The sequence below is a fragment of the Rhodococcus daqingensis genome, from assembly GCF_042665615.1.
Lineage (GTDB): Bacteria > Actinomycetota > Actinomycetes > Mycobacteriales > Mycobacteriaceae > Rhodococcus_G > Rhodococcus_G daqingensis.
Genome location: NZ_JBHTCS010000011.1, coordinates 1 through 57,671, shown reverse-complemented (window position 1 = coordinate 57,671; position 57,671 = coordinate 1). Strand labels below are relative to the sequence as shown.

The 57,671-nt window shown below is 66.8% G+C and carries 51 protein-coding genes and 1 pseudogene (1 of these 52 running past the window's edge); 31 read left to right on the top strand and 21 right to left on the bottom strand.

Translation table 11 applies throughout. The features are described from left to right. A protein-coding gene (locus tag ACFQS9_RS09270) for a protein kinase domain-containing protein (RefSeq protein ID WP_378403788.1) crosses the window boundary here: on the bottom strand, positions 1-840 show its start. 2,451 nt of this gene lie to the left of the window's left edge; 840 of the gene's 3,291 nt are visible here — the first part of the coding sequence; it begins with the start codon at positions 838-840; its stop codon lies beyond the left edge, outside the window. A 508-nt stretch (positions 841-1,348) separates the two neighbouring features. Beyond that, positions 1,349-1,972 carry a uracil phosphoribosyltransferase gene (upp, locus tag ACFQS9_RS09265; protein ID WP_378403786.1) on the bottom strand — a complete coding sequence of 208 codons (624 nt, stop codon included), beginning with the start codon at positions 1,970-1,972 and terminating at the stop codon, positions 1,349-1,351. Positions 1,973-2,401: 429 nt separating this feature from the next. On the opposite strand from upp, the gene ACFQS9_RS09260 reads away from it, so the two are divergent. From ACFQS9_RS09260 to ACFQS9_RS09235, 6 genes are all read left to right on the top strand, one after another. Beyond that, positions 2,402-3,595, top strand: coding sequence for an aminotransferase family protein (locus ACFQS9_RS09260; protein WP_378404150.1), 1,194 nt, complete (start codon positions 2,402-2,404; stop codon positions 3,593-3,595). Between the two features lie 307 nt (positions 3,596-3,902). After that, positions 3,903-5,171, top strand: coding sequence for a CaiB/BaiF CoA transferase family protein (locus ACFQS9_RS09255; RefSeq protein WP_378403784.1), 1,269 nt, complete (start codon positions 3,903-3,905; stop codon positions 5,169-5,171). Next, positions 5,168-6,670 (top strand): carboxyl transferase domain-containing protein, encoded by a 1,503-nt coding sequence (locus ACFQS9_RS09250; RefSeq protein WP_378403782.1) that lies wholly within the window; start codon positions 5,168-5,170, stop codon positions 6,668-6,670. The genes ACFQS9_RS09255 and ACFQS9_RS09250 overlap by 4 nt, the downstream gene beginning before the upstream one ends. 231 nt (positions 6,671-6,901) lie before the next feature. Then, entirely contained in the window at positions 6,902-8,011 is a 1,110-nt protein-coding gene (gene bar / locus ACFQS9_RS09245) for a barbiturase (RefSeq protein WP_378403780.1), read from the top strand. A gap of 180 nt (positions 8,012-8,191) precedes the next feature. Next, a complete protein-coding gene (locus ACFQS9_RS09240; RefSeq protein ID WP_378403778.1) occupies positions 8,192-9,685 on the top strand; it encodes an amidase in 1,494 nt (497 codons plus the stop codon). Positions 9,686-9,777: 92 nt separating this feature from the next. Next, the gene (locus tag ACFQS9_RS09235; protein WP_378403776.1) at positions 9,778-11,508 is read left to right on the top strand and encodes a PucR family transcriptional regulator; all 1,731 of its coding nucleotides are present in this window, start codon (positions 9,778-9,780) and stop codon (positions 11,506-11,508) included. 4 nt (positions 11,509-11,512) lie between these two features. Here ACFQS9_RS09235 and ACFQS9_RS09230 read toward each other — a convergent pair whose 3' ends face one another. After that, entirely contained in the window at positions 11,513-13,069 is a 1,557-nt protein-coding gene (locus tag ACFQS9_RS09230) for a PucR family transcriptional regulator (protein ID WP_378403774.1), read from the bottom strand. Positions 13,070-13,213: 144 nt separating this feature from the next. On the opposite strand from ACFQS9_RS09230, the gene ACFQS9_RS09225 reads away from it, so the two are divergent. Further along, the gene (locus ACFQS9_RS09225; protein WP_378403772.1) at positions 13,214-13,678 is read left to right on the top strand and encodes a nucleoside deaminase; all 465 of its coding nucleotides are present in this window, start codon (positions 13,214-13,216) and stop codon (positions 13,676-13,678) included. After that, entirely contained in the window at positions 13,675-15,009 is a 1,335-nt protein-coding gene (gene codB, locus ACFQS9_RS09220; protein WP_378403770.1) for a cytosine permease, read from the top strand. Before ACFQS9_RS09225 ends, codB begins: the two co-directional genes overlap by 4 nt. 84 nt (positions 15,010-15,093) lie before the next feature. Here codB and ACFQS9_RS09215 read toward each other — a convergent pair whose 3' ends face one another. The 10 genes from ACFQS9_RS09215 to moaA all read right to left on the bottom strand — a co-directional run bounded on the left by ACFQS9_RS09215 (position 15,094) and on the right by moaA (position 23,237). After that, on the bottom strand, positions 15,094-15,657 hold the full coding sequence (locus ACFQS9_RS09215) for a nucleotidyltransferase family protein (protein WP_378403768.1): 564 nt from the start codon (positions 15,655-15,657) through the stop codon (positions 15,094-15,096). Position 15,658: 1 nt separating this feature from the next. Next, positions 15,659-16,624, bottom strand: a complete 966-nt coding sequence (locus ACFQS9_RS09210; protein ID WP_378403766.1) for an ACP S-malonyltransferase — start codon at positions 16,622-16,624, stop codon at positions 15,659-15,661. Then, positions 16,621-17,304, bottom strand: coding sequence for a malonate decarboxylase holo-ACP synthase (locus ACFQS9_RS09205; protein ID WP_378403764.1), 684 nt, complete (start codon positions 17,302-17,304; stop codon positions 16,621-16,623). Before ACFQS9_RS09205 ends, ACFQS9_RS09210 begins: the two co-directional genes overlap by 4 nt. After that, entirely contained in the window at positions 17,304-18,164 is an 861-nt protein-coding gene (mdcE, locus tag ACFQS9_RS09200; RefSeq protein ID WP_378403762.1) for a biotin-independent malonate decarboxylase subunit gamma, read from the bottom strand. Before mdcE ends, ACFQS9_RS09205 begins: the two co-directional genes overlap by 1 nt. Further along, positions 18,164-19,021: a biotin-independent malonate decarboxylase subunit beta gene (locus ACFQS9_RS09195; protein WP_378403760.1), complete on the bottom strand. Its 858-nt coding sequence runs from the start codon at positions 19,019-19,021 to the stop codon at positions 18,164-18,166. The genes mdcE and ACFQS9_RS09195 overlap by 1 nt, the downstream gene beginning before the upstream one ends. After that, entirely contained in the window at positions 19,018-19,308 is a 291-nt protein-coding gene (gene mdcC / locus ACFQS9_RS09190; RefSeq protein ID WP_378403758.1) for a malonate decarboxylase acyl carrier protein, read from the bottom strand. The genes ACFQS9_RS09195 and mdcC overlap by 4 nt, the downstream gene beginning before the upstream one ends. Beyond that, a complete protein-coding gene (locus ACFQS9_RS09185) occupies positions 19,296-20,204 on the bottom strand; it encodes a triphosphoribosyl-dephospho-CoA synthase (protein WP_378403756.1) in 909 nt (302 codons plus the stop codon). The genes mdcC and ACFQS9_RS09185 overlap by 13 nt, the downstream gene beginning before the upstream one ends. Before the next feature lies 1 nt (position 20,205). Continuing rightward, positions 20,206-21,819, bottom strand: a complete 1,614-nt coding sequence (gene mdcA, locus ACFQS9_RS09180) for a malonate decarboxylase subunit alpha (RefSeq protein ID WP_378403754.1) — start codon at positions 21,817-21,819, stop codon at positions 20,206-20,208. 112 nt (positions 21,820-21,931) lie between these two features. After that, entirely contained in the window at positions 21,932-22,165 is a 234-nt protein-coding gene (locus tag ACFQS9_RS09175) for a MoaD/ThiS family protein (protein WP_378404148.1), read from the bottom strand. Between the two features lie 16 nt (positions 22,166-22,181). Next, positions 22,182-23,237, bottom strand: a complete 1,056-nt coding sequence (gene moaA / locus ACFQS9_RS09170) for a GTP 3',8-cyclase MoaA (RefSeq protein WP_378404146.1) — start codon at positions 23,235-23,237, stop codon at positions 22,182-22,184. Positions 23,238-23,404: 167 nt separating this feature from the next. Between moaA and ACFQS9_RS09165 the strand changes: the two genes are divergently transcribed. The 14 genes from ACFQS9_RS09165 to ACFQS9_RS09100 all read left to right on the top strand — a co-directional run bounded on the left by ACFQS9_RS09165 (position 23,405) and on the right by ACFQS9_RS09100 (position 41,868). Beyond that, positions 23,405-24,841 (top strand): amidase, encoded by a 1,437-nt coding sequence (locus tag ACFQS9_RS09165; RefSeq protein ID WP_378403752.1) that lies wholly within the window; start codon positions 23,405-23,407, stop codon positions 24,839-24,841. A 168-nt stretch (positions 24,842-25,009) separates the two neighbouring features. Further along, complete coding sequence (locus tag ACFQS9_RS09160; protein WP_378403750.1) at positions 25,010-26,161, top strand: XdhC family protein; 1,152 nt, start codon at positions 25,010-25,012, stop codon at positions 26,159-26,161. Further along, entirely contained in the window at positions 26,158-27,846 is a 1,689-nt protein-coding gene (locus ACFQS9_RS09155) for a PucR family transcriptional regulator (RefSeq protein WP_378403748.1), read from the top strand. Before ACFQS9_RS09160 ends, ACFQS9_RS09155 begins: the two co-directional genes overlap by 4 nt. A gap of 142 nt (positions 27,847-27,988) precedes the next feature. After that, entirely contained in the window at positions 27,989-29,416 is a 1,428-nt protein-coding gene (locus ACFQS9_RS09150; protein ID WP_378403746.1) for a uracil-xanthine permease family protein, read from the top strand. An 80-nt stretch (positions 29,417-29,496) separates the two neighbouring features. Continuing rightward, positions 29,497-30,420, top strand: a complete 924-nt coding sequence (locus ACFQS9_RS09145) for an FAD binding domain-containing protein (protein WP_378403744.1) — start codon at positions 29,497-29,499, stop codon at positions 30,418-30,420. Positions 30,421-30,422: 2 nt separating this feature from the next. Further along, positions 30,423-31,061 carry a (2Fe-2S)-binding protein gene (locus ACFQS9_RS09140; RefSeq protein WP_378403742.1) on the top strand — a complete coding sequence of 213 codons (639 nt, stop codon included), beginning with the start codon at positions 30,423-30,425 and terminating at the stop codon, positions 31,059-31,061. Continuing rightward, positions 31,058-33,547 (top strand): aerobic carbon-monoxide dehydrogenase large subunit, encoded by a 2,490-nt coding sequence (gene cutA / locus ACFQS9_RS09135; RefSeq protein WP_378403740.1) that lies wholly within the window; start codon positions 31,058-31,060, stop codon positions 33,545-33,547. Before ACFQS9_RS09140 ends, cutA begins: the two co-directional genes overlap by 4 nt. Continuing rightward, a complete protein-coding gene (locus tag ACFQS9_RS09130; RefSeq protein ID WP_378403738.1) occupies positions 33,544-34,209 on the top strand; it encodes an SRPBCC family protein in 666 nt (221 codons plus the stop codon). The genes cutA and ACFQS9_RS09130 overlap by 4 nt, the downstream gene beginning before the upstream one ends. Positions 34,210-34,468: 259 nt before the next feature. Further along, the gene (locus ACFQS9_RS09125; RefSeq protein ID WP_378403736.1) at positions 34,469-36,568 is read left to right on the top strand and encodes a hydantoinase/oxoprolinase family protein; all 2,100 of its coding nucleotides are present in this window, start codon (positions 34,469-34,471) and stop codon (positions 36,566-36,568) included. Next, complete coding sequence (locus ACFQS9_RS09120) at positions 36,568-38,502, top strand: hydantoinase B/oxoprolinase family protein (RefSeq protein ID WP_378403734.1); 1,935 nt, start codon at positions 36,568-36,570, stop codon at positions 38,500-38,502. The genes ACFQS9_RS09125 and ACFQS9_RS09120 overlap by 1 nt, the downstream gene beginning before the upstream one ends. Continuing rightward, positions 38,483-39,343 (top strand): SDR family oxidoreductase, encoded by an 861-nt coding sequence (locus ACFQS9_RS09115; protein ID WP_378403732.1) that lies wholly within the window; start codon positions 38,483-38,485, stop codon positions 39,341-39,343. The genes ACFQS9_RS09120 and ACFQS9_RS09115 overlap by 20 nt, the downstream gene beginning before the upstream one ends. Before the next feature lie 131 nt (positions 39,344-39,474). Further along, positions 39,475-40,659, top strand: coding sequence for a molybdopterin molybdotransferase MoeA (locus tag ACFQS9_RS09110; RefSeq protein WP_378403730.1), 1,185 nt, complete (start codon positions 39,475-39,477; stop codon positions 40,657-40,659). A gap of 26 nt (positions 40,660-40,685) precedes the next feature. Then, positions 40,686-41,099, top strand: coding sequence for a molybdenum cofactor biosynthesis protein MoaE (locus ACFQS9_RS09105; RefSeq protein WP_378403728.1), 414 nt, complete (start codon positions 40,686-40,688; stop codon positions 41,097-41,099). Between the two features lie 31 nt (positions 41,100-41,130). After that, positions 41,131-41,868: a sulfite exporter TauE/SafE family protein gene (locus tag ACFQS9_RS09100; protein ID WP_378403726.1), complete on the top strand. Its 738-nt coding sequence runs from the start codon at positions 41,131-41,133 to the stop codon at positions 41,866-41,868. An 86-nt stretch (positions 41,869-41,954) separates the two neighbouring features. On the opposite strand, the gene ACFQS9_RS09095 is transcribed toward ACFQS9_RS09100, so the two are convergent. Further along, positions 41,955-42,665: a response regulator transcription factor gene (locus tag ACFQS9_RS09095; protein WP_378403724.1), complete on the bottom strand. Its 711-nt coding sequence runs from the start codon at positions 42,663-42,665 to the stop codon at positions 41,955-41,957. A gap of 156 nt (positions 42,666-42,821) precedes the next feature. On the opposite strand from ACFQS9_RS09095, the gene ACFQS9_RS09090 reads away from it, so the two are divergent. Beyond that, the gene (locus ACFQS9_RS09090) at positions 42,822-44,567 is read left to right on the top strand and encodes an amidohydrolase (RefSeq protein WP_378403722.1); all 1,746 of its coding nucleotides are present in this window, start codon (positions 42,822-42,824) and stop codon (positions 44,565-44,567) included. Continuing rightward, on the top strand, positions 44,564-45,880 hold the full coding sequence (locus tag ACFQS9_RS09085) for an ArgE/DapE family deacylase (RefSeq protein WP_378403720.1): 1,317 nt from the start codon (positions 44,564-44,566) through the stop codon (positions 45,878-45,880). The genes ACFQS9_RS09090 and ACFQS9_RS09085 overlap by 4 nt, the downstream gene beginning before the upstream one ends. Before the next feature lie 47 nt (positions 45,881-45,927). On the opposite strand, the pseudogene ACFQS9_RS09080 reads toward ACFQS9_RS09085, so the two are convergent. Both ACFQS9_RS09080 and ACFQS9_RS09075 read right to left on the bottom strand, forming a co-directional pair. Then, a pseudogene (locus ACFQS9_RS09080) lies at positions 45,928-46,152 on the bottom strand (DUF4259 domain-containing protein); the annotation flags it as partial. Between the two features lie 15 nt (positions 46,153-46,167). Then, entirely contained in the window at positions 46,168-46,953 is a 786-nt protein-coding gene (locus ACFQS9_RS09075; protein ID WP_378403718.1) for a putative protein N(5)-glutamine methyltransferase, read from the bottom strand. A gap of 245 nt (positions 46,954-47,198) precedes the next feature. On the opposite strand from ACFQS9_RS09075, the gene ACFQS9_RS09070 reads away from it, so the two are divergent. From ACFQS9_RS09070 to ACFQS9_RS09060, 3 genes are all read left to right on the top strand, one after another. Beyond that, positions 47,199-47,675 carry a MarR family winged helix-turn-helix transcriptional regulator gene (locus ACFQS9_RS09070; RefSeq protein ID WP_378403716.1) on the top strand — a complete coding sequence of 159 codons (477 nt, stop codon included), beginning with the start codon at positions 47,199-47,201 and terminating at the stop codon, positions 47,673-47,675. Further along, positions 47,672-48,100, top strand: coding sequence for an organic hydroperoxide resistance protein (locus ACFQS9_RS09065; RefSeq protein WP_378403714.1), 429 nt, complete (start codon positions 47,672-47,674; stop codon positions 48,098-48,100). The genes ACFQS9_RS09070 and ACFQS9_RS09065 overlap by 4 nt, the downstream gene beginning before the upstream one ends. Before the next feature lie 124 nt (positions 48,101-48,224). Further along, on the top strand, positions 48,225-49,154 hold the full coding sequence (locus tag ACFQS9_RS09060; RefSeq protein ID WP_378403712.1) for an oxygenase MpaB family protein: 930 nt from the start codon (positions 48,225-48,227) through the stop codon (positions 49,152-49,154). A 6-nt stretch (positions 49,155-49,160) separates the two neighbouring features. Here ACFQS9_RS09060 and ACFQS9_RS09055 read toward each other — a convergent pair whose 3' ends face one another. From ACFQS9_RS09055 to ACFQS9_RS09040, 4 genes are all read right to left on the bottom strand, one after another. After that, positions 49,161-49,703 (bottom strand): VOC family protein, encoded by a 543-nt coding sequence (locus tag ACFQS9_RS09055; protein ID WP_378404144.1) that lies wholly within the window; start codon positions 49,701-49,703, stop codon positions 49,161-49,163. Between the two features lie 8 nt (positions 49,704-49,711). Beyond that, positions 49,712-50,590, bottom strand: coding sequence for an oxidoreductase (locus tag ACFQS9_RS09050; protein ID WP_378403710.1), 879 nt, complete (start codon positions 50,588-50,590; stop codon positions 49,712-49,714). A 58-nt stretch (positions 50,591-50,648) separates the two neighbouring features. Then, entirely contained in the window at positions 50,649-51,767 is a 1,119-nt protein-coding gene (locus ACFQS9_RS09045; protein ID WP_378403708.1) for a hypothetical protein, read from the bottom strand. A 188-nt stretch (positions 51,768-51,955) separates the two neighbouring features. Then, positions 51,956-52,240 carry a hypothetical protein gene (locus ACFQS9_RS09040; RefSeq protein ID WP_378403706.1) on the bottom strand — a complete coding sequence of 95 codons (285 nt, stop codon included), beginning with the start codon at positions 52,238-52,240 and terminating at the stop codon, positions 51,956-51,958. A gap of 232 nt (positions 52,241-52,472) precedes the next feature. On the opposite strand from ACFQS9_RS09040, the gene ACFQS9_RS09035 reads away from it, so the two are divergent. The 4 genes from ACFQS9_RS09035 (at position 52,473) to ACFQS9_RS09020 (ending at position 56,162) form a co-directional block, all read left to right on the top strand. Next, on the top strand, positions 52,473-53,567 hold the full coding sequence (locus ACFQS9_RS09035) for a Gfo/Idh/MocA family protein (protein WP_378403704.1): 1,095 nt from the start codon (positions 52,473-52,475) through the stop codon (positions 53,565-53,567). 28 nt (positions 53,568-53,595) lie between these two features. Beyond that, positions 53,596-54,510 carry a pseudouridine synthase gene (locus ACFQS9_RS09030; protein ID WP_378403702.1) on the top strand — a complete coding sequence of 305 codons (915 nt, stop codon included), beginning with the start codon at positions 53,596-53,598 and terminating at the stop codon, positions 54,508-54,510. Positions 54,511-54,625: 115 nt separating this feature from the next. Continuing rightward, entirely contained in the window at positions 54,626-54,841 is a 216-nt protein-coding gene (locus tag ACFQS9_RS09025) for a hypothetical protein (RefSeq protein ID WP_378403701.1), read from the top strand. A gap of 97 nt (positions 54,842-54,938) precedes the next feature. Further along, positions 54,939-56,162 carry a globin domain-containing protein gene (locus ACFQS9_RS09020; protein ID WP_378403699.1) on the top strand — a complete coding sequence of 408 codons (1,224 nt, stop codon included), beginning with the start codon at positions 54,939-54,941 and terminating at the stop codon, positions 56,160-56,162. 15 nt (positions 56,163-56,177) lie between these two features. On the opposite strand, the gene aztD is transcribed toward ACFQS9_RS09020, so the two are convergent. After that, positions 56,178-57,425 (bottom strand): zinc metallochaperone AztD, encoded by a 1,248-nt coding sequence (gene aztD / locus ACFQS9_RS09015; RefSeq protein WP_378403697.1) that lies wholly within the window; start codon positions 57,423-57,425, stop codon positions 56,178-56,180. Between the last annotated feature and the right edge of the window lie 246 nt (positions 57,426-57,671).

The window sequence follows — 57,671 nt, the reverse complement described above, 5'->3', positions numbered from 1 at the left end:
GAGCTGTTCACCGAGAGCGACCGCCGGCGGCCGATCCTCCGGGCCGCGCGCCATCGCGTGTTCGATCACCGCCGCTATGTCCCCGGCGATGCCATGCTCGCGCAGGTCGGGCACCGGCTGTGTGGTGATGCGCAGGAACTGCGCCACCACCTTCTCGCCGCTACGGCGCTCGAACGCGGCGTGCCCGGTGAGCGCGGCAAACAACGTGGCGCCGAGCCCGTAGACGTCCGCGGCAGGAGTCGGCGGCCCCCCGCCGAGCACCTCCGGGGCGGTGAACGCCGGCGATCCGGTAACGGTGCCGGCCGCAGTCGTGAAGCCGCCCGCGATGTGCGCGATGCCGAAATCCGTCAATGCCGGTTCGCCGTAGTCGGTGATCAGGATGTTCGCGGGTTTGACGTCGCGGTGGATGATTCCGGCCCGGTGCGCGGTCTCGAGCCCACCGGCCATCTTCACCCCGAGCCGCAGCACCTCCTCCACCGAGAGCGGACCGTGCCGTCGGATCCGGGTGTCGAGGGAATCCTGCGGGTAGTAGGGCATCACCAGATACGGGCGACCATCGATGGAGCCGACCTCCAGCACCCCCACGATGTTCGGATGCCCGGTCAGCCGGCCCATCGCCTGCTGCTCACGGAAGAAACGCGCCCGGTTCTCCTCGTCCAACTCGGCGGCGATCACCTTCACCGCCACCGTCCGCTGCAGGGCGGACTGGCTGCAGCGATACACGACGCCGAAGCCGCCGTGCCCGATCTCCTCGGCATCGTCGAACCCCGCCGCGCTCAACTCGTCCGCGACCGTGGCGGCCACCTCACGCTGTGTTCGCAGCGGATCGCGGTCGGTCACGAGCTACCTGCCGCTATCCCCCGAACCGCCGGGCACCATGTATTTCCTATCGACGATGTGTTTGACAGGATAGTCGCTCTGGCCGGGTGTCGCGCGCATCGCTGTCGCGGCAGGGACATCTGAGAACCGTCACTCGTGGGATCTGCCTGAACCGACGTGCGAACCACTCACCCTTGCGGGTAAGGACTCACCGCAACCGCAATAAACAGACCATCTGTTGCCATAAAGGGCGAGGCTTCGCGCTCCTCGTATCCGGATCCGAGAGTCGTGATCAAGACACCCATGGCGGCACTGGGCGGTCGACGCATTCAGGGCGACAGGCGCGAGCGTGCACCTGTCACATCCATTGAGTGTCAAATGGTTTCGATGCAGGTAAGTCTGTGAGCCTCGAATCGACAATTCGACTCCGCTGCCAGTCATACTGGTTGCAGACGCATTGCCGCGCTCCCTCCGATGGTCGAGTAGATAGAAGCGATCGCACTACCGTCAGCTGTAAGCCCAAAGCTCGCTAGCGGGGCCCGAATTGACGATCTCCCGCGTCTCCGAGTCCGGGCACGAGGAATGCGTTTTCGTTGAGTCCGTCGTCGACACTCGCTGCGATAAGCCTCGCCGGATGGCCCGAGGCTTCCAGCGCCGCGACGCCCTCGGGAGCCACGACCACGCATATCGCGGTCACATCAGTGGCGCCGCGCGCAACAAGCAGATCAATCGTGCGGACCATCGACCCACCGGTGGCCATCATCGGATCGAGGACGTAGACAGGGATCCCGGACAGATCGGTCGGCAGGGATTCCATGTAGGGCACAGGCTGGTGCGTCTTCTCGTCGCGTGCCATTCCGACGAAACCAACACTGGCCTGCGGGATGAGAGTGCTCGCCTGCTCGACCATGCCGAGGCCTGCCCGCAGCACAGGTACCAGGAGTGGCGGATTCGCGAGCCGCACTCCCTGAGTTGTCGCGACCGGCGTGACCACATCGAACTGCTCCACCTCAGCGCCTCGCATGGCCTCATAGACGAGCATGTGCGTCAGTCCGCGCAACGCAGCCCGAAACGCGGCATTGTCACTGCGCACGTCGCGCATCGTCGTCAGGAGCGATGCCGCCAGCGGATGGTCGACCACTTGGGTGTTCATGATCGAAGGATAAGGGGCGTCAGCGGGATCTCATTCCGCCGAAGTGTGTTTGGGCCCCGAGCCGGACGCCGGTCTGGGGGGGTACCGAGTGGACGCTGCTGTTACCTGGCGAGAGGAATCAGCTTTGGGATGCACATCCGATGTGAGTAGCTCCGAAGTGTCTCGCTCCGCCTCGGCAACATTTGCCAGAGACTTCATTGTAGGTGTGCCAGTTGACTGTCTGTCTATGACGCTTCCTCACCTCCGGAATGGGATCGGTACCGGCGGAGCGAATACGGACGCGTTCGACGAGCCGGCCGGCTGGCTGACCACGCCAGGACGCCATCGACACCAGGCGATCCAGCGGACGGATTCCTGGCCGGCGTGCGACGGAAGCGAGGACGAGGCGTGAGCACGACAACAGGGGCCCTTTGGCACGGTTTCGCGGACATGGGGTCGGTGCAGGCCGACGGTGCGTTCATGATCACCCGCGGCGAGGGCGCCTACATCTGGGATGACCGCGACAACCGGTATCTCGACGCGACCGCCGGGCTGTGGTTCACCAACGTCGGGCACGGTCGCGCCGAGATCGCCGACGCGGTCGCCACGCAGCTCGCGACCGTGGCCCACTACTCGAACTTCGGTGACTTCGCGCCCGCGACGACGATCGCACTCGCCGAGCGCCTGGCCGAGATCGCGCCGGTGCCCGGCAGCAAGATCTTCTTCACCTCGGGTGGATCGGACTCCGTCGACACCGCGGCCAAGCTGGCCCGGCGGTACTGGCACGAGGTCGGCAAGCCGAACAAGCGGATCGTGGTCGGGCGGCAGAAGGCCTATCACGGCATGCACGTGGCGGGCACCGCGCTGGCAGGCATCCCGGTGAACCGCGAGGGCTACGGCGAGCTCATGGCCGACGTCCGCACCGTCGAGTGGGACGACGCCAAGAGCCTGCTCGAACTCATCGAACGGGAGGGCGCCGAGGCCATCGCGGCGTTCTTCTGCGAACCGATCATCGGTGCGGGCGGCATCTATCTGCCGCCCGAGGGTTACCTCGCCGAGGTGCGCCAGATCTGCCGCGACCACGACATCCTGTTCGTGCTCGACGAGGTCGTCACCGGATTCGGCCGGATCGGCGGCTCCTGGTTCGCCGCAACGCGTTTCGATCTGCAGCCGGACATGGTGACCACGGCGAAGGGCCTGACCTCCGGCTACGTCCCGATGGGCGCGGTGTTCATCGCGCCGCGCGTGGCCGAGCCGTTCTTCGCGGGCGGCGTGTGGTGGCGGCACGGGTACACCTACGGCGGCCATGCGGGCGCGGCCGCGGCGGCGCTGGCCAACCTGAACATCATCGAGCGCGAGAACCTGCTGGCGGAGTCCGCGCGGCTGGAACGTTCGCTGCACGAGCATTTCGCGCCGCTGGCCGAGCATCCGCGCGTGCAGGAGGTGCGCAGTGGTCTCGGCGCCGTGGCCGCCGTGCAACTCGCCGACCCGGCCGAGGCGCTTCCGTTCGTCAAGACCCTTCGCGAGCACGGCATCTCGGGTCGAGCGGCCGGTGCCGGCGCCATGCAGTTCTCGCCGGCCTTCGTGATGACCGACGATCAGGTGGCCGAGATGGCGGGATGCGTGCTCAAGGCGCTGGGCTGATGCAGCTCCGCTGCCCCTGAGTCCTTTGGCCTCAGTGGGGGTTGCTCCGAAATGGATGGGCTCTGGCCGCTACCGTTCCGTGGTCCCTTCGGGCTGGGCCACGGAGGCTCGGATGCGCACCTGATATGAATTGATCCGAACTGTCTCACGCCGCCTCGGCAACATTTGCCAGGGACTTTGCGTAGGCGCGTCAGTTGACTGTTTACCTATGACGCTTCCTCACATCAGGATTGGGATCGATACCGGCCGAACGGATTCGGACGTTGTCGCGTTCGATGAGCCGGTCGGCAGGCCGACCACGCCCAAGATGCCATCGACACCAGGTAACGCGGTTGACGGGTTCCTCGCGGGCGTGCCCAACGAGCGCGACGAGCTGGCAGGCGGTGGCGCTCAGCTCACGACACCCAATGGGCCGTTGTCAGGTGTCCTCGTCGTCGACCTCTCCCGCGCGCTGGCCGGCCCCCACGCCGCCATGATGCTGGGGGATCTCGGTGCGCGGGTGATCAAGGTCGAATCTCCCGACGGCGGTGACGACACTCGAAGCTGGGGCCCGCCGTTCGTGCCCGACAGCGACGGTACGCAGCATTCGACCTATTTCTTGTCGTGCAACCGCAACAAGGAGTCCATCGCACTCGACCTCAAGAGCGAAGACGGCCGCGGCACACTCGCCGAGTTGGTGCGCCGCGCCGACGTTCTGATCGAGAACTTCCGGCCCGGCGTCCTTGACCGGCTGGGATTCAGCATGCATCAACTGCACGAACTCAACCCGCGCCTGGTGGTGCTGTCGATCACGGGCTTCGGCCACGACGGACCGGAGGGCACCCGGCCCGGCTACGACCAGATCGCGCAGGGTGAGGCGGGACTGATGTCGCTGACCGGAGCCTCGCGCGACGAGCCGACCCGAGTCGGCGTCCCGATCGGCGACCTGCTGGCCGGTATGAACGGCGCATACGGTGTGGTGGCCGCGCTGCACGAGCGCAACGCCACCGGCCGCGGCCGGGTCGTGCGTACGAGTCTGCTCGCAGCCATCGTCGGGGTGCATGCCTTTCAGGGCACCCGATACACGGTGGCCGGCGAAGTACCTCGGCCGACCGGTGGCCACCACCCATCGATCAGTCCGTACGGACTGTTCCACTCGTCCGACGGGCTCGTCCAGATAGCAGTCGGCAGCGAGGGCCTGTGGCGACGCTTCGCCCCGGCGTTCGGACTCGACCGTCCCGAGTGGTCGACCAACCCCCAACGGGTAGCCGATCGGGCTGCGGTGACAGCTGCTGTCGATGAGAAGTTCCGGGCATACCCGAGCGCCGAGTTGCTGGCCCGACTCGACGCGCTGGGTGTCCCCGCAGGCCGAGTTCGCGATCTGGCCGAGGTGTACACCTGGGAGCAGACCCGCTCCCAGGGCCTGCTCATCGAAGTCGATCACGCCGCGCTGGGCCCGATCACCCTCCCCGGGCCACCCCTGCGTTTCGACGACGACGTCGCAGGCGCGGCGGTTCGCGCCAGCCACGCGGCTCCGCCGACCCTTGATCAGCACGGTGATTCCATCCGGCAGTGGCTTGCGGAGGCCGGCTCGTGACCCGGCTCGGTGCGCTCGATCTCGTCCGCTTGGTACTGGACGCTGACAGCTTCCTTCGGTGGGATACCGACCCGGTACCCCCAAAGGGGGTGCACGGGGCCCCCGTGCAGAGCTACCTCGATGAGCTGGACGCGGCCCGCGAGATGACGGGCCTGGATGAGTCGGTCCTCACCGGCGAGGCAACACTCGATGGCCGCCGGGTCGCAATCATCATGTGCGAGTTTCGATTTCTCGCCGGGTCAATCGGGGTTGCTGCGGCGGAGCGACTGGTCCGGGCGATCGAGCGTGCCACCGCCGAGGAGTTGCCCTTGCTCGCGGTGCCCACCTCCGGCGGAACGCGGATGCAGGAGGGCGCCGTCGCGTTCCTGCAGATGGTCAAGATCTCGGCGGCTGTCGCCGCACACAAGGCCGCCGGCCTTGCCTACGTTGTCTACCTTCGGCATCCGACCACCGGTGGGGCGCTGGCCTCGTGGGGGTCCCTCGGGCATGTCACTGCCGCCGAACCCGGTGCACTGGTCGGCTTTCTAGGCCCACGGGTCTATCGGGCGCTGTACGGCGAGGAGTTCCCGGCGGGAGTTCAGACTGCCGAGAACTTCGCCGCCCGTGGGCTCGTCGATGCGGTGGTGGCGCCCGAGGCGCTGCGGGAGGTCGCGATAACGGCTCTCACCGTGTTGTGCGCACCCAACGAGGCACCGCCTCCCGTACCGAATCTTCCCCTCGAAGAGTTGGGCGCCGTGCCTGCGTGGGACTCGATTCAGCGTTCGCGACGACCCGACCGGCCTGGGGTACGGGGTCTGCTCAGGGCTGCCGCGAACACGGTCACGCCGCTGCAAGGCACCGGTGCAGGTGAGCGTGAACCCGGCCTGCTCCTGGCGTTGGCCAAATTCGGCGCGGCCGCCTGTGTGGTGCTGGGTCAGGATCGTGCCTTTGCCGACCGTCCGCTCGGACCTGCGAGCCTGCGGGAAGCCCGGAGGGGGATGCGGCTGGCGGCCGAGCTCGGGTTGCCTCTGGTCACCGTGATCGACACCGCAGGTGCGGCGCTGAGCAAGGAGGCAGAGGAAGGCGGTCTGGCCGGCGAGATCGCTCGTTGCCTCACTGACCTGACCACCCTGAATGCACCCACGATCTGCCTCCTTCTCGGCGAGGGCGCGGGAGGCGGAGCGCTCGCGCTGTTGCCGGCGGACCGGGTGCTGTGTGCGCAGCACGCCTGGCTATCGCCCTTACCACCGGAGGGGGCGTCCGCGATCCGGTTTCACACCACCGATCGCGCTGCAGAAATGGCCGACGCGCAGGGAGTTCGCAGCCTTGATCTACTGCGGCACGGCATCGTCGATCGGATTGTGGCCGAGCGGCCGGACGCCGCGGACGAACCCGTCGAGTTTCTGTCCCGACTCGGCGGCGTCCTCGAGCACGAGCTTGCGGGCCTTCTGGCGTGCGCGCCGGCGGACCTACGGGCGGCGCGACTCCGACGGTATCGCCGACTGGGCGCGTCGATGTGACCAACCACGGCGCTGCTTTGGGCAAACTTTGCCGGTGCCTGCGGGCACACGCCCTCATAGCGTGACCAACATGAGAGTTCTGATCGGTTCCGTGATCTGCACCTCTGAGCGGCGAGCTCTGACGACGAAGCGGCGATCGACCCGCGCCCGCAGGTCATCAGTCCGACACGGCAGAACGATCATCGCCGTCTGATTTTGCCTTCCAGCAATCCCTACCCAAAGGAGATGTCAATGCCCGAAGCAATCGAGGTCCGTAAGGTCCCGCTGCACAGCGTTTCCGACGCCAGTGAGCTCGCCAAGCTCATCGACGACGGCGTGTTCGAAGCCGACCGCGTCATTGCTGTCATCGGCAAGACCGAGGGCAACGGCGGCGTCAACGACTACACGCGGATCATCGCAGACCGGGCCTTTCGCGAGGTCCTCTCTGCCAAGGGCACCCGCAGCTCCGACGAGGTCGGGCAGGTGCCCATCGTCTGGTCCGGCGGTACCGACGGCGTGATCAGCCCGCACGCGACGATCTTCGCCACTGTGCCGGCCGAGAAGGCGGCGAAGACCGACGACCCGCGACTGACCGTCGGTGTCGCCATGAGTGAGCAGCTGCAGCCCGAGGACATCGGCCGCACGCCGATGATCACCAAGGTGGCAGCGGCGGTGAAGGCAGCGATGGCCAACGCCGGCATCACCGACCCTGCCGACGTGCACTATGTCCAGACGAAGACGCCGTTGCTGACCATTCACACCATCCGTGACGCCAAGAGCCGCGGCAAGACGGTGTGGACCGAGCAAACCCACGAGTCGATGGACTTGTCCAACGGTGTTACGGCACTTGGGATTGCGGTCGCGCTCGGCGAGATCGAAATGCCGACCGACGCCGATGTCATGCACAGCAGAGACCTCTACTCGTCTGTCGCGTCCTGCTCGTCGGGTGTCGAGTTGGACAGGGCTCAGGTGGTCGTGGTCGGCAACGCGCGTGGAATCGGCGGCCGCTACCGCATCGGGCACAGCGTGATGAAGGATCCTCTCGACCAGGACGGGATCTGGGCGGCGATCCGGGACGCCGGACTCGAGCTCCCCGAGCGGCCGCACACGAGCGACCTGGACGGCCAGCTCGTGAACGTCTTCCTCAAGTGTGAGGCGAGTCAGGACGGGACGGTCCGTGGCCGCCGCAATGCGATGCTCGACGACTCCGACGTGCACTGGCACCGCCAGATCAAGTCCTGCGTGGGCGGTGTCGCGTCGTCGGTGACAGGCGACCCGGCGGTGTTCGTGTCGGTGTCGGCTGCGCATCAGGGCCCGGAGGGCGGCGGCCCTGTTGCCGCCATCGTCGACCTCGGCCGGTAGTTCGCGCTCAAGACGTCGATAGCGTCGCGCCGGTACCGCTAACCCGGCCCCGGCGCGGCGTCGGCCCCCACCCACACGGGTGGGGGCCCGCGGGGCAGGTGTGCTCCGAAATCCCGCCTCACGGCGCCGAATGTGCGCCACACGCTCCAGAATTCGTGGTCAAACCGTGGAAGGATCAGCATGGTACAGGTCGTCGACCCCATCAACGAGGGCAGTTCCGATGCTGGCGGCGAGAGCCCGTCCGATTCCCGCGACCTCGTCATGTGTGACGCGCTCGAGCTCAGCAGCCTGATCAGGCGTCGTGAGGTTTCGTGCGTCGAAACCATGTACAGCTATCTCGACCACATCGAACTGCACAATCCCAGTGTCAACGCAATCGTGGCCCTGCGTGATCGGGACGAGTTGCTGGCCGAGGCGCGCGTGCGTGACCGCCAGCTGGCGAGCGGGCAATACCTCGGCTGGATGCACGGGTTTCCGCATGCCGTCAAGGACCTGTCGGCGGTCAAGGGACTGCCGTTCACCTCCGGATCGCCCATTTTTGCGGATCGGATCGCCGACGAGGACGAGTTGTTCGTCAAGCGGATCAAGTCCGCGGGCGCCATTGTCATCGGCAAGACCAACACCCCCGAGTTCGGGCTCGGATCCCAGACCTACAACCCTGTCTGGGGCACGACCGTGTCGCCGTACGACACGTCACGCACCGCCGGTGGTAGCAGCGGCGGCGCCGCTGCCGCCCTGGCGCTTCGGATGCTCCCGGTGGCCGATGGCAGTGACTACATGGGCTCTCTGCGCAATCCATCGGCCTTCAACAACGTGGTCGGGTTTCGACCCTCCTGGGGCCGTGTGCCCGAGGCAGGATTCATCGCTCAGGGCGCCGTCGTCGGACCGATGGGACGATCCGTCACGGATGTGGCCCACCTGCTGTCCACGATGGCGGGACCCCACGCCAATGCACCGCTGGGGATCGACGAGGATCCCGAGGTCTTCACCCGGAGTCTCGACCGCGACTTCCGCGGCACTCGGATCGCATGGGTCGGTGACTGGGACGGCTACCTGGCGACCGAGCCCGGAGTCCTGGAGCTGTGTGAATCTTCGTTCGACGCCTTCCGACAGATCGGGTGCCACGTCGAGGCGGCCCTGCCCGACTACAAACCCGAGGACATCTGGCAGCTGTTCCTGAAGTGGCGATGGTGGGCCCAACTCGGATTGATCGATCAGTACAACGACCCGCAGACTCGCGAGCTGATGAAGCCCGAGATGTTGTGGGAGCTCGAGCACGGAATCGCGCTGACCGCGGTCGACGTCACGAAGGCCGCGGAGGCCCGCAACAGCTGGCAGGCAGCTCTCACGAAGATGTTCGAAACATATGACTACATCCTCGCGCCGAGTGCCCAGGTATTTCCGTTCGACAAGGCGACCCACTGGCCCACGACCATCGCCGGCCGGCCCATGGATACCTACCACCGGTGGATGGAGACCGTCGTCCCGTGGACGATGACCGGCGTCCCCGTCGCCGGAATGCCCGTCGGATTCGACGATCGCGGGCTACCGATGGGAATCCAGATCATCGGCCGACACGGCGCTGACCGAGCGGTTCTCCAGCTGGCCTACGCCTACGAGCAAACAACAAAGTGGGTGGAACGCGTACGTCCACCCGCGCTCCGCACAAGCTGAACGTGACTCGACCGCTGCGGGTGCACGCTCGCGCGCGAGGCCTCGGAGCTACGGCTACGTGTAGCTGTTCGTCGCCGGCGTACGGTTGAACGATGGACGATGTTGCCAACGGAGAGCGTCCACAGGCACGTGATCTGCCGGCACCGGCCGGCTACGTATTGACGGTTCGGGAACTGCTGACCTTGCCCAGCTTGGCTGGCTCGAAGCTGATCGCGGGGGCAGGCGGCCTAGAGCAGATCGTCCGCCGAGTGAACGTGATCGAGGTCCCGGACATACTGCCGTGGGTGAAGCCGAACGAACTGTTGGTCACCACCGGGTTCCCGTTGCGAGATGCAGAATCGGGTCAGCCGTTCGACGCCCCCGCGCTGGTCGAGCTCATCGAAGGCCTCGCCCACCGCGGAGCGGCCGCGCTCGGCGTGAAGGAGGGACGGTACCTCGACGACCTTCCCGCAGCGATGCTGGACGCATCCGATCGCCTCGACTTTCCGCTGTTCCTCATCCCGCAGGAGATCGGGTTCGACGAGGTGATGTCCGAGGTGTTCATGCACCTCATCGATCGTCAGGCGTGGGCCCTGGACGTCGCCGACCGCATGCACCGTGCCTTGACCACGATCGTCCTCGAGGGCGGCGACCTGCCGCAGATAGTGGACGAGGTCGCGGCGCTGTTCGAGGCTGCGGTCCTCATATGCCTGCCCGACGGACGAGTGCAGGCGTCCGCGGGTGGCACGGCCGACCTGCAGGCACTGGACGCGCTGGAGCTGTTCGACCCGTCCGGCCGGCTGCGTACTGAGCGCCTGCACCACGGCCTGCAGCCGGCGCCGGGCAAGCAGCCGGGTCAGATCGCCGTCGCGCCGGTTATCGCCGGCGGTACCGACCACGGCCTGATCGTCGCCTTCGCGAGTGGCGGCGGACTCGGACCCGTGACCATGCAAGCGCTGGAGCGCGCTGCGACGGTCGTCGCGTTGGCGGTCACAAAGCAGCTCGCGGTGTCGGCGGTCGAATCCAAGTTTCGCGGCGACTTTCTCCGCGACGTGCTCAACGGCACTGCTGGGCCGCCCGACCAGATCGTCGAGTACTGCGCGCAGCTCGATTGGGACGTGAACCGCAGCATGGTCGTCATCGTCGCGCAGCTTGACTCGGACGCCGAACCGGGCGCCGAACTGGGCGCCGGGTACACGGTCAACCCACCGGTGGTCGGACGAATGCCGCAAGAACGGCTTACCACTGGCTGGCAACAGGTAGTGCGTCGCCGGGATCGGTTCGCCCCGGTGGTCGGCTTCAGCCATGAAGTGGTGACGTTGATGCCGGTGGGCCACCGGGAAGCCAAGGATGTCGTGGAGGATCTGATCGCGGCCGTCACCGGCGACCGTGGAGGCGGCAGGCATTCATTCTGCACCGGCGTGAGCCGCGTCATCGACTCCGTGGCCGACATTCCACAGGCATACGACGAAGCACGAAAAGCAGTCGTGGTCGGGCGCCGCCTGCGCGGGAATGGTGCGATCGCGCATTTTGACAGTTTGGGCGTGCACAGACTGCTCTCCCTGGTCAGCGACAGTGCCGAGCTCCACGCATTCGCCAGTGAGGTCCTCGGTTCACTCGCGGGCGACGACGACGAGGCGCTCGATCTGCGCCAGACACTGCAAGCACTGCTGGACACCAACTGCAACGTCGCCGAAACAGCACGCGTCCTGCACTTCCACTACAACACGCTGCGCTACCGAATTGGCAAGTTGGAGGGCATCGTCGGCCCCTTCACAACGGACCCGATTCTGCGCTTGGACGTGGCCCTTGCACTGCGGGTCGTGGAGATGAAGGGCCTGTAGTCGATCACCCACGGTCGTGCGGGGGACGCTCGAACGCGGCCTGCGGATCTAGGCCGGTCCGCATGCGCCAAGCTGTCAGGGCCAGCCCGAGACCCACCAGCTGGGCCGGATCATCGAGGGAAACCCCCAACAGCTTCTCGAGACGCGTCAGCCGCGCATAGAGGGACTGACGCCGAATCCCCAGAAACTCCGCGGTCCGGGCCTTACTGCCCCGATTCGCGAGATACGCATCGAGAGTCCGGACAAGATCGGCGGAATGCTGTGTGTCATAAGTGATCACGGCACCGAGCTGCTCGGCGATGAACGCGGAGAGCGCGGACGGCGCCGTGCCCGCCGCGAGCAGCCGTTGGACCCCGACGTCCCTCGCGAGGATCACCCCGGTCCGGGTGCCGAAACGCCGTGCGATCTGGACGACCTCGCGGGCCTGACCGACTGCCGTCGAGATGCCGGACAGCTCTTCGACCGGTGCCGCCACTCCGAGCGTGCGAACCGCTGTGCCGCCGGGCCCCTGGCGCAGCAGCTTGTTGGCTTCGGTGAAGGTGGCCCGAACCCGCGCCGGGGACGCGGCCAACCACCCCTGCGCGAGCACGACGACATGGTTGGCGGTCACCCCGACCAGGCAGGGCCCGAGCACCGCATGAACAGCCTTCCGTACCGGGTCCGCGAGCTCACGAACCGGCGTTCGCTGATCGACGTCGACGGCAGCGACGAGTACATGCTGGCCCTCCAGGGGCGTCCAGCCGGCAGCAGTCAGGCGCTCGGACAAGTCGCCGTGCGATGTGAGCACTCCGCCCACCAGATCGGTGATGACCGACTGGGCGAGCGACTGACGTGGACCGAGGTCTGCGTGGCGGCCGAGCTCCAGGGCCACCGCGACGGCCGCACAATTGGCGACGGCTGAACGCCGTGCGGTTGCCCGTCCACTGAGGACGAGTCGACCGAGCGAACCGGTCGGTCCGCGGACATCGAGGATTGTCCGCTCGGTCTCGGACCGTTCCGCGGTGGCCGTGCTGCGCTCGACGACTCGGCCTTCGGCGTCGAGGAGATCAACCCCGCAGCCTGCGAGCCGCGCGACCTTGTTGAGCAGCGTGGTCATCCCCTGCCCCGCCACGACGAGACCCAAGAGTTCCTGCCAGACAGGCTCGCCTGCCCGCGGCAAACCGACCGTGCGGCGGAGCATCAGGTCGTGGAAGTCCTCGACCATCCGCTCGAACGGGACTACCGCATGCAAGGCCAGGAACGCCAGGCCCCGGCGTTGCGAAGCCTCGACGAGCTCGGGAGGGGCCGTGAGGAACGAGCGACCGACTTCCATTGCCAGCGCGACGCATCCCGCGTCCGCCACCTGGTCGACGTAGGCGGTGAGCTGCTCGGCAGATCGCCCGTGGAGGCCTAGACCAGTCGTCAGAAGGACCTCTCCCCCAGCAAGCAGCCCGCCCATCTCGTACACCTCGGACGAATGGACCCAGCGGACGACCGCGGCATCGGGGTCGCCCGTCAGTACCTCGACGGCGGCTGCCTTGAACGACGGCATCGCAAGGACTTCGCGCAGCGTGGGCAGCATTCCTACATCGTCCGTCGAGGGGGCAATCCGTCATAGAGCTACTTCTGCCGAACTGACAGGTTGTCCCTTGTCGGCCGATTCCGGCCGTGGTCGGATTGTGACACAAGCCACATTGAACGTTTTCGTCAGAATCCAGGAGTGCAGATGAACCACCCGGTCCACACCGATGAGTATTTTCTCGGACTCGCGATCGAACAGGCGAAGATCGGCTGGGAGGAGGGCGGCGTGCCGATCGGCGCGGCGCTGATCCACCGGGGCGAGGTCCTTGCCGTCGGGCGCAATCGGCGGGTCCAGATGAACAGCGCCATCCGTCACGGAGAGACCGACTGTATCGAGCAAGCGGGACGGCTCCCGGCCTCGGTCTACCGCGAGTCCGTCCTCTACACGACCTTGTCGCCGTGCTTCATGTGCGCGGGAACCGCTCGACTGTACGAGATCCCGCGAATCGTGGTCGGTGAGAACCGCTCGTTCGAGTCATCGGAAGAGTGGTTGCGCAGCCACGGAGTTCAGGTCGACGTCGTCGACAACGCCGAGTGCGTGGCACTGATGGAACGAATGCTGGCCGAGCGCCCGAGCCTGTGGCTCGAAGACATCGGTGAAGTCGCGTGAGCAGCACTGTCGAACCCATGATGGTCGGAACCGACCCGGCGGACCCGGGTCGCCCCATTGACCCGGACTATCCCGTCACGCCTGTTCCGCTCAGCGCACGCAAGCCCTTCTTCTCGCTCGCAGTGGTGCTGCTGGGTTTCACCATCTTCACCCCGACGATGTTGGCCGGCGCCGCGCTCGGCACCGCGTTCTCGTTCTGGAATCTGATGATGGTGATCGCCGCCGGATCAGCCATCTTGGGAGCGTACGTCGCCATGATGGGGTACGTCGGGGCACGTACGGGGCTGACGACCGTAGTCATGGCGCGCTACAGCTTCGGCACTCGCGGGTCCAAGCTCGCCTCGGTACTGCTCGGCGGCACCCAGATCGGCTGGTACGGAGTCATCATCGGCACGATCGGCGACCTCACCGCGCAGGCCCTGGGCTGGGAGTCGTACGCCGCTCGCGCGTCGGTGATGATCGCGGCGAGCATCTTGATGTGCATCACCGCGTGCTACGGATACCGCGGGATGTATTGGGTGTCTCTGGTCTCGACACCCTTGATTCTCGCTCTGGCCTGCTGGGTTGTGTTCCGGTCCCTCGATGAGGTCGGCGGATTCTCCGGTCTGGTCTCGGTCCAGCCCGAGACGACCATGACGATCGCGCTCGCGATCACGACGGTGGTCGGCACGTTCGTCTCGGCAGGGACGCAAGCGCCCAACTGGACCCGCTTCGCCCGTACCGGATCGCAAGCGGTGTGGGCCTGCATGATCGGGTTCCTCGTCGGAAACGGGCTGATGATCCTGTTCGGCGCCATCGGGGCGATCACCTTCCACGAGGGCGACTTCGTGCTGATCCTCTACAACCTCGGACTTGTCGGTTGGGGCCTGGTGCTGCTGTTCGGCAACCTCTGGAAGAGCAACGCCGACACCGCATACGCCTTCGGGGTGGCAGGCGCCGAGTTGTTCAGAAAGCCGCGCAAGACGCCGTTCGTCATCGGCGGGTGTGTGATCGGCACTGTGCTCGCGCTCACCGGCGTGCACAACCATCTCGTCGACTACCTGAGCCTGCTCGGCACCTTCATCCCACCGCTGGGCGGCGTGATCATCGGGGACTTCCTGTGCCGGTGGCGGCGAGGCATTCCCGAAGATCACGCCCCGCGGCCGGTGCACTGGCGCCACCTCGCTGTCTACGCCATCGCAGCCTTCCTCGCATGGCTCTCCGGCGAGTTCGAAGTGGGGATCCCCCCACTGATCGGCATCGTGGTCGCCATTGGCCTGACGATGGGCCTGCACCGGGTCTTCGCCACGCCGACGACCACCAGCCGGGAGATCGCTACCCCGATAGCCTGAACCTCGCAGCTGCACAGTGAACCCTCGAGCCCCCGGCGGAACAGACCCCTCGCCGGGGGCTCGAGTGGTTGAGAGAGTCAGGAGCTAGCGGGTATCTTGATCCGCCCCGGTTGCCAGGTCGCTGCAGTCGACTCGTTGCACGCGGCCGGCGTGTTTCCGAAGGTAGGGACGGGCGCCCTCATCCCCGGTTGCCATGTCCGACACTGCTGCCCAGTGATCCCGAGCCAGTACGACGGGATGGCCGGGACGGTCATCGAAGTACGCCCGCGCGATCCCGCTCTCTCCTGCGAGCGCAGCGGCAACGACCCGGGAGACCACATCTCCGTGCACATCCGGCGTATCGACCAGGTGGATGGCCGCAAACTCCGCCCGCGGGTCGCGCGAGGCGGCCGCGAGACCTGCTCGCAGCGACGCGCTTGCCCCCTCCCGCCAGTCGGGCGCATAGATGGCTTCGGCGGCCTGCGGGACCGGTGTATCCGCTGCGCCCAGCACCACGATGACCCGAAAGCAGCCTCCCTCGAGAAGCGCCCGGACCGCCAGCCGCAGCCAGTCCCCTTCATGCGCCAGGACCTTTGGCATGCCGTAACGGCGGCCGGCGCCCGCGGCAAGCAGAACTCCGATGACAGCGTGCGGCGGTGGAGTGGGCATCTCACAGCCTATGCACAAGCGCCATCACTGACGCCAGACCGTTCTCGTCAAACGACTGCGCACGTGCGTCGGGGAAGGCAGCTGCCGCCAGTCGCGTCAGAGCGCTGCCTGGCGACACCTCCAGGAACAGACGAACGCCTCGTTCGTAAAGGGCAGTCGTCGCATCGTGCCAGCGAACGGGGAGGGCGACCCCGCGGGCGAGGTCGTCCGCGATCTGCCGCGGATCGCGGAGCGCACGGCCACCGATGTTGCCCATCCACGGGCACTTCGGACGGTGCAGGCGACCCGATTCGTCGAGTGCGTCCAGTTCGTGCGCCAAGGCAACTCCGACCGACGCGAGCAGCGGGCTGTGGGCCGGAACGGGAACCTCCAGGCGGGTCGTGCGCCGTGCGCCGTGCTCGACAGCAAGCTCTGTTGACCGGTCCAGTCCAGCGGTAGAGCCCGAGACCGTGATCTGGTCCGGCGCGTTGACCGTTGACGGGTACACGGCCAATCCCTCGAGACGAATCTGCTCGGTCAACTCCGTGACCAGACGCTCAGACGCGCCAACCACAGCAAGCATGCCGAAGCCTGACACCGGAGGAAACATCTCGGACATCAGACGGGCCCGCACGCTGATGAGACGAAGTGCGTCCGAGAACTCGAGCACTCCCGCCACTACTGCCGCCGCATACGCTCCGGCTGAATGTCCTGCCACATAGTCGGGTTCGTATCCCCGCCCGACGAGGGTTCGCGCAACCGCCGTTCCCGCAATCAGGAGCGCGCGCTGGATGGCTACGGTGTCCCGGGTCATGGCGCGCACACCGTCCAACGGCTCTGCTCCGACGTCGGCGGGGCCAACTGGCCGATGCAGAACATCCGCTGCCTCCGCGAGGGTATCTTCCGATTCCGCGGAATCGGGCAGATGCTGCAGCATGCCCGGCCGTTGAGCTCCCTGCCCGGGAAACAGCAATGCGGTCGACGTCACCGGCCCAGCTCCCCCGCGTCCCACGGATCCGATACCAATCGTGGCCCGGCCGGAGTACGCAACAGCATGGCTGACGGCCCGCAAGCGAACTCCTCGAGCACAACCGCACCGAGAATTGTTTCGAGTTGCGTATCGACACGCACGGGAAGAGCAGACAGCGCTGAGTGCAGTTCCGCCGCCTGTGCGCGTTCGAGTGGACGCGGCGCCCGCACGACGATGTCGAGATCGCTGTCGCGCCTTGCGGTTACCGTGTCAGTGGCCAGCTCGAATCCCACGCTGCCACCCGGCCCCCAGGCAAATCCCGTCCGCGTCATGATGCTGGCGACAGCCGGCAGCGCCGCGAGAGCAGGAACCGATTCGACACGCGTACGAGCTATGCCGCCGATGCGTGAGAGCAGGTCCTCGGGGCGAATCACGGCGGCCACCCCGCTCAACGGTATGTCGAGAGCGAGGCGCTGCCACCGCTCCGGTCCTCGGACGCCGACTGCCAACTTCGGGTTCACCGAACCCTCTTCGGACACACCGGCCCGGCGGACCACGACCCATGGCACCGCACGCAGACGTTCACACGCCCAGCCGGGCATCGCCTGGCGTTCACCGTGTCCCTCGAGGCGGCTGCCCGAGACCGCCGAATCGAGTCGGATGAGGTCGTGAACCCCTGGTGGTGGCGAGGAGAACATCAGGACGGCTCTGCCTGCCGATCCCATTCGGCCGCGAGCAGTCGACGGACCTCCCGGGAGGCAGCACGTTCGCGATGTGCCCCGGGCGTGGCCAACCGCGGTGACAAATCGCTCGGGCCGGCGATTACGTCCTCGACGGCGTCGAGGAGCGCGGCGCGGATCGAAGCCACGTCCGCGGGGGTGGGATTGTCGGCATCGCCCACGGCGAGAAGCCTGTGCACGGCCCCGAGTGTGGCGAACGTGGCTCCGTCGTAGGCGGTAGCGGGAACAACGCGCGCGATCTCGTCGAGCTCCTCGACCGATCGGCGTGTCACCCGGGCCGCCGACTTCTTGGACATCGCCTGCACGGTGACACCATCATCGTCGAGCGCGAGGATGCGGTTCGCCTGCAAACCGTGGGCCAGGAATCCCCCCGAAATCCCTGATCCGACGAGCAATGCGATCACGGGGTGCCCGGCGAGCCGCGCCGCCGAGTAGGCGTCGACAGCGGCCGCCAGCGCCTGGTGAATACCGAGCAGCTCCTCTCGATACCCGTACGCCTGGGACGGCACGTCGACGATCGCGACGATGATGGTCTTGGTCTCCGCGCCGCGATCGCGATCGAGGACGCGGCGCACCGACTCGGCAAGAGCCCAGCCCTCGCCCAGGCCGACTTCGCCCTGCCGTGCGCGGGGCCAGCGGTTGCCCGGGTCCGGCACCACGCTCAGGAAGAACGCGGGACGCTCACCGAGCCGTGCTCCTGCGCACAGCACCGAAGGAATGGCGCCGTGTGGAGAGCTGAACGCGCCCTCCCCCGGAGACGTGTCGGTGAGGCTGTGAAACCACGCCGTTCCGCGACCGGACAGTGTCGATGTGCTCATCAGTTTCCATTCTCCGGCGCCGCGAACAGGTTCTGCACCCCGACTTCGTCGATGGGTTGGTTCGGATCGACGGCGGCCAGAAGTGACAGGGCGATGTCGGCCTCGGCGCTGCGGCACTGTGGGTCCGGGCGAACTCCGCGCTGAAAGACGCGCCGAACAGCGTCCCGGATCTCACCGACGTCGTCGGGAACGAGGACGTCCGCGAGCCCCACCGCGGTTCGCGTTTTGCCTCCGATTGTTCGCCAGATATGTGCCCGGTCTCGTGCGTCCAGCTCGGTCACACCGGCTTCCTGCTCGATCACCTCGGGCCCGTTCAGTCCCAGCCGTCCTTGCGGTGTCATGATCAGATCGCTGCAGAGGCCGGCAGCGATCCCCATTCCGCCGAAGCAACCGACCATTCCGGGAACCACGCCGACGACCGGAACGCGGCGGCGTAGGGCGGCGATCGCGGCGTGGATCTCGGCGATGGCGAGCAGGCCGAGATTCGCCTCTTGAAGACGTATCCCGCCGGTCTCCAAGATCAGTACCGGCCTGATGCCTTTGCCCGCTGTCGCATCGCGCAGGGCCAACTCGAGGGCACCGGCGATCTTCGCACCGCCGACCTCGCCGATCCCGCCGCCTTGGAAGCGGCCGTCGAGTGCCACGACGACGGCGCTCACGTCGTCGATGGTGCCGCGAGCGACGACGACGCCATCGTCGGACTGCGGGGCGATGCCCTGGGGTTCGAGGTGGGGTGAGACGAGGCGGTGAAACGGATCGATCAGTTCGCGAAACGTACCCGGGTCGAGGACGGCCGCGGCGCGTTCCCGAGCGTTTTTCTCGGTGATCGGGTCTCGCCGACTCACGTGGACGTTCATGTCAACAGCTCCTCGAGTTGGGACAGGCGGAGCGCAACGGTGCCGGGCGTTGCCCCCGAATCGTTGATCTCGATGTCGACGGCTAGGTTGGTCCGCGAGAAGAACTGTTCGAGAACGGATCTCCAGATCTGGCCGAATCCGTCTACGCTGGTGGTGATTCGGACCGTTGACCCACCGCCCGGTCGCGGTTCGGCCAGGATCTCCAGATCACCCGAGGCGACAGCTCCTACGTGCGCTCGATTCTTCGTCGCGCGTTCGCCCTCGAAGTCATACGTCAGTTTCTCCATGATGCTTCCTTGGTCATTGCCGGTGAAACATGCTGGGCGCGTATCGAACCTGCCGGCGCGATTCGGTCGAGCAGCAAAGTGGCCGCGAGAAGGTCCGCGGCACCTCCGGGAGAAACTCCCAGGGACGCGATCGTCCGGTCCAGTTGCGACAGTCGTGCTCTTCCCGCGGCAGTGCCCGTTCCGCCAACCGTGAGCACTCGGCTGGCACCGTCGCGTACGGCCTCGAGCGCGTGGACCCCACCCCGATGCAGCACGCAGGTGTCGTCGAGTTCTGCCATCAATGCCACCAGCGTGTCGAGGCGGGCGCACACCTCACTCACTCTTGCCGCACGGGACCTCCGCAATGTTGGCAACGCCAGATCGATCAGATGCGGGAATCCCGCCTGCGCCTGGCCGCGCGCACCTGGCACTCCGTACTGTGCCCGGGCTCGGGAACCGTGGCTCAGCAACGCTTTTGCCGGACAGCCCGGATCCGGGTGGCGCGCAATGAGTCCGGCGGTGCGAGCGAGGTCTTCGGCGGACGAGCCCTCGGGAAGCAGGGCAGCGGACGCGGTGAGCAGTCCGAGCGCCCAGATCGCGCCCCGGTGGGTGTTGACGCCGCCGGTGGCCTCGTACATATCGGCTTCCGTCCTTCGCCCGATCGCGGCGAGCTGCACCCGCAGGTTCTGGTCGGGCAGGAGATGCTCGGCTGCGGTGCGAGCCATCTCGACGAATCCACGGTAGAGCGCGTGCGCCGAGCGACGCATCAGGGTCAACGTCATATCCGTGTGAGTTCCGCCGCCCCGGCGGTCCACCAGACCGGGCTTGGGCGTCAGCTCCACTTCGTCCAGCAGAGCACCGACAGCATGGGCAGCCAGGGCTTCGGAACGCAGTGGTGCGGCAACGACGACGTTCATGTCACCAACTCCGGAACTGTGACGGCGGGTCGTACAGCCCGCCCGACCACTCGACCAGGTCTTCGATGCTCCTAGCGGCCAAAAGCGAGCGCCGGGCGTCGACGCGGCGCACCCCGAGGTCCTCGGGGGAGGCGACGACACCGTCTCGACGCAGTTGTTCGTCCTTCGATCGGTCCCGCGAGAGCCCGAGTGGAGTTGCGCCCGCCGCCCAGGCGACCGCTGCGCGCCGCTCCTCTCTGTCGCGAGCCTTGTACAGGTAGGCGACGCCCTCCTCGGTGACGAGGTGCGTGATGTCGTTGCCGTAGATCATCACCGGTGTGGTGGCGAAACCCGCCTTACGCCCGACCTCGACGGCATCGAGCGACTCGACGAAGTGCGGGACACCCTTGGCTCCATATGTCTGCACCGTTTGAACAATCAATTTGCGTCCCCGAGCTCCCTCGCACTCGGCCAGATTCAGCCAGGCCGGCGACGAGTGCCTTCGGCCGCGCGGATCGCTCCCGAGGTTGGGTGCACCACCGAATCCGGAGATCCGTCCGTCGGTGACTGTGGACGAGTTTCCCTCTGCGTCGATCTGGAGTGTGGATCCGATGAACATGTCGGTCGCGTACAAACCTGCGGCCTGGGCAGCCATCCGGTTCGACCGCATGGTGCCATCCGGCCCGACTGGGAAGATGTCGGGCCTGGCGTTGACGTAGTCGTTCATTCCCAGCTCGCCCCCGAAGGGCATGATCGAACGGACCCAGCCGCTTTCGATGGCGGGAATCAGTGTGGGATGGGGATTGAGCACCCAATCCAGGCAGATCTTGCCCTTCAGCCCCAGCGATTCAGCGTAGGTGGGCAGCAGAAGTTCGATTGCGGCAGTGTCGAATCCAATTCCGTGATTCAGTGAGGTCACCTGGTGGCGTTCGTAGACCCCGCGGATCGCGATCATGGCCATGAGGACCTGGACATCGGTGATCTTGCGCGGATCACGGGTGAACAGAGCCTCGAGATGATAGGGCCGGTCCGCACGCACTACGAGATCCACCCACGACCCCGGAATGTCCACCCGGGGAAGCTCTCCCGAGTCCACGAGTTCGTTGACCTGGGCGATGACGATTCCCCCGCGAAACGCCGTTGACTCGACGACGGTGGGGGTCTCCTCGGTGTTGGCACCCGTATAGAGGTTGCCGTCACGGTCGGCCTTGTCCGCAGCCACCAAGGCGACACGAGGTGCCAGGTCGAGGAACATCCGGGCATAGAGTTCGAGGTACGTGTGGATAGCACCTACGCGAAGCGTGCCATCCGAAATCGCCTGGGCCACACGGAGCGACTGGGCGCCGGCATACGCAAAGTCAGCTTCGGTGGCGATGCCCGCTTCAAAGATGTCGAGATGCTCCGGCCGGGTGAGACAGGACATCACCATGTGGAGATCGTGAACGCGGGCGGGGTCGACGAGCGCAAGGGAACGCGAGAGGAAGTCGGCCTGCTTCTGATTGTTGCCTTCGAGAGCCACGCGGTCGTGCGGATCGAGAACTGCGTGGAGGGCGTCGACCATCCGACGGGTGTCGAGAACCTTGCCCTCGAGCATCGGAGCCACGGCGTCGAGTCGTTCCTTCTTCGAGCGTGTCACTGGCGTGGGCCTGCGAGGGTTCGCGATGAGCACAGGATGAGTACGCCTCGGAGCAGCTGCTTCATGTCGATCCTTGGTCTGTTGGAGTTCGTGACCTGGCCGTCTTGGCCGGCTAGCCGCCGGCGAACGGCGGCAGAATGTCCACCTGCGCGCCCGCTGTGCGGGTCAGATCGCGGGTGAGTTCGGATTCCACCAGAAACGCCGCGACCGTGAGAACCCGTGCCATATCGGGCCCGTACCTGGCGATCAGCGTCGACTTCACCAGCGCGAGATCTGCTGTGGGTGGGAGGTCGAGTGTTTCCTCCGTGCACCCTGCGGCATCGGCTGCCGCGGCGAAGTACCGCATCGACACACCTGCTACTTCAGCCACCGATTGCTCCCATACTGCGCTGTGGTGGCGTGAAGCCGTCCACGTTGATGCCGTGTCCGGCCCACTTGTTCCACATGGCGCCCCGCCACAGCTGCGCCAATTCTTCGTCATCGGCACCGGATCGCAGTGCGGCGCGCAGGTCGACCTCCTGGTCGCTGAACAGGCATGACCGCACCGTCCCTTCAGATGTCAGACGAGTACGATCGCAGTCCGCACAGAACGACCGGGTCACGGACGCAATGATTCCCACGGTGGCCGGGCCGCCATCGATCAGCCATTCCTCGGCGGGTGCGGATGGATCCTCTCTACCGATCTCCCGCAGCCCGAAGCGTCGGCCGAGTACGTCGAGCAACTGCCGAGCCGGGACCATACTGCCGCCCGACCACTCGCGATCGGCATCGAGCGGCATTTCCTCGATGAAGCGGAGCGCAACCCCCTCGTCGATACACCATTGCAGCAGATCCACTGCACCGCTGAGCGTTTCGGGCATCAGCACGGCATTGATCTTCATCGGGGCGAGACCCGCCGCGGCGGCGGCGCGGATACCGGCGAGCACCGATGGCAGGCGGTCTCGTCGCGTGAGTTCGGCGAAATGTGCTCGATCGACCGAGTCGAGTGAGACATTGACGCGCGTCAGGCCGGCATCGGCAAGTTTCTGCGCGCGGTGTTCGAGGCCAACCGCGTTGGTGGTCATGGCGAGCGGAACGCCCGGAACTCGTTCGGCGCAGCCGGCGATGATCGTTTCCAGGTCGGCCCGCATCAGCGGCTCGCCACCGGTGAACCTCACCTCGCAGACACCGAGCCTGTCCACCGCGATCCCGACCAATCGGATGATCTCCTCGGCGGTCAGCAGATTCTGCGGCGGGATCGCAGGGAGGCCTTCTTCGGGCATGCAGTATGTACAGCGCAGGGAGCACTTCTCGGTGATCGAGACGCGAAGATCCCTGGCGACTCGGCCGAACATGTCGACCAGATGATCGACATCGGGACGGCCCTCGAGCGGCGCGGCCGAACGCGCGGTGGGAATTCCCATCGCCACCGGGTGCATCGATACCGCTGTCATCGCCATACCTCCCGTATTCAATCCTTGAACATCTGCACATCCTCCCGATCCGGACGGGCCGGCAAAGCGTCAAGTCTTCACATCCCGCATCGACGGTTCCTGTCGACAGTGGCCGTTCCGCGCCGCCCCGCACGTGCATATCGTGTGCGGCTATGACCTGCGCCGATCCATCCAGCCACAGCGGAGCTCGTCCCGTGAAGAATGGCGGTTCAGTCGGTGCGGATGCGCAGTCGATCGCCAGGGCGGTGTCTTCCCGCGAACTCACGGCTCGCGAGGTGATCGATCAACACCTTGGCCACATCGGCCGGACGAACCGGCAGCTCAACGCGATCGTCACGGTCGCAGCGGAGTCCGCCGTCCGGGCCGCCGACGAGATCGACGCTCGACTCGACCGTGGTGAGCGGGTCGGGGCGCTCGCTGGGGTTCCGTTTACGGTCAAGGATCTGATCGCGACCGCCGGTATCCGAACGACTGCCGGCTCTCAGGCCCTGGTGGACAACGTTCCGTCGGTCGATGCTCCCGCCGTGGCCCGGATGCGGGCCCAGGGCGCCGTCCTGATCGGAAAGACGAACACTCCCGAATTCGGCGCCAGCGGCCTCACCCACAACGATCTGTTCGGGTTCACCTTGAACCCGTTGTCGCCCGGAGGAATCGAGCGTTCCCCTGGCGGATCGAGCGGAGGCGAAGCGTCCGCGATTGCCTCTGGGATGAGCGTCGTAGGACTGGGAACCGATTTCGGAGGCTCGGTCCGCTGGCCCGCGCACTGCACGGGACTGTGCTCGGTGCGGCCGACGAACGGACGTATCGACGCCGACGGGCAGTATCCCGGCGTCATGATCGACGGACGGGCGCTCACAAACCGTGTGACCATGCATGGCTCCGTCCAGACCATCGGACCGATGGCAAGAAGTCTTGACGATCTGGTCCTCCTGCTCCGAATCCTGTCGTCACCCCAGTACCGGTGGGTCGATCCCGGCGGTGTTCGTCTCGACGAGCTCGACGTTCGCTGGGCCGCGGGCGAAGGCACGGTTCCCGTCTCTGCTGAGATCGTCGCCGCAGTCACCGAGTCGGTGCAGCGGTTGCGGCCGTCGGTCAGATCGATGCAGGAATACAAGGGCGGCGCCCTGCGGCAGGCGAATGACCTCTTCACACGGATGCGGGCCGCGGAAACACACACCGACATAACCCAATACGGGACCGCGGCAGGGTTCAGCGAGAACATCCGAGGAATTCTCGCGGCTGCCCGCCCCACGGCCATGACCGACATCGAGGCACTGTGGGCGCGGCGGGCTGAGCTCCTGCACGAGTTCCTGTCCACGATGGGTGACCTGCTGATACTTCCGGTCGCCTCCATATTGGCGCCGCCCATCGGCGAGACGCAGTTCAACGTCGATGGCAGTGTGCTCTCGTGGGCGGACGCACTGGCCAGCAGCCGGGCGATCAGCGTATTGGGGGTGCCCTCGGTGGTCGTGCCCGTCGCGACATCCGCCTGCGGACTTCCCATCGGGGTTCAGATCATCGCGCGGCCGTGGCACGAACACAACGCACTCGCCGCAGCAGCACTGTGCCTCCGACCGCGGCAGAGGTAGCGGCGGCCAGCTTGTGACAGGCAGCGATCGCCGATCACTCCCCCGCGCCGCGATGGCGAGAACCGACAAGCTGCCCCGCACTATTTGGGCGAACTGTGTCGCTGGGAAGCCCACGGCGAACAGATATCGTGATCGCCATCACTTTCACCACGGAAGGAGGGCAAGATCATGCGCGACATCCTCGATGAACTCGCACCGTGGTTCGGGCGCCATGAGCCGTTCGCCCTCGCAACGGTGGTGCGAACGTGGCAGTCGTCCCCCAGGCCCGCGGGCGCCGCGATGGCGGTATCGGCATCAGGGGAAGTTGTCGGCAGCGTCTCCGGCGGATGTATCGAGGGCGCGCTGTATGAACTGGCCCAAGAAGTGCTTGCCGACGGGTGCGCCAGAAGCGAGACGTACCGTGTTGCTGACGATGATGCGATCGGTGTGGGCCTGACCTGCGGCGGCACGATAGAGGTATTCGTTCAGCTGATCAGCGAGGAGACGTTCGCCGAGTTCGCAGACGTGTCGGAACTGATCTCCGAGCGCGAACCCGTTGCCGTCGTCACCGACATCAGTGTCGGGGTACCGACACGGCACCTGGTGGTCAGTGCGGATCGCACGTGGGGAGAGCTGGCCGGGCCGACGCTGGACCGGGCGCTCGCCGCCGGAGTTCGTGGCCGGGTACGGGCGGGCGAGTCTGGACTCGAACTCCTCACGCTCGACGAGAACGGGCAAGTCGACCGGACGGAAGTGCTGGTCGAGTTCTTCGGACCCCCGCCGAGGATGTACATCTTCGGGGCCATCGACTTCGCCGCGGCGATGTGCCGGCTGGGGAAGTTCGCGGGTTACCACGTCACGGTGGTCGACGCCCGTGCGGTCTTCGCCACGCGCGCAAGGTTTCCCGAGGCCGACGATGTCGTGGTGGACTGGCCGCACCGCTTTCTCGAGGCGGCTCCGGTCGATGACCGGACAGTCATCGCGGTGCTCACCCACGACGAGAAGTTCGACATCCCCCTTCTCGAGCACGCGCTGCAAACGGACGCGGGCTACATCGGTGCACTCGGGAGCCGGTCGACACACGATCGTCGCGTCGCCTTGCTGCGCGCCCGTGGAATCACGGACGAGGAGTTGGACCGTCTGCATTCGCCGGTCGGACTCGATCTCGGCGCCCGAACCCCCGAGGAGACCGCCGTGTCGATCCTGGCGGAAGTCCTCAAGACCTCCCGAAACGCGACCGGGCTCGAACTGCGACATCTCCGAGGGCCGATCCACCGGGAACGCAACCTCAGGGCGGTGCCAGTCGGCGCCGACACGGCGGGATTGGCCGAGAGTTGTTGACCAGAAACCGGATTCGCGTCGATGGAATCCACGGCCCCGACCTCCATGAGGCCATCCCGAGTAGGACGATCGGCGAGGTCCTCTCCACGGACTTCCTGCCGCACGGCGCCGTCCTCGCCGGTCATGCAGGTCTCGGCCGTCAGGTGGCGCGCCTCAACCTCATGGAAGTTCCGGACATCGAGTCCTGGCTGCGACCGCATGACCTGTTGCTTGCCACCGGCTTCGCTCTTGCCCAGTTGGCCGCGCCGCTGGGCACCTTCTTCTCACGCGTGAATGCCCGTGGTGTGGCAGGCATTGCCATTCATTTGGACGACGAGTTCCCGGGGCTCCCGACAGATGCTCTTGCGGTGGCCAACTCTTTGGAACTACCGGTGATCACGGTCTCCGAGCCGTTCGCGCTCGATCACGGGCTTGCCCGCGGTTTGCGCGATCTGGCGAATCGCCAAGTCAAGGCGATGTACCGAGCGGAGCGTGTGCGGCGCCTGCTCGTGGACGCGGTGGTGGCTGGAGGCGATCTTGCTGATCTCGCCACGATCGCGGCACAGGAACTCGATGCGGCGATATTGGTGACGACATCGGACGGCAGAAAGATAGCGACCGCCGGCCGCGACGAAGAACTGCGAGCGCTCTACAGCAGCTCGGCCCTCGACGCCACGGGAAGACTGAGAACCGATTCGACCGACGGCGGCCTCGGGCTGCACACGACGGCAGGCGGAGCGATCGCGGTGTGCGCGATCTCGGCAAACGGCATCGACCATGGCCGGATTGCCGCCTTCAGCGAACAACGCGAACTCTCATGCGAAGACCTGTACATCGTGGACAAGGCGGCGTCGGTCTGCGCGCTCGTTGTCACGCGTGACCTGGCCGTATCGGTAATGGAAGAAAAGCACCGGGCCAACTTCGTCCGTGACCTCTTGCTGGGCAGAGGCGGAGAACATTCGCACGCCGTTGCGCATGCGAGGAGCTTCGGCTGGGACCTCGGCAGGTCCATCGTTGTGGTGGCCATCGAACCCGACCCGGTACCCGATGACTCCCCGCAGACCCCGGCCCGCATGCCGTTGGTCGACCGACAAGCGAAGGCATTCTCAGGCGCCCTTGCACCGCGGGATTCCAAGGCCGCGGTCACGGCACTCGGTACCGAAACGGTCATCATCATGGGCGCCGGACCGAACACGATGAACACCGTCCACGAGATTGCCGCCCACGTTCGTGGTGACGGCGGGGGTGGCCGTCGACCGTTCAGCATCGGGGTGTCACGACCCTGCGCTGCCGTGGAGGATATTCCGGGGGCGTACGCCCAGGCCAGGACCGCGATGAAGGTAGGACGACAGATATCCGGGGCGTGGGCTGCCACCTCCTTCGACGACCTCGGGGTCTTTCGACTTCTCAGCCTGGTGGAGAACGAGGAGGAACTCGAGTCCTTCACCACGGAAACCCTCCGCGAGCTCACCGAGGACACCGCGGAGGCGCAGGACATGCGGAGGACGCTCGAAGCGCTACTCGCCACCAATATCAATATTGCGGAAACCGCTCGAAAGATGCACTTTCACTACAACACGCTGAGATATCGCGTGGTGAAACTAGAAAAAATATTGGGACCTTTCACGGACCAGCCGGAACTCCGACTGGACCTGTCTCTGGCCCTCAAGATCATGGCAATGCGCGGCATCAATCACCAGATGTGACAGCGCATGATTACGGAATCTGGCAGATTACGCTCACGTCCGACGCTCCGAGTCTGCAATACATTACACCTACTGAAGCGATAATTCCGTGAAGGTCCTTTCGCGAACCATTCCGGGCGATACGAGAATGAAAGGTTCCACCATGCCGATCTGGAAAATTCACGGCGACGGAAAGAGCGTTCTGCCGGGCGAAGTCGTCGCCCCGAACGAACGATTGAGCTGGGGGCGGACGATCGGGCTCGGGGGCCAGCATGTCGTCTCCATGTTCGGGGCCACCTTCGTGTTCCCGATCATCATGGGACTCAATCCCCAACTCGCCATCCTGTTTTCGGGGTTCTGCACGCTCTTCTTCCTCCTGGTCGTCAAAGGGAAAATTCCCAGCTACCTGGGAACCTCGGCTGCCTTCGTCGGCGGCATCGCCGCAATTCGGGCGCAGGGCGGAACCTCGGCTGAAGTAACCGGCGCAATTCTCGTCTCCGGATTGGTGCTTGCCGCGATCGGAGTGGCAATTCATTTCCTGGGCGGCGGCGTGGTCTTCAAGATCTTGCCCCCGGTCGTCACCGGCGCCGTGGTGATGTTGATCGGATTCAACCTCGCGCCGGTGGTGGCGAGCGTCTATTGGCCGCAGGATCAGTGGGTCGCGCTCGCCGTGATGGTCGTGTTGATCGTTCTGAGCGTCACCCTCCGCGGTTTCCTCGGTCGTATTGCGATCTTCCTGTCGTTGATCTTCGGATACGCAGTTTCCTGGATTCTTGATCTCACCCTTGGACAGATCACTTCGTACGACCCTGCCGCCGGCCAGGTGACGGAACACTTCCGGGTGAACTGGGATGGCGTCGCATCGTCGCAGTGGTTCGGTCTTCCGCCGTTCTCCGATGAGGCCAACGGCATTGTCGGTATCCATGCACCATCGTTCAGCCTGACGTTCATTGTGCTGGTTCTGCCAGGCGTGATCGCGCTCATCGCGGAGAACGCCGGACACGTCAAGGCGGTCGCGGAGATGACCGGTGACGATCTCGACCCGATGATGGGGAGGGCACTGGCGGCAGACGGCATGGCGACGGTGATGGCCACTGCCGTCGGCGGGTCACCAACCACCACATACGCCGAGAACATCGGCGTCATGGCGGCGACCAGGGTTTACTCCACGGCTGCGTACGCGGCTGCCGGTGTCGTTGCGATCTTCCTCGGATTCTCCCCGAAGTTCGGTGCGATCATCGCGGCGACGCCGGGCGGGGCGCTGGGCGGAATCACCGTCGTGCTGTACGGAATGATCGGCCTCCTCGGCGCAAAGATATGGGCAGAGAACGGCGTCGACTTCGGGAACCCACTCAACATCCTGCCCGTGGCCGCCGGCCTCATCCTCGCCATCGGCGACACCTCGCTCGTGTTCACTGACACGTTCTCGTTGAGCGGGATCGCGTTGGGCACCATTGTTGTGATCGGGATGTACCACCTGTGCGCGCGAATCGCGCCCGCGAGTATGAAAGCCGACCCGCCTTCCGCTCCTCGCCGGTCTCGCCACGTCGACCCGACCGAAGCGGTCCGCGTCCCCACCCCTACGGGATAGATGAGAATCGCCATTTCACGCCGTGACGTTTGTCACTTCTCGACGAAACCTCGAGCCGCACGGGCAGGCAGGATCTGAGTATGAAACCTTCGCCACTGAAATACCATCGGCCACGGTCGATCGAGGAAGCCTGCCAGGTCCTTGCGGAGGTGGCGCACGAGGGCAAGGTCCTGGCCGGTGGGCAGTCACTCATCCCGATGTTGTCGATGCGGTTGGCCGCGCCGGCCAACCTCGTCGACATCACCGCGATCGACAATCTCGACTCGATCACGGCTTCGGCCGAATCGGGCGTCACCTTTGAGGCACTGGCGACTCACGCCGCGCTGGCCTCGAATCGAGAGGCCAACAGGGTCCAGCCACTGATCGGCCGAGCGCTGCAGTTGGTGGCACACCCGACGATCAGAAACCGTGGGACCACCGTCGGGTCGATCGTTCACGCGGATCCCTCGGCGGAGATGCCGGCCGTGCTGCTCCTGCTCGACGGATCGGTGGCCGTGCGGTCGGTGCGCGGTTCACGCGAGATCCCCGCGCGTGAACTGTTCCTCGGGCCGTTGGAGTCCTCCCTGGAGCCTGACGAGATCGCGACCAGCGCGACGATACCGGGCGTTGTTCCTGGTGTCGGGGTGGCCATCGACGAGATCGCCCGCCGCCACGGTGACTACGCACTGGTCGGCGTGGCGGCTCGAGTTCAGGTGGCCGACGGGGAGGTAAAGAATGCCCGCGTGACCTACGTCTCTGCCGGTGATTTCGGCGAAGTGGTCGACTACACGGACGTCATCCGTGGAGCGTCGGCCACCGACGACCGGGATCCGTTGTGGAACACCCTGTCCGAGACGGCGCGGGAGCGCATCGGAACCGAAGCAGACATTCACGCCACCGCGCGGTACCGGTCACAACTCGTTGCGGCCCTGACCGCGAGAGTTGTCATGCGTGCCGCGCGCGACGGCGTGCTTTCCCTGTCAACGAGGCAGTCGACGCCGCACGTCGAGGCCGGAGAGAAATGACGATGTCAACAAAAGAGGTTGAACAGCAGCTTTCGGACCTGCTGGCCGAGACCGGTGAGCAGCATGTGGCCGTGACCTTCACGCTCAATACAACTACGCAGACCGTCGTCCTGCCTGCGCGCACCCTCGCGTCGGATGCAATCCGGCATCACTTGCGGCAGACCGGGACTCACGTCGGATGCGAACACGGGGTCTGCGGGGCCTGCACAGTTCTGCTGAACGGAAACCCCGTGCGATCGTGCCTGATGCTCGCGGCGAGTCTCGAGGGACAGGTCGTCACGACGGTCGAGGGTCTCGTCGAGCCGGACGGGAGCTTGCACCCCGTGCAGCAGGCATTCATGGAGTGCCATGGTCTGCAGTGCGGATTCTGCACCCCCGGATTCGTCACCACCATCGCGGCCTTCCTGGAGGAGAACGATTCGCCGACACGCGAGGAGGCCTCCGATGCGATCGCCGGCAACATCTGCCGGTGCACCGGGTACCAGAACATCAAGGCGGCCGTGCTGCGTGCCGCGGAGATCAAGCGCGAACGGGCGGGTGAGTTCCCGCTCGGAATAGATGACGAATCGAGCCGGGCGTCACTCGACCGGAAGGTGCGGGGCAAGACCAGCCCCGTCGGCGGACGGGCTGGCCGAGCATGAGCGTGACGAAGAAGGCCGCAACCAAACCCACCACCGGCTCGGAGCCCCTGTTCGGCAAACCTTTGCCGCGCTCGGAGGACACCCGTCTGCTCAGCGGCAAGGGTAAGTACCTCGACGATCTGGGGCATGACGCGTTGATCGCCGCATTCGTTCGGTCACCCCACGCGCATGCACGGATCACCGGAATCGATATCGATGCGGCGCTGGGGCTACCCGGAATCTATGCCGTATACACGTACGAGGACATTGCCGCGGACTCTCCTGCGATGGCCGAGGCCCTGCCGCTGCTCATTCCTCATCCGGCAATCATCGCTCCACGCAACGGATTTCCGCTGGCCAAGGACGAGGTCAATCACGTCGGCGAAGCGATTGTGATGGTGGTGGCGCGCAACCGGTACGTCGCCGAGGACGCGTGCGCGAAGATCGAGATCACCTACGAGATCCTCGATCCTGTGGTGGGGATCGACACCGCCCGCCGAGCAGATCGACGCGTCCACGACGATGTTCCCGACAATGTCGCGGCGCATCTCCAACACGGATTCGGTGACGTCGATGCACAGTTGGCGAGTGCGCCTCATCGGCTCACGCTGAACCTGGAGATCGAACGATCAGCGTCGATGCCGATGGAGGGCAAAGGTGTCTACGCCCGCTGGGACAACGACGAGGAAACGCTGACTTTTTGGTCGTCGACGCAGACCTCGACGTCTGTCCGCACCGCGGTCGCCGCGCGGCTCGGTATGGCGATGAACAAGGTGCACTGCATCGCGCCGGACGTCGGCGGTGGGTTCGGCGTCAAGATCATGCATCCGTGGCCGGAGGAGGTGATGGTGACCTGGGCGGCCCGTCAACTCGGTAAGGCGGGCATCTCGAGCGAGGTCAAATGGGTGGAGGACCGCCGGGAACACTTCATCTCGAGTGCCCACGAGCGGGGTCAACTGCAAGAGGTAACGGTGGGTTTCGATGACGACGGGCGCCTGCTGGCATTCGACTTCACCCTCTGGCACGACAACGGCGCATACCTTCCGTACGGGATCATCGTCGTCATCAACACCGCGACACAGGTACTCGGCCCCTACAAGCCGGTCTCCTTTCGTGTCAACGCGTTCTCGCTCTACACCAACACGGTGATCGTCATTCCGTACCGGGGTGCCGGCCGCCCCCAGGGCGTATTCGCGATGGAACGGTCGATGGACGCGATCGCGAAATACCTCGGCAAGGACGTGCTCGAGGTGCGCGAGAAGAACATCATCAGGCCCGAGGAAATGCCGTACGACTTCAATCTGATGTTCCAGGACGGCCGTCCGCTGATCTACGACACCGGCAACTATCAGGCCGGAATCGACAAACTGAAGGCGCTGATCGACTGGGACGGCTTCCCCGAATACAAGAAGCGGGCCGCTGCGGAAGGGCGCAGGGTCGGCATCGGAGTGGGCGCATACGTCGAGGGAACGGGGCCCGGCCCCTACGAGGGCGCCCACGTCGTGATCGAGACCTCGGGGAAGGTGAAGGGCGCAACGGGACTGACCACCCAGGGGCAGGGGCACCAGACGACATTCGCCCAGATCGTGGCCGACGACTTGGGCGTCGAATTGTCCGATGTGGAGATCGTGACGGGTGATACCCGGCGGTTCGGCTACGCGGTGGGGACCTTTGCATCCCGCGGTGCGGTCATGTCGGGCTCGGCATTCCACGTGGCCGCGCAGATGGTGGCGGAGAAGGCGAAAAAGATTGCGGGCGAGGCGCTGGACCTCGATCCGGGGCAACTCGAGCTTCGTGGCGGACATGTTTGCAAGATCGGAACGAAGCCGGGTGCCCCAGGTACGTCGATCGCGCTCGGGATCGTCGCCGTCCTGTCGAATCCACTTCGGTATGCCTTCGACAAGGAGTCCAGGCTGGCGACGGGGTTCGCCAAGGTCTCGACCGACATGTCGATTCCACCGATCCCGGAGGGTGAGCAGCCAGGGTTGGAGGCCACCGGGTACTACTCTCCGCCGAGGTCGACATTCGCCTCCGGCATTCACGCCGCGATCGTCGAGACCGATCCGGTGACGGCTGAGATACACGTGGAGCGGTACGCCGTCGTTCATGACTGCGGCAACGTGATCAATCCGCGGATCGTCGAGGGGCAGATCCATGGAGGCGTCGCTCAGGGAATCGGCGGGGCGCTCTACGAGCGCATCGTCTACGACGAGCACGGGCAACTGCTCAACGCGTCGTTCATGGATTTCTTGCTGCCATTCGTCACCGAGGTGCCGGACTCCATCGAAATCGACCACACCGTCACCCCGTCCGGCCTCAATCCGCTCGGCATGAAAGGCGCCGGCGAGGCCGGCGTCATCCCGACCACCGCAGTCATTGCCGCGGCAATCGAGGACGCGGAGGGAATTCCGATCACCTCGATGCCAATTTCGCCATCCGAACTGTTCGAGCTTCGGCTCGCCAACTCTGCCGAGTCGAACGCCGTAGCACCGAAGGAGAACACATGAGAATCGCAGGCACGGCGCAGCTGACTGCACCTCCCACCGAGGTGTACGACAGTCTCCAGGACGGACGCGTCCTGGCGGCCACCATCCCCGGGGTTCAATCGCTCGATCAGTTGAGCGACAACCACTACAAGCTTTCGATCACGGCCGGGGTAGCGGCGATCAAGGGCACCTATGACGGCGAGGTCATCCTCTCGCAGCAGAACCGACCCGAATCGTTCGTGATGACCGCGTCGGGTGCGGGAGCGCCGGGCACCGTGCGCGCCGACGTCAACGTCAGGCTGGAGCCACGCGAAGGCGGTGGCACGCTTTTGACCTACGATGCCGATGCGGTCGTCGGCGGAATGGTCGGCGGTGTCGGACAGCGAATGATCACCGGTGTTGCCAAGAAGATGGCGGGAGTGTTCTTCACGGGGCTTGACGGCGTCATCGCGAACGGGATCCCGGAAGTGCCCGCGATTGCCGCCGCCGGTGTGCCCGAGGTCATCCCGGAGGCTGCTGGCCAGCTGCCCAGCGTCGTCGGTGCGGGGCGCGCCGGCGCTGGTCCTGCACCGGCGGGTCCGTCGGCGCAGAGCGCGCTCATTGCCGCCGCCGTCGGCGCGGGTATCGCGCTGGCCGGAGTCCTGCTGGGCGGCCTGCTGGTTCGCAAGTCCGGTACGGCATGACGTTCTTGTCGTAGATCACGGGCCCACACGCATCAAAGAAACGGCCGCCGCCCCGAGCCAGGGGCGGCGGCCGTCGGCGTCTGCAAACTGTGACAGTTTGCCCGTTCCTCGGCCCACTCGGGGCTGAATTCTGCGGTGAGACTCTAGCGATATGTGACAAAGAAACTGGCGCCCAGAAAGAGTCCAATATGACTACGCGTCAGGCACGCCTCGGCCCTATCAGCGGTCACGCTGCCTACGAAATACCCAAGGAGGAAGCGTGGAACCAAGAAAGATTCGAGTCGGAATCGACACCGGCGGGACGTTCACCGATGTGGTGGCGGTGGACGAAGAGTCGGGAGAACTGGTCACTACGAAGACTCCCTCGACGCCCGCCGATCCGGCCGAGGGCTTCCTCGCCGGCATCGACAAGGTCCTGCGTCAGCTCGGGGTAACCGGCGATGCTCTCAGCGCGGTCAGCCACGGCACCACGGTCGCCACGAACAAGCTGCTCGAGGGCAAGGTCGAGAACCTGGGGTTCATCACGACCGAGGGCTACGAGCACGTTCTCGAGATCGCGCGCCAGTCCGTTCCCGACGGCTACGGCAACTCGTACTTCTGGGTCAAGCCCGAGCGCATCGTGCCTGCGCACCGGGTCAAGACGGTTCGCGGACGACTGTTGTTCGACGGCAACGAGATTCGTTCGTTGAACGAGGACGACGTCCGGGCGGCCGCGCGCTTCTTCAAGGACGAGGGCGTCAAGACGCTGGGCGTGTGCCTGATGCACTCCTACGCCAATCCCGACCACGAGGAGCGTGTTCGGGACATCCTGCTCGAGGAGTACCCCGAGGCGACAGTGAGCATCTCGACCGAGGTGCTGCGCGAGTACCGCGAGTACGAGCGGTCGATCACCACGCTGGTCGATGCTGCGGTCAAGCCCAATATCCGCAACTACGTCAACAACATCGCCGCCCGCCTCCGCGAGTTCTCGACCGTGTCGGGTGAGCCGCGCGACGTCCCGTTCTACGTGATGAAGTCGAACGGTGGTGTGCTGTCCGCGAAAGAGGTAGTGCACCAGCCGATCACGACCGTTCTCTCCGGCCCCGCGGCCGGTGCTCTCGGCGCGGCGCTGGTCGCCAGCGCGGCCGGGGTGGACCAGGTCCTCACCTGCGACGGCGGCGGCACGTCCACTGACGTGACCGTCGTGGTCCGCGGCGAGCCTGCGTTGACGACCGAGGGCCACGTCGGGAATTACCCGTCGAAGATTCCCATGATCGACGTGGTCACCGTCGGTGCGGGTGGCGGGTCGATTGCCTGGATGACTCCGGAGGGAACGCTGCGGGTCGGTCCGCAGTCGGCAGGCGCCGACCCGGGCCCGATGTGCTACGGGAACGGCGGCATCGAGCCGACCATCACCGACGCGCATGTTCTTCTCGGCCGGATACCTCCCCATCTCCTCGGAGGCGAGATCCCGCTCGACACCGGGTTGGCGAGAAAGGGCGTCGAAGAGCTGGCACACCAGTTGTCGCTCGATCTCGAAGCATGCGCGACGGGAATTCTCGAGGTGTCGGCCTGGAATCAGGCCAATGCCCTGCGTCAGATCTCCGTCAAGCGAGGACTCGATGTCCGCGACTTCACCCTTGTCACCTTCGGAGGGTCCGGCTCGCTGCTGGCGTGCAGACTGGTCGACATCCTTGGGCTCAAAGATGTTCTGATCCCACGCAATCCCGGAAACGTCTCCGCATTCGGCCTGCTGACCGTTGACGTTCGCAATGACTTTGTACAGACCCATGTCAGTCGGCACGACCGCCTGCGCACAGAGGACCTCCAGTCTGGCCTCGATGCGCTCGCGGCTCGCGCGGATGCCGCCCTGGCGGATGAGGGCTTCGACGCCGACCAGCGTCGGTATGCGCGCTCGGCGGACCTGCGCTACCTCGGTCAGGCCTTCGAGGTGCGAGTGCCGATCGGCGACGGCCTCATCACCCAGGAGTTGATGGATCGGGCGGCGGACGCCTTCCACGAGGCGCACCGCGAGCTCTACGGGTACGACTTCCGGGACGATCAGAGTCAGCATGTCGAATGGGTCAATCTGCGGGTCAGCGGTATCGGCCCGATCAAGAGGCCGGTGCTGTCGGAGATCGCCGAGGGGCGTGGCGCAGAGGTCGCGCTGACGGGTTCACGTCAGGCCTACTTCGGCGGCTGGGTGACGACCGACGTCTACGACCGATCACTGCTCGGTTCTGGCGACGTCCTCGAGGGTCCGGCCGTCATCGAGGAGTTCAGCTCCACGGTGCCCGTGGATCCCGGATTCCGAGCTCGCATTGACACCTTCGGAAACATCCGAATCACCAAGGATCTCGACTCGAACGGAGCGCACTGATGACTGTCATCGACACGGTGAACAACAAGCCCTACCGCCTGACTCCGGTCGACGCGAACACGCCTGATCCCGTGCTCGTCGAGATCGTGGCCGGATACCTCGCCAGTGTGGAGATGGAGGTGGAAACCGCGATCTCGCGAACCTCGCGTTCGCCGATGATCCGCGATGCCCACGACTTCCGCGCCGGCATTCACGACAGGAATCTCCGAAAGCTGACCGGCCGTTCGTACTCGGCGCTCGTGCACCCGGTGGCCAGGGATTTCCCGCTGGAGACCATGAAGCCCGGTGACGTCTACTTCCACAACGACGTCTACCTCTCCGAGGGCGGGATCGGCCACCTGCCCGATCTGTGCGTCACTGTGCCGGTCTTCGCGACCAGGCCCGGCGACACCCAGCCGAGCGTGGTCGCGTTCGTCCAGGCGTTCGGTCACCACGACGACATCGGGGGCTGCTGCCCCGGGTCGATGCCCTCCGGTGCGACGACCGTGTACGAAGAGGGACTGATGGTTCCACCGATCAAGCTGTGGGCGGAGGGCGTGCCGAACGAGGCCGCACTGCGCATCATGACGCGCAACTCGCGGATGCCCGACGCACTGGCAGCCGACCTGGACGCCGAGTGCTCCGCGTGCCTGATGGGTGCGCGCCGGCTGACGGAACTGTTTGAGCGGTACGGCGTCGAGACTGTCGAGGCCTGCTTCGACGCGATGATGGAAGCGACGACCGAAACCTACCGGCGCGAGATTCTCAGCAAGATCCCGCAGGGTGTGTACACCTGGGAGGACTACGCCGAACACGACGGCGTGGACGAGCCCCAGCTTCACACGCAGCGGATCACCCTGACCAAGACCGGCCCCGAGGACGAGGGCGGTGAGCGCCTCATCCTCGACTTCACCGGAACCGGCCCGCAGGCCAAGGGCCCGATCAACCACTGCGGTGACTACGCGGACGGCAACTTCCTGGCAAAGTGGCTCGCACCGGTGCTGCGTAACCTCGCTGACTCACCCGAGCGGATGGCCGAACTCGACGTCAACGAGGGCATCATCCCACTCATCGAGATGAAGTTCCCGGAGAAGGGGACGCTGATCACGCCGATCTTCCCGGCACCGACCAACGCCCGAACGTTCGTGATCCTGCGCCTGCTCGGCGTGTTCGCCGGCGCCATCGCCAAGGCCGTCGACGGGAACATGCCGGCGGACCAGGAGACCATCCGCTACACCGGCGTCTACGGAGAGGACATCGAGGGCCACTCCTACCTCATGCGTGAGGTACTCGGCGGCGGCTCGGGCGGTCGTCACTACGCCGACGGCGAGGACACGATTCACGTCGTGCCCGACTCGCGCAACCTGCCGACCGAGTTCACCGAGAGCCGGTTCCCGTTCATCGTCGAGAAGCTGGGCCTGGCCCGGGATTCGGGTGGCGCCGGACGCTACCGCGGTGGTCTGGGCTACGAGAAGCACATTCGGATGCTCAAGGACGCGCACTTCATGTCCATCGCGGACCGCTCGATCCTCGCGTGCTGGGGTGTCAAGGGCGGCAAAGCCGGTGGATCGTTCTCCGTGGTGATCAACCCGGGCCAGCCGAACGAGCGGGAGTTCGACGCGCTCACCGATGCCGAGCCGATCAAATCCGGCGAGACCATCCGAATCCGCACCACCGGTGGCGGCGGCTGGGGTGATCCGCTCGATCGTCCGATCGACGAGGTGGTCCGTGACGTGCTGTGGGGCAAGGTGTCCCGCGAGGGTGCGACCAAGGACTACGGCGTAGTCCTCACCGCGGACGAGGCGCCGACCGCGGATGCGGCGGCCACGGACACGTTGCGCGAGTCGATGCGGATCGGGCGTGATCTGGACGAGCCGTTCTTCGACCGCGGTCCCGGATACGAAAGGCTCTCCGGTGGAGCGAAGTGCGCTTCGTATGACTTCATCGACAGCTGACCTGACCGAAGCCGTCGGCGCCGACATTGCAGTCGTCGGCGCCGCCGGGAAGACCGGACGAGCTCTCGTTGCCGCTCTTGCTGGAAGGACGCAGCCGCGGCAGCTCGTCCGGTCTGTCCGGCGGCCCGGCCAATACCGGATCGATCTCGACACCGGTGAAGGTATGGCAGCCGGATTCGCGGGCTGCCGCAGCGTCTACTTCATTGCACCCAACATGCATCCGGACGAGCCGTCCCTGCTAGGCCGAGCTCTCGCGGCGGCGAGTGAGGCCGGGGTGGATCATGTGGTGTACCACTCGGTCGCGTGGCCATACAGCCCGCGCATGCCACACCATCTCGACAAGGCGCGGTGCGAGGACGAGCTGCGGAGCTTCGCCTCGCAGCGAGGGTTGCGCTGGACCATCCTGCAGCCCTGCGCGTACGCCCAGAATTTCGAATCGGTACTCACCGGGGAGTCCGAGCACATCGTCACGCCGTACCGCATTGAGTCGCGGTTCTCTTTCATCAGCCTCGACGACGTCGCGGAGGTTGCGGCACGAGTTCTGACCGAGGGTGCCGACGTGCATCATGGGGCTGCCTACGAACTGGGGGGCCCCGACGCGCTGAGCGTTCGAGATCTGGTTCGGTTGATCGAGGAATCGACGTCGCGGTCGGTGTCGGTGGAGCGCATCGGAGTAGATGCCTGGATGGCGAGGTACGGCCAGAATCTCGGAATCCCGGGTAGGGCAAGGCTTGCAGCCATGTTCGAGTTCTACAACGAGCGAGATTTCCTTTCGGGTAGCAAAGTCACCGAGGCGCTACTGGGTAGGGAACCGACGCGCGTCCGCCATCTGATCCGGTGAGCGGACACCAGAGTTCACTCCACCCCGACAGCCTCAAGCCAGCTGTGTGCCTGCTGCCCCCGGTTCGCCGGCGGCTGACATAGCGAAGGAAACATGAGTCGATCACCACACCCACTCTGGAGTGCGCTCCGATGACCAGTAGATCTGTCGACGACCACGCGCGTGAGGTGCAGCGCCTGCTCGAACCCGCCCTCGCGCCGGTGACCGAGGGCGTCGCCGTGACGCGGGCGCTCGGCCGGGTGCTGGCCGCCGACGTCCGCTCTCCCCTGGACCTGCCGGTGTTCCCCAACTCCCAGATGGACGGATTCGCGGTGGCCGCGGAGTCCGTGCGCGCGGTGCCCGTCACCCTGCCCGTGACCGCGACCGTCGCGGCGGGCGACGCCGGGCCGCGCCGGATCGAGCCGGGTACCGCGGTCCGGATCATGACCGGCGCGCCGGTGCCGGCGGGAGCCGACTGCGTGGTGCCGGTGGAGGACACCGACGCCGGCGCCGCCGAGGTCACCGTGCGGGTGTCGCGGCGACAGGGCGAGTACGTCCGGGACCGCGGCAGCGACGTCCATTCCGGCGACCTGCTGTTGGCGGCCGGCACCGAGCTCACCGCGCGGCACCTCGCGATGTTCGCCGCGGTCGGGACGGTCGAGATTCCGGTCCGCCGCCGACCGCAATTCGCGGTGATCACCACGGGCGCAGAGCTGATCTCGGCCGGGCGTCCGCTTGGGCCGGGTCAGATCTACGACTCCAATTCGATCGCGCTGTCGGCGAGCCTGGCCGCCAACGGGGTAGATGTGGTCTCCGTCGACCGGAGCACGGACGACCCCGAACGGTTCCGCGAGATCCTGTACCGCGCAACCGCGTCCGCCGACGCGGTGATCACCTCCGGCGGAGTCTCCATGGGCGAGTTCGAAGTGGTGCGCGAGGTGCTGACACCGCTCGGCGGCTGGTTCGGACACGTCGGTATGCAGCCGGGCGGGCCGCAGGGCCTGGCCGCGGTCGACGGCGTCCCGGTGCTCAACTTCCCCGGCAACCCGGTCAGCACCCTGGTCTCCTTCGAGGTGTTCGCCCGACCGGTGCTGCGGCGCGCCGCCGGACTTGCCCCGGTGATCGCGGATCGACTGCCCCTGGCCGCGGCACTGACCTCGGCGGCCGGCAAACGACAGTTCCTGCGTGGGCGGCGCACGTCTGCAGGTGTGACACTGGAGTCGGGTCCCGGCTCGCACCTGGTCGCGGCGCTGGCCAGGGCGGACGTCCTGGTCGACGTGCCGGAGGACGTGACGGCGATGGAAGCGGGAGACAAGGTACGGGTGTGGCTCCTGTGAACGATCAAACGGTGGCGGGCTGCACGATGAGTGAACTGCTGGCGGCCATCTCGGCCGATCCGATCGACCCCGCCGCGGTGGACGCCGCGGTCGCCGGGCCCGAGCACGGCGCGGTGGTCCTGTTCACCGGCGTGGTGCGCAACCACGATGGCGGACAGCAGGTGTCGACGCTGGAGTACCTGGCGCACCCCGACGCCGTGCGGTTCCTGCGGCGGTGCTGCGAGCAGGTGTCCGCGGAGTCGGGCCTGCCGGTGGCGGCCGTGCACCGCGTCGGCCCACTGACCGTCGGGGACCTCGCCCTCGTCGCCGCCGTCGCCGCCCCGCACCGGGCGGAGGCGTTCGCCGCCTGCGCGCTGCTGGTGGAACTGATCAAGGCCGAGGTCCCGATCTGGAAGCGACAGGGCTTCGCCGAGGGGGTGACCGAATGGGTGGGTATCTGACCGCGTGGCCGATCGGGCACGTGCTGCCCCGATGAGCCTGCCGCAGTACCTGCTACTGGTGGTCGCCGGGTTCGGTGCCGGCCTGGTCGGGTTCGTCACGGGACTGGCGTCGATAGTCTCGTACCCGGCGCTGCTCTCGGTCGGGCTCACCCCGGTCGCAGCGAACGTCACCAACACCGTCGCACTGGTCGCGGTCGGGGTCGGTGGCACCGCGAACTCGCTACGCGAGTTGACCGAAATGGGTCCGAGGCTGTGGCGCTGGGCCGCGGTGAGCGCTGTCGGCGGGCTGACGGGCGCGCTGATCCTGCTGCGGGCGCCCGCCGGGTCATTCGAAGCCGCGGTGCCCTACCTGGTGGCGATGGCATCGCTGGCCCTACTGCTGCAGCCGCAGATCCGGAAACTGATCGTCGGCAAGAAGTTTCCTGTCCTGTACCCGGTGGCGCTCGGGGTGGTTGCGATCTACGGCGGTTACTTCGGCGCCGGCGCGGGCGTCATCTTCCTGGCGCTGACACTGATCTGCACCGGGCTGTCCGTGTGGCGGGCCACCATCCTCAAGAGTTTCCTGCTCGGTGTCGCGAACCTGGTGGCGGCACTGGCGTTCTCGGTGTCAGGGGAGGTGCACTGGGGCGCCGCCGCGGCGATGGCGCTCGGCGCATTGATCGGTGGTTGGTGTGGCCCGCCGGTTGTGAAGGTGATTCCACCGATGGTGCTTCGGATCGTGGTAGCGCTGGCCGGATTCGGGCTCGCGGGGTGGCTGGGGCTCAAGTGAAGTCGCCTATGCACCGTCGGCGCGAGCGGGCTCTGCGTGAACAATCGCCAACTACATTGACCACGATCGGGCCGTACTGTCATCCCCTAGTTGCCATACCCAAGGTCAGGGCCTCGGTCCGTCGCGCCGAGCCGCGCGATGAGCTGGGCCCGAGACCGCAGCCCCGACTTGTCGTAGATGTGCTGCAGATGGGTTTTCACGGTCGGGACGCTGATGTAGAGCACACGGCCTATCTCGGCGTTCGCCGCGCCCTCGCGGACGAGCCGAAGCACGTCGCGCTCGCGTTGTGTGAGCCCCCACTCGTCGACCCGCCGCGTCGCATCGAAGGACCGTCCGGTCGTGAAGGTGTGTTCGACGAAGTGACGTGCGGTGCCGAGTAGCTCCAGTTCGCTGCCGGTGAAGTCACCCAGCTCCGACGAGCGGTGAAGGGAGATGCCGCCGACCATCTGCCCTGAGCAGTACAGGTACAGCTCCGCCTCGTAGTCCAAACCCAGCGGCTCCATGAAGCGGCGGTGGTACTCGCCCCCGTGATAACGCTGGTGGAGATCGCGCAGGCTGACGATGGGCCTGCCGGTGGCGGCGAACCGGCGGGGGTGGAACGGGTCGAGCCGGTGGAAGAACTCGGTGTAGCGCTCGTTCCGGTCCGATTCGATCCGGTGGAAGGCGTGATCGACCGGGTTCAGGTTGACGTCGACCGAGTAGAAAACAACCCCCGAGATCGGTACCAGCCCGGACAGGAACCCCATCGCCTCGGACTTGAACCGGGCGAGGTCGTCGATGTCGGACCGCGGCTGCATGGTCCACACACACTAGTGCGGTTCCCCGGTTCCGACCAGGCCGAGCGAGGGTGGAAACCCGTGCCATCTCATCCGTTGGGTTGATGTCCGCGTGTGACCGGCGGCATAGCTTCGCAGGTGCCGGACCGGGTGGACCGGTCGAGAGTGGAGGAAGCGATGACCAACACGATTGTCACTGGCGGGCGGGTGCTCACCTTCGACCCCGCATTTCCGGAGGCCGAGGCCCTGGTGCTGTCGGACGGCCGGGTGCTCGCGGCGGGGCGCACCGACGAGATGACGAGCCTCGCCGGTCCGGGCGCACGGCGCATCGACGCCGAGGGCGGCACGGTGATGCCGGGCCTGGTCGACACGCACCCGCATGTGATGCACTTCGGCACCCTCGCCGGCGGGCTCGTCGACCTCACCGATGCCGTCGACCACGCCGACATCGTCGAACGGATCCGGGCCAGGGCCGCGATCACTCCGCCCGGCGAGTGGATCATGTGCACGCCGGTCGGTGAACCGCACTACTTCATCCGTCGCTCGGAACAGGACCTGCTCGAACGGCGCCTGCCGGACCGGTGGACCCTCGATCGCGCGACCGAGGTGCATCCCGTGATGATCCAGGCGTGGGCGCCGAAGATGCCGAACGTGGTGGCGTTCAACAGCACCGGGCTACGTGCCGTTGGACTGACCGCCTTCATCCCGGATCGGGTCTGCGATGTGGACCTGGAGAAGAACGAGACGGGCGACCTCACGGGAATCCTGCGGGGCCCGGTCACCAACTACTACACCTACGACCCGTTCTGGGGTCAGATCCTGATGAAGCTGCCACCGCCGAACCTCGAGAACGCGGCCGCCGGCACGCTCGCCGAGATGGCACGGTTCTCGGCCCAGGGTGTGACCACGGTGTACGAGGGCCACGCGATGGAACCCGAGCACATCGCCCTCTACCGCCACCTGCGGGCGAGCGATGCGCTCACCCTGCGTGTGATGGCGACCTTCGACGTCGAGTCGGTCATCTTCTACCCCTTCGATCCGCTGACCCTGGACGAATTCACCGAGCGTCTCAGGCATTTCGCGGGTCAGGCATTGGACCTCGACGACGACATGTTCCGCATCAACGGGATGACGATGAGCCCGGGCGGGCCGTGCTTCTCCGGCTACTTCGCCACCTACCAGCCGCATCTGAATCCGTTCGGGAGACAGACCCGCGGCGTCCGGTTCCTCTCGACGGAGAAGGAGGAGGCCTTCGTCCGGTTCTGCGCAGAGCACGGGATCCGCGCGAACATGTGCATGGGCGCATTCCGTGAGCACGACGAATTCCTCGACATCGCGGAGCGGGTGGCGCGCGATCACGATTTCCGCGATCGGAACTGGGTCCTGCAGCACGCCATCACCATCACTCCCGCCCAGGTGCGGCGATACGCCGATCTCGGCTTCCAGGTCACGACGTCGGCCGGATTCGCCTGGGGCAAGGGCAAGATGTACGGCGAGCGGATGGGCGAGCAGGTCTGGCGCGACCTCGAACCGCTCAAGCGGCTCGTCGACGCCGGCCTCGACCTCGGCGGCGGCACCGACTGGGGGCCAAAGAACCCGTGGGAGCAGATCGAACTCGCCCAGACGCACCGCTTCGCCGGTTGCGATCACCGCAACGACGGGCCGGATCAGGTACTGACCCGGACCGAGGCGCTGTCCATGTGGACGACCGGCGCCGCGAAGGTCATCGGCTGGTCGGACGTGGGATCCCTCGCCCCTGGCAACCAGGCCGATGTCCTCATCGTCGACCGCGACCCGTTGCGCTGCGACATCGACGACCTCGCGGACACGCAGGTGCTCCGGACGATGCTGGGCGGGAACACCGTGTACGACAGCGGAGACCTCTCCACCCCCGTCGACGAGGCGACGGCGGTGGCGCGATGAACAACACCGCACCCGACCGGGTGAGCGCCCGGATCGACGCCCTCGGCGACGAACTGCTGGCCACCCTGTCCACCGCCATCGGCATCCGCAGCATCAACCCGACCTACGCCGACCAGGACTACGACGGCCTGGTCGGCGGCGAGACCGAGGTCTCGCAGCTGCTCGCCGGCATCTACCGGGAGGCGGGGGCCGAGGTGGAGCTGTTCGGTGAGGCCCCGGGCCGCGACAACGCCGTCGGTGTCGTCGCGGGCAGAGGCGGCGGTCGCTCACTGGTCTTCAACGGGCACGTCGATGTCGTACCCGCCGGCAACGCAGATGCGTGGACCCACGACCCCTTCACCGCAGTCGTCGCCGATGACCACCTGTGGGGCCGCGGCTCGGTCGACATGAAGAGCGGGTTGGTGGCCCAGGCGTTCGCGGCCCGTGCCCTGCGGGAGGAGGGCGTCCGGTTGCGGGGTGACCTGATCCTGCAGGCGGTCGCGGGTGAGGAGAACCTCGAGCACCACATGGGCACCTCCGCCGTTCTCGAGCGCGGCTACCTCGGCGATGCCGCGATCGTGGCGGAGCCGACCGGTGCCGCGCGGCCCCTGTCGATCATGCCGGCCACCCCGGGAGTGCTCGTCTTTCGTATCGAGGTGACGGGCAAGTCGGCACACGCGTCAATGCGTTCGCGAATGCTCGCCGAGCGCAACGACCAGCCGGTGGCCTCGAGCGCCATCGACTCGGGCCTCGCGGTGCACGAGGCGTTGCGCCGGCTCGAGTCCGAATGGGTGAGCACCAAGATCGATCCGTTGTTCACGCCCGGTCAGTTCACCATCGGCCTCGACGTGATCGACGGCGGCGCGGGCGGCAGCCGCAACGTCGCCTTCATCCCGGACGAGATGGCCCTCGAGTACGCGGTGTTCTACCCGCCCGCGGCCGAGCTGTCCGAAATCCAGGGCGAGATCGAGGGTGCGGTGGCGGGCGCTGCGGCGCGGGATCCATGGATGCGAGCCCATCCGCCGGCGATCACCTGGCAGATGCACTACCCGGGTGGCCGCACCGACGGGGACCACCCGTTCTGCCTCACCGTTGCGGGCGCCCGCACCAGGGCGGCCGCGCACACGCGGCTCGCCGGGGCACCCGATGTGATGCCGTTCCCATCGGCAACCGACCTCACCTGGCTGTCCCGCGCAGGTATCCCCACCGTCGGCCTCGGACCGGGCAGCCTGGGCATGGCGCACGCCGTCGACGAGCGCTGCGCGATCGACGAAATCATATGCGCAGCAAAAACATATGCACTCGTGGCGATCGAGTGGTGCGGTGTCGAATGATCGCGATCGGCGCGGGGCCCCCGCGCCGATCGCATGTTCTCAGCCCACAACTCGTGGAGCTCCGATGTGTCGCTGTCAGCGATCGCGCGTTCGAGCGTCGCGAGGATCCAGGCGCGCTGCGCCGTGGTCAAGGACCCGACATACCTCGCGGCATCGATGCCGTCGAGCTGCTGAGGTGCGGGGAGGATCCCGTGGGCCACCGCGACGACCTCCGCAAGCGCGATAGCGGCCTCCGCGTCGTGCGACTCGACGTAGTCCTCCGACGGTGACACCGAACCATCGCACCCTCAGTCGGGGCGCCTGGTTCCGATCACGACGGTGGCCCCGGACTCCTCGGAATGGACCACCCGCGGGGTCAGCCCACCGCGGACGAAGGCGTCGACCGTGAGCGGCGCCTGCCGTTCGCTCGTCTCGATCAGCAGGTGGCCTCCCGGCGCCAGCCAACGCGCGGCGTCGGCGGCGACTCTGCGCTGGATCACGACGCCGTCCGCACCGCCGTCGAGCGCCACTCGCGGCTCGTGGACGCGGGCCTCCGGCGGCAGCAGCCCGATCGAGCCGGTCGGCACGTACGGCGCGTTGGCCACCAGGACGTCGACCCGGCGGTGCAGGGACCGGGGCAGCGGATCGTAGAGATCGCCCTGATACACCCTGGCGCCAACGGCATTTCGACGCGCACATCGGACGGCGGCCGGGTCGACGTCGACGGCGTGCAGTTCGACCTCGGCCCTGGCCGCGGTCAGGACGGCGCCCACCGCGCCGGATCCGCAACAGAGGTCGAGGACGACCGCCCGGTGGCGAGCGACGGCGGTCGCCTGGCGGGCGAGGAACTCGGTGCGGCGGCGCGGCACGAAGACCCCGGGGTCCACGGCGATCCGTCGCCCGCAGAACTCGGCCCAGCCGAGGATCTGCTCGAGAGGCAGGCCGGCGACGCGGCGGTCCACCATGTCCGCGAGTTCGTCGGGGTTCGTGGCGGCGGAGGCGAGCAGGCGCGCCTCGTCCTCGGCGAAGACGCAGCCGGCGGCACGCAGCCGGGCGACGAGGGTTTGCGGGCACAGCGATGAGAAAGCAGACATGGGAACGCCTTTCGGGGAAATGCCGATGGGCGCTCTCGCGGTCACCTAGGTCCGTCGGACCGCACGCGGTGAGAGCACCCGGATTGCCTTACCGGACACCGGTCTCACCTCCTCGGTCGGACGACTTCTGCGGAGGCGAACGCTACCCGAGTTGCGACTCGCACCGCCACCGAATTGCCGCACGGCCATTTGAGCAGTGTCACATTTAGTTGTGCACAATTTAACTTGGCACTACATTCAACCGCGTGACCGACGACCTCGCCCTCGACCGCCAGGTGTGCTTCGCCCTCTACTCGGCGTCGCGCGCCGCCACGGCGGCGTACCGCCCGCTCCTGGAGGACCTCGGGCTCACCTACCCGCAGTACCTGGTGATGCTCACCCTCTGGGAACGCGACGGTCGCGGCGTCCGCGAGATCTGCGAGGAGCTCGACCTGGACACCGGCACCCTCTCGCCCCTGCTCAAGCGACTCGAGGGCCTCGAGCTCATCGAACGCCGGCGCCTGAGCACCGACGAGCGCCGCGTCGAGATCCACCTGACGTCTGCGGGCGGGGCCCTGCGTGACCGCGCGCAGGACATCCCACGCCGGCTCGCCGAATCCACCGGCATGTCCGGTCCCGAGCTGACCGCCCTCCGGGAGGCCCTGACCCGGGTCACCCAGGCACTGCACGACGCAACCCGATCCCCGACCCACTCCCCCACCCCACACAGGAGAAACCCATGAAGGCGCTCTACACCGCGGAAGCCCTGGCCACCGGCGACGGACGCAACGGCCACGCCCGCTCCTCGGACGGCAGGCTCGATCTCGACCTCGCCATCCCGGCCGCGATGGGCGGCACCGGCGACGGCACCAACCCCGAGCAACTCTTCGCGGCAGGCTACGCGGCCTGCTTCCACTCCGCGCTCCAGCTCGTCGCGCGGCAGGCCAAGGCGAACGTCGCGGACTCCGCGGTGGGCGCCCGGGTCGGCATCGGCGCCCTCGACGGGGGCGGATTCGGACTCGAGGTCACGCTCGAGGTCTCGCTGCCCCACCTGCCGAGGCCGGAGGCGGAGGACCTGGCGGACAAGGCGCATCAGGTGTGCCCCTACTCCAACGCCACCCGCGGCAACATCGAGGTCACCCTCGTGGTCGCGGAGGCCGACGACTGAGCCTCACCAGCAGGGAATCCCCTCTCGTCGCGCACGCGGGCGGGACATCGGGCAGGCATTGACAACAGTCGTTGTCACTCCTAGCGTTGACGGCACGCAAGTTAACGGCAATTCGGGAGTGTTCATGGCGCGTGACAAGGCGGTACCCCTCGACGAGACCTCGCTGACCTGGAAATACTTCGGCGATTGGCGGGGCATCCTGCTCGGGCTGTGGGCCGGGTCGATGCAGAACATGCACCCCCAGCTGGGCGCGGGCGTGGAGGAACACTCCCGGTTCTTCGACGAGCGCTGGGAGCGCCTGTACCGCTCGCTGTATCCGATCTACGGCGTCGTCTACGACGGCGACCGCGCGGAACAAACCGCGGTCGCGATTCGCGGCTATCACACCACCATCAAGGGCGTCGACAAGCAGGGCAGGCCGTACAGCGCGCTGAACCCGGAGACGTTCTTCTGGGCGCACGCGACCTTCGCCATGGGCCCGATCGTCGTCAACAGGTACTTCGGGGACCGGCTCGACGCCGCCGACAAGGAACAGCTGTACGCCGAGAGCGTGCAGTGGTACCGGCTGTACGGGATGACCATGCGCAACGTGCCGCCCGACTGGGCGAGTTTCGAGGCGTACTGGAATGACATGTGCGAGAACGGACTCGAGGACAATGTGGCGACCAGGGCCGTCCTCGACATCCGCGGGCTCGAACGACCACCGTTCCTGACCTGGCTGCCGCAACCGGCGTGGCGGCTGGCCCGTATCCCGATAGCCAAGGGCTACCTGTGGATCACGATCGGCATGTACCCCGCGCCGGTCCGGAAGATGCTGGGATTGAGGTGGACCCGGCTCGACGAGATCGCCCTCACCGCGCTCGGCCGGGTGGTGGCGTGGACCTGGAAGTTACTGCCCTTCGACCGACGCTTCCATCCGCGGGCCCGCTCGGCGTGGCGGCGCACCCGCGGCGAGCTCCCCTCGTCGGCGCCGCTGGTCGAGACGCCTGCTCGAAACCTGCCGCCCGCCGAGCGTCGCGAACTGCCGCAGCACTACTCCCCGACGGCGAGCTGAGGTGGGTCACCGGCCGGCTGATCGCTCCGCGAACAGTCGGGCCCAGACCGCGTGATCGGTGCGCGGGCCGCTCGGGGTGTCCGCCCCGTACCGCACGATCTCGGCCTCGATGTCCAGCGGGCGGGTCGGCGGCATCCCCGGCACGAGCTCGTCCTCGATGTGGGCGTCGGGGACGAGCCAGCACACCTCGAACTCGATGCCGTCGGGGTCGCGGGCGTAGAGCGCCTTGGTCGAGCCGTGGTTGCTCGCACCGGTCAATGCGCCTGCCTCGATGAGCTTTTCGCGCATCGCGGCCAGGTCGGTGAGGGTGTCCACCTCCCAGGCGAGGTGGTAGAGCCCGACGTCGCCCTGCCTGGCGCGGCTCGGGCCGCTCGGGCTCTGGAACAGACCGAGGTCATGGTCGTTCGCCGAGTTCGCGGCCTGCAGAAAGGCAGCACCGGGGAATCCGCCCGGGAGCGGACGGAATCCGAGCACGTCCTGGTAGAAGGCCAGGCTGCGCTGGAGGTCGGACACGAACAACACGGCATGGTTCAGCCGGCGAATCGACATCTGGGTGCTCACTTTCCGAAGGAGTAGGTGACGCCGGTGAGCCGCTCGGACTCGCCCCACAGGCCCGCGGCCACGGCGCGGTCGCGGGACTTCGCATTCGAGCCCACCGACTTCGGGTACCCGCGCTGCTCGAACGGGCCGTCGGGTCCGATGAAGGATCCGGACGCGGCGGTGTCGACGGTCGCGGCATACAACTCGGGCAGCGCACCCATCTCGGCGCTCTGCGCGGCCAGGTTCCCCACCACCATCAGCTTGTCCCAGACCGAGGCGGTATGCGACTGCAGATTGGTCGCCGCGTAACCGGGATGTGCGGCAAGGGATTTGACCTTGGAACCGGCCGAGGACAGGCGACGGTCCAGCTCGTAGGCGAACAGCAGGTTCGCCAACTTCGACTGTCCGTAGGCCAGCCACCGGTTGTACTTCCTACGCTCCCAGTTCGGGTCATCCAGGTTCATCGTCCCCAGCCGGTGGAAGCCGCTGGAGAGGGTGACCACGCGGTCCGTGATCCGATCGAGCAGCAGTCCGGTCAGCGCGAAGTGACCGAGATGATTGGTGCCGAACTGCGTCTCGAACCCGTCGACGGTGGTCCCCTGCGGCACGGCCATCACACCTGCGTTGTTGATCAACACATCGACACCCTCGACGCCGGCCGCGAACTCGCGCACCGATGCCAGGTCCGCCAGGTCGAGGCGCCGCACCTGCGCGTTCTCCCCGATCTGGGCGGCGACGACGCCCGCCTTGTCGACGTCGCGGCAGGCCAGGATCACGGTCGCGCCCGCCGCTCCGAGCGCGCGCGCCGCGACCTCGCCCAGCCCGCTGTTGGCGCCGGTCACCACGAAGGTGCGACCCTGCTGATCAGTGATGTCCCGCGCGGTCCATTTCCCCATACCGCGACCCTACTAGCGCGGTCGCGGGTCCGATGGATCCGCGACCGCCTGGTGGGAGCTACCCGACGCCGGACTCGAACCCGATGCCGCCCGAGCTGGCGCCCGCACCGCCCAGCTTCATCAGTCCGGAGAGCACCCCGGAAAGGGAACCGGTGCTGGACCCGGAGCTGGAACCGGCGCCGCCGTCACCCGGTTCGCCCGACTTCGGAGTCGAGACGAAGTTCAGGCCCGTGACATCACCGGCGCCGAGATCGGCCGGCAGGTTCGCCACGTCGATGACGCAGTCCGCGGCGGGGGTGCTCGCCCGGACCTTGTAGCCGGGTGCGGCGGTGTAGTTCGTGAACGAGTAGGTCCCGTCCGCGGCGGTCACCGTGCTCGCGATCTCCTGACCGGCGGGCCCGATCAGCTTCACGGCCACCCCACCCGCGGGTGCACCCGCGGCGCCCGGGCATCCCGTGACCTTGCCGGAGATGTCATTGGCCAGCGAGGCGAACCAGGTCTGGTACACGGGCAGACCCGAGCGCTGGTAGTAGGTGAAGGTCAGCGTCTTGAGGGCCGTTGTCGGCTCGAACCAGGCCGCGGCGCCGGATGTGTCGCTCGCGGCGGCATTGCCGATCAGCTCGCCCGCGCCGTTCCAGGTCGGCACGTCCGACTCCGTCGGGCACGGCGCCGGGCTTCCCCCGCAGTAGTTGAATGCTCCCTTGAACCCGAGCCCGGCCGCCGGAACCGCCGCTCCCGCCGCGTCGGTCGCCGAGATGACGACACGGTCGGCGTCGATGTCGCCGAGAACGAAGGTCCAGCCCGCGGCCGGCGTCGCCGCATCGAACGTGTAGGTCGTGGTCGACGGTGACGTCGCGTTGTCCGCCTTCGGGTGCAGGTTGATGTAGCCCTTGCCCTGGCTCGATCCGTACTTCGCGCCCACCGGGGTGTTCGCATTGAGGTAGGTGCTCGCGCCGGACGGGACCTGAACCGGCGCCCGGGAGTCACTGGTGAAGGTCGCCGCGGGGAAACCGCCGCCGAGCGTCATGGTGCCGGTAAAGGCCTCGGTGGCGCCGCCGACCGTCAGCGGCGCCCAGCCGCCGCCACCACCGTCCACCGTGTCCGCGGCGGCGACACCGGGCAGCAACAGGGCCCCGGTAGCCGCGAACAACAGGCACGCACCAAAACGTCGACTCATATGACAGCTCCGTGTGTTCGGTTCTCGCGCCGACCTCGCCTTCGGCACACTGACGGGCTGGACCGTACCTGAGTTGCGCTGCAAAACAACCGAAATCGGCAGGAAATCACGACGGACTCGAGCGGAGTGTGGCCGCAGATCCGTGGGGATCTGCGGCCACACTCGGTGCGCGGTGCACGGCTCGGGCGCTACCCGACCTGGCTGTCGAACCCGATACCGCCGGAGAAGGACTTCAGCAGCGCGCCGAGGTCCACGATGCTGGATCCGCCGCTCGCGCAGTCCTCGTTCTCGTTCGCGTCGGAACACTCGTCGGCGATCGGGGCCGGCGTAGAAACGGACCCGAGGGCGCAGGCCTGGCCATTGCCCGACTCCACGCAGTTCTCGGACGTCGGGGGCGCCGCTTGAGCGGTCGCGGGCACCGCCAGCAGACCTGCAGCGATGAACATGAGGCTCGCAACCAAACGCCGATTCATTTTCCAAGCTCCAATGTGCTCATGTCCGATGCCACCACCGGCATCGGCTCTTGATTCGCGGGACCATATATCAGCGGTCAATCGCACACGATGACTTTGCGAATATCGCTACGCTGCAGTCGATCCAATCGCCGTACCCTCGAAATTCGCCGCGCCCCGCCATCGGGATGGCCGTGCTTCGAGAGGGTGCATCAGTTGCATCGAATAACTATCGAACTCAGGCAGGAATGACATGACGAACAAGACGCTGGGGCTGGCCGTGATCGGCACCGGATTCGGCTGCATCACCCACGTGCCCGCGTTTCGGGATGCCGGGTTCGAGGTACGGGCGCTGATCGGGCGCGATCGGGTCCGTACCGCGGACCGCGCCGCGCGCATGGGGATACCGCACGCCGCGTGCTCCCTCGACGAGGCCCTCGCGGTCGCCGAGATCGACGCTGTCACCGTCGCGACGCCTCCGCACACCCATGCCGCTCTGGTCATCGAGGCCGCCGAGCGCGGACTGCACGTGGTGTGCGAGAAGCCGTTCGCGGCGGACCTGAACGAGGCCCGGTCGATGCTGGCCGCCGCCGAGAAGTCCGGCGTCGTACACATGGTCGGTACCGAGTTCCGCTACGCGAGCCCGCAGGCACTGTTGGCCAGGCAGATCCGGACCGGTGCGATCGGCGCCCCGCGGCTCGCCACCTTTCTGATGCATCTGCCGCTGTTCGCCGCCCAGGGCAGCGAGGCGCCCGGATGGTGGACCGACGCGGGCAGTGGCGGCGGCTGGCTGGGCGCCCAGGGCACCCACATGATCGACCAGATTCGCAGCAGCCTCGGCGAGTTCGACACGGTCAGCGCCGGCCTCCCGGTTGTCGCCGACCGCGGGCAGAGCGCGGAGGATTCCTTCACCGTGCACTTCCGTACCGCGACCGGTGTCGACGGGGTGCTGCAGAGCACCGTCGGCGCATGGGGGCCGCTGCTGATGACCACGCGAGTCGCGGGCACGCTCGGAACACTGTGGATCAACGGCGACACGGTGTTTCACGCCGATGGGACCGGCGAGAAGGAGGTGCCGATGCCGGCCGACCTGGCCAACCCCGCCCCCCAGCCGCCTCCGCACGAGCTGTTCACCACCACCTACGACTGGATGCACTCGACCGGCCTGGACCGGGCCCCGTATGCGCGGCTCGCCGACGCCTTCCGGCGAGGCATCCTCGGTCAGGCCCCGGACCCGGACGAGCCGCCCGCGGCGACCTTTCGCGACGGCGTCGCCGGGCAGGCCGTGCTGGACGCGATTCGCCGCTCGGCGCGCGAGGGCCGGTCCGTGCGGGTCGAGGCCGACTAGTCCGGCCGCGACCGCCTACCCTCCGAGGGTGCCCGCCGCCCCACTCCCCGTCCGCGACGGCCTCAACCCCACCCGGCTGAGGCTGCCCGAACGCGGCCCCTGGACGACGGTGCTCGAGTACCTGCTCGCCCGCTTCCCCGACGATGCGACACGGCTCCGGGAGAAGGTCGAGCTGGCCGAGGTGGTGGGCGGGGACGGAGTGCCGGTCACCGCCGAGACCGCGTTCGCACCGCGGTCCTTCGTGTACCTCTACCGCGACCCGCCGGTCGAGCCGCGCGTGCCGTTCGAGATCGAGATCCTGCATCGGGACCGCGACCTGCTGGTCGTGGACAAGCCGCATTTTCTGGCCAGCACCCCGCGCGGCAGGCACATCGTGGAGTCGGCGCTGGTCCGGCTGCGCCGCGACCTCGATCTTCCCGAGCTCACGCCCGCGCATCGCCTGGACCGGGTGACGGCGGGCGTGCTGGTGTTCACGGTCCGGCAGGAGGCCCGGCGGGCGTACCAGCTGCTGTTCGAACAGCGTCTGGTGACAAAGGAGTACGAGGCCATCGCCGGATTCGACCCGTCACTGTCCCTGCCGAGGACGGTGCACAGCCGCATCGTCAAGGAACGCGGAATGCTGCAGTGCACCGAGGCGCCGGGGGAACCGAACGCGCACACCCACATCGAGCTACTCGACACCCGTGGCGAGCTCGGGCGATATCGACTGCTCCCAACGACCGGGAAGATGCACCAGCTTCGGGTCCACCTGAACTCGCTCGGCATCCCGATCCTCGGCGACAACTTCTACCCCCGACTGTATGACGTTGCCCCGGACGACTATTCAAGTCCGCTGCAGCTGCTGGCGCGTTCCGTCGAGTTCACCGACCCACACACGGGCGAGCCGAGACGATTCGTGAGTCGGCGGCGACTGGCGGCCTGGCCGGACGCACCCAACCCTTAGCGAAATGCCAAGGAGTGCACACGGTGCACTCACAGATCGCGGCCACCATGGGTACATCGGAAAGAGCCGAACCGCCGACACCCCCGGCGGATCCGAACACCGATCGGAGCCCCCAATGACCGACATCTGCATGATCCTCCAGCGCGCCGACGACGCCGCGGACCTGTTCGAGGACCGCGACTTCCTCGAGGCCGTCGCCAGGGCCTCGAATCTGCGCCAGGCACACATCCTCGCCGAGTTGTTGGCGACCACGGGCCGCGCCGAGGACGCCGACCTCTTCCTCGCCGCGCATGCCGCGGCCTGCCACGCCGAGGTTCGGGGCGCAGCGTGAGATCTCGACGAACCCCCAGGTAGAAGACCTACTACACCGCGTAGTGGATTACGTCACAATACTGGTATTTCATATGCAAGTTAAATACCGTCGGGTCATGAGCCTCTCTCCAGCATCGACCGAAGTCATCAAGGCGACCCTCCCCGCCGTGGGAGCTGCCATCGAGGACATCACCGCGCTCTTCTACCCGAAGATGTTCGCCGCCCATCCCGAACTCGAACGCGATCTGTTCAACCGGGGTAACCAGAAACAGGGCCAGCAGCAGAAGGCCCTCGCCGGCGCGATAGCGGCCTTCGCCGCACTACAGGTCAGCCCCGACGCCCCGCGCACGGAACTGATCATGTCGCGGATCGCGAACAAGCACGCCTCACTCGGAATCACCGCCGATCAGTACGTGATCGTGCACAAGTACCTGTTCGAGGCGATCGTGGAGGTCCTGGGCGATGCCGTCACCCCGGAGGTCGCGGCCGCATGGGACGAGGTCTATTGGCTGATGGCGAACACCCTGATCGGGCTCGAGGCGGACCTCTACTCCTCCGCCGGGGTCCGGGCGGGCGAGGTCTGGCGCCGCATGGTGGTGAGCAGGCGCGTCCTGCAGTCCGCCGACACCGTCACCTTCATCCTGAGCCCGGCCGACGGCGAACCCCTGCCCGCCTACCGGCCGGGGCAGTACATCTCCGTCGGCGTCCGACTCCCGGACGGCGCCCGCCAGATCAGGCAGTACAGCCTGGTCGGCGCACCCTCGCAGTCGGAGTGGCAGATCAGCGTGAAGGCCGTCGCCGCGCAGGACCGGCCCGACGGATTCTCGATTCCGGCAGGCGAGGTCTCGAACCACCTGTACCGCAATCTGTTCGAGGGCGACGATGTGTCGGTGTCGCTACCGTTCGGCGACCTGGTGATCGAGGAGGACGATGCTCCCCTGCTGCTGGTGTCCGCCGGGATCGGCTGCACGCCGATGATCGGGATCCTCAACCACCTCGCCGCCACCGGCGATCCGCGCTCGGTCTCGGTGCTGCACGCGGACCGCTCCCCCGCCCAGCACGCGCATCGCGCAGAGTTGACCGAACTGGTGAGGCGGATTCCGTTCGCACAGATGCACCGGTGGTACGAGGACCTGGGCACGCGGGCGGCGGGCGAGACCACGCACCTCGGCCGGGCAGACCTGTCCGCCGTCGAGATCGAGCCGGGCACCCAGGTCTACCTCTGCGGACCGCTGCCCTTCATGCTCGCCGTCCGCGAGACGCTGATCGAGCGCCAGGTCCCGGCCGAGCACATCCACTACGAGGTGTTCGGCCCGGACAGCTGGGCCTCGGCCGGCTGAAGACCGAGTTCGGGGTCAGCCGCTGACGCCGGTCAGCTCGATGGGCGACTGCGGCAACACCGTCGAGCGGACCACGGCACCCGAGCCGAGGTCGACCGCGTGCAGTGAACTCGTGGCCGGGTCGCTGACGTAGGCGGTGCCGCCGTCGACGAACAGCGCGGGGCGCGGCGACTGCCACTCGTCCGGCTCGGACCACACACCGAGCACCGGAATCCGGTTGGTCACCGCCCCCGTGTTCTGGTCGATGACGTGCAGCCGGCCGTCGGTGCCCAACACCAGCGCCTCGCCACGCGGGCCGCGGCCGAGGGACCGGAAGGTGTAACTGGTGCCGAGGTCGACGGGCGTCAGCGCCGCGGTCGTCGTGTTCACCAGCATCACCCGTTGCGGCCGCTCGAGTTCGGCGTCCCGGTCGGTCTTGTAGTCACCGAGCACCACATCGGAGGCCTCCGCGCCCGCCTGGTTGCCGATCCGCCCGTAGGCGTCGGGGCTCGTGATCTTGGCGATGAGGCCGTCGCGGTAGACGAGGGCCCCGTCCTGGCAACCGAAGAGGATGACCTCGTTCGCCGCGGCGGCCTCACCGTGCACGCCCGGGCACCGCTCATCGCGAGCGACCTCCCGGCGGTCCCGGTCGAGAACGACGATGCCGGTGCGTTCCTCCTCGTTGCCGAGGGTGGTGATCAGGCCGCCGTTCGCCAGTTCCACCGCCACACCGTGATGGGGTTCCGCGGTCGTGTGGCTGTCCACCGCCGGTTTCCCGTCCGCCAGCCCCCGCGGATCGAAAGTCTCGACCAGCCCGGACCCGTCGTGGAACAGCGCGGTGCGCCCGGCATGCCGGACCACGTGGCCGGGCTTTCTCGCGGCGAACTCGGTGCCGGTGAACGCCGGAGCCGAGGTGTAATGGTGCGAGTGGTCACCGTGCGGCTCCGACCAGGTTCCGACATCGAGCACCCTGAAGGCATCTGCGGCAGTGACGAGGACGTGCCTGCCGTCGCCCGCCGGGTTCAGCCTGGTGAAGCCGTCGACGGGCACCTGCCCCACCACCTCGAGGCTTGCCGCGTCGAGCACCAGCACGCCGCCGGCATAGGACACCGCCAGCCGCGGGACCGCGTGCGAGGCCTCGACGGGCGCAGCGGTCTCCGGGTCTTCGGCCACGACTGCCTGCCGGTCCGAGTCGATCCCGGACGAGCAGCCGGCGAGCAAGACGGTTGCGAGGGCCGCGGATGCCGCCGCGGCGCGGGAACGGGCAGGGAGAGTCTGGGTCATGGCGCCCAGCATCGACCTTATTGCAAATGGTTGTCAAAGTAGACAATGTGCATGTGTGCACCCGGCTTCACCGAAATCCTTTCCCCGGGAGCGCATTTGACAGGCGCACCGAACCCTCCCTAGGTTCCTGGAAATCATTTCCATGTGAACTGGTGCTGCGCGCCGACCCGCCGCAGCCGATGAAGGGGATTCAATGAGCGAGATCCGTAAGCGCGGCGCCCGTATGGCTGGTGTCGGTGCTGCCGC

Bases quoted from the DNA above. Each gene is read 5' to 3' on its own strand.
- upp (WP_378403786.1), bottom strand. From the start codon at position 1,972: ATGAACACCCAAGTGGTCGACCATCCGCTGGCGGCATCGCTCCTGACG.
- ACFQS9_RS09260 (WP_378404150.1), top strand. From the start codon at position 2,402: ATGGGGTCGGTGCAGGCCGACGGTGCGTTCATGATCACCCGCGGCGAG.
- ACFQS9_RS09255 (WP_378403784.1), top strand. From the start codon at position 3,903: ATGCCATCGACACCAGGTAACGCGGTTGACGGGTTCCTCGCGGGCGTG.
- bar (WP_378403780.1), top strand. From the start codon at position 6,902: ATGCCCGAAGCAATCGAGGTCCGTAAGGTCCCGCTGCACAGCGTTTCC.
- ACFQS9_RS09240 (WP_378403778.1), top strand. From the start codon at position 8,192: ATGGTACAGGTCGTCGACCCCATCAACGAGGGCAGTTCCGATGCTGGC.
- ACFQS9_RS09235 (WP_378403776.1), top strand. From the start codon at position 9,778: ATGGACGATGTTGCCAACGGAGAGCGTCCACAGGCACGTGATCTGCCG.
- ACFQS9_RS09230 (WP_378403774.1), bottom strand. From the start codon at position 13,069: ATGCTGCCCACGCTGCGCGAAGTCCTTGCGATGCCGTCGTTCAAGGCA.
- ACFQS9_RS09225 (WP_378403772.1), top strand. From the start codon at position 13,214: ATGAACCACCCGGTCCACACCGATGAGTATTTTCTCGGACTCGCGATC.
- ACFQS9_RS09215 (WP_378403768.1), bottom strand. From the start codon at position 15,657: ATGCCCACTCCACCGCCGCACGCTGTCATCGGAGTTCTGCTTGCCGCG.
- ACFQS9_RS09205 (WP_378403764.1), bottom strand. From the start codon at position 17,304: ATGTTCTCCTCGCCACCACCAGGGGTTCACGACCTCATCCGACTCGAT.
- mdcE (WP_378403762.1), bottom strand. From the start codon at position 18,164: ATGAGCACATCGACACTGTCCGGTCGCGGAACGGCGTGGTTTCACAGC.
- ACFQS9_RS09195 (WP_378403760.1), bottom strand. From the start codon at position 19,021: ATGAACGTCCACGTGAGTCGGCGAGACCCGATCACCGAGAAAAACGCT.
- mdcC (WP_378403758.1), bottom strand. From the start codon at position 19,308: ATGGAGAAACTGACGTATGACTTCGAGGGCGAACGCGCGACGAAGAAT.
- ACFQS9_RS09185 (WP_378403756.1), bottom strand. From the start codon at position 20,204: ATGAACGTCGTCGTTGCCGCACCACTGCGTTCCGAAGCCCTGGCTGCC.
- ACFQS9_RS09175 (WP_378404148.1), bottom strand. From the start codon at position 22,165: ATGCGGTACTTCGCCGCGGCAGCCGATGCCGCAGGGTGCACGGAGGAA.
- moaA (WP_378404146.1), bottom strand. From the start codon at position 23,237: ATGCACCCGGTGGCGATGGGAATTCCCACCGCGCGTTCGGCCGCGCCG.
- ACFQS9_RS09165 (WP_378403752.1), top strand. From the start codon at position 23,405: ATGACCTGCGCCGATCCATCCAGCCACAGCGGAGCTCGTCCCGTGAAG.
- ACFQS9_RS09160 (WP_378403750.1), top strand. From the start codon at position 25,010: ATGCGCGACATCCTCGATGAACTCGCACCGTGGTTCGGGCGCCATGAG.
- ACFQS9_RS09150 (WP_378403746.1), top strand. From the start codon at position 27,989: ATGCCGATCTGGAAAATTCACGGCGACGGAAAGAGCGTTCTGCCGGGC.
- ACFQS9_RS09145 (WP_378403744.1), top strand. From the start codon at position 29,497: ATGAAACCTTCGCCACTGAAATACCATCGGCCACGGTCGATCGAGGAA.
- ACFQS9_RS09140 (WP_378403742.1), top strand. From the start codon at position 30,423: ATGTCAACAAAAGAGGTTGAACAGCAGCTTTCGGACCTGCTGGCCGAG.
- cutA (WP_378403740.1), top strand. From the start codon at position 31,058: ATGAGCGTGACGAAGAAGGCCGCAACCAAACCCACCACCGGCTCGGAG.
- ACFQS9_RS09130 (WP_378403738.1), top strand. From the start codon at position 33,544: ATGAGAATCGCAGGCACGGCGCAGCTGACTGCACCTCCCACCGAGGTG.
- ACFQS9_RS09120 (WP_378403734.1), top strand. From the start codon at position 36,568: ATGACTGTCATCGACACGGTGAACAACAAGCCCTACCGCCTGACTCCG.
- ACFQS9_RS09115 (WP_378403732.1), top strand. From the start codon at position 38,483: ATGACTTCATCGACAGCTGACCTGACCGAAGCCGTCGGCGCCGACATT.
- ACFQS9_RS09110 (WP_378403730.1), top strand. From the start codon at position 39,475: ATGACCAGTAGATCTGTCGACGACCACGCGCGTGAGGTGCAGCGCCTG.
- ACFQS9_RS09105 (WP_378403728.1), top strand. From the start codon at position 40,686: ATGAGTGAACTGCTGGCGGCCATCTCGGCCGATCCGATCGACCCCGCC.
- ACFQS9_RS09100 (WP_378403726.1), top strand. From the start codon at position 41,131: ATGAGCCTGCCGCAGTACCTGCTACTGGTGGTCGCCGGGTTCGGTGCC.
- ACFQS9_RS09095 (WP_378403724.1), bottom strand. From the start codon at position 42,665: ATGCAGCCGCGGTCCGACATCGACGACCTCGCCCGGTTCAAGTCCGAG.
- ACFQS9_RS09090 (WP_378403722.1), top strand. From the start codon at position 42,822: ATGACCAACACGATTGTCACTGGCGGGCGGGTGCTCACCTTCGACCCC.
- ACFQS9_RS09085 (WP_378403720.1), top strand. From the start codon at position 44,564: ATGAACAACACCGCACCCGACCGGGTGAGCGCCCGGATCGACGCCCTC.
- ACFQS9_RS09075 (WP_378403718.1), bottom strand. From the start codon at position 46,953: ATGTCTGCTTTCTCATCGCTGTGCCCGCAAACCCTCGTCGCCCGGCTG.
- ACFQS9_RS09065 (WP_378403714.1), top strand. From the start codon at position 47,672: ATGAAGGCGCTCTACACCGCGGAAGCCCTGGCCACCGGCGACGGACGC.
- ACFQS9_RS09060 (WP_378403712.1), top strand. From the start codon at position 48,225: ATGGCGCGTGACAAGGCGGTACCCCTCGACGAGACCTCGCTGACCTGG.
- ACFQS9_RS09055 (WP_378404144.1), bottom strand. From the start codon at position 49,703: ATGTCGATTCGCCGGCTGAACCATGCCGTGTTGTTCGTGTCCGACCTC.
- ACFQS9_RS09050 (WP_378403710.1), bottom strand. From the start codon at position 50,590: ATGGGGAAATGGACCGCGCGGGACATCACTGATCAGCAGGGTCGCACC.
- ACFQS9_RS09045 (WP_378403708.1), bottom strand. From the start codon at position 51,767: ATGAGTCGACGTTTTGGTGCGTGCCTGTTGTTCGCGGCTACCGGGGCC.
- ACFQS9_RS09040 (WP_378403706.1), bottom strand. From the start codon at position 52,240: ATGAATCGGCGTTTGGTTGCGAGCCTCATGTTCATCGCTGCAGGTCTG.
- ACFQS9_RS09035 (WP_378403704.1), top strand. From the start codon at position 52,473: ATGACGAACAAGACGCTGGGGCTGGCCGTGATCGGCACCGGATTCGGC.
- ACFQS9_RS09025 (WP_378403701.1), top strand. From the start codon at position 54,626: ATGACCGACATCTGCATGATCCTCCAGCGCGCCGACGACGCCGCGGAC.
- ACFQS9_RS09020 (WP_378403699.1), top strand. From the start codon at position 54,939: ATGAGCCTCTCTCCAGCATCGACCGAAGTCATCAAGGCGACCCTCCCC.
- aztD (WP_378403697.1), bottom strand. From the start codon at position 57,425: ATGACCCAGACTCTCCCTGCCCGTTCCCGCGCCGCGGCGGCATCCGCG.